Annotated in this window: 42 protein-coding genes and 1 pseudogene (2 of these 43 cut by a window edge); 18 read left to right on the top strand and 25 right to left on the bottom strand. The window is 42.6% G+C overall.

The window, feature by feature from the left end; all coding sequences use genetic code 11:
• From mgtE to KIT51_11470, 9 genes are all read right to left on the bottom strand, one after another.
• A protein-coding gene (mgtE, locus tag KIT51_11510) for a magnesium transporter (GenBank protein UYN85510.1) crosses the window boundary here: on the bottom strand, window positions 1-415 show its 5' portion. 965 nt of this gene lie to the left of the window's left edge; only the first 415 of its 1,380 coding nucleotides appear in the window; it begins with the start codon at window positions 413-415; the stop codon falls past the left edge of the window.
• Window positions 416-419: 4 nt separating this feature from the next.
• The gene (locus KIT51_11505; protein ID UYN85509.1) at window positions 420-1,148 is read right to left on the bottom strand and encodes an MgtC/SapB family protein; all 729 of its coding nucleotides are present in this window, start codon (window positions 1,146-1,148) and stop codon (window positions 420-422) included.
• 206 nt (window positions 1,149-1,354) lie between these two features.
• A complete protein-coding gene (locus KIT51_11500) occupies window positions 1,355-2,722 on the bottom strand; it encodes a HAMP domain-containing histidine kinase (protein UYN85508.1) in 1,368 nt (455 codons plus the stop codon).
• Window positions 2,722-3,402, bottom strand: a complete 681-nt coding sequence (locus tag KIT51_11495; protein UYN85507.1) for a response regulator transcription factor — start codon at window positions 3,400-3,402, stop codon at window positions 2,722-2,724. Before KIT51_11495 ends, KIT51_11500 begins: the two co-directional genes overlap by 1 nt.
• Before the next feature lie 428 nt (window positions 3,403-3,830).
• Window positions 3,831-4,529 carry a hypothetical protein gene (locus KIT51_11490; protein UYN85506.1) on the bottom strand — a complete coding sequence of 233 codons (699 nt, stop codon included), beginning with the start codon at window positions 4,527-4,529 and terminating at the stop codon, window positions 3,831-3,833.
• Between the two features lie 126 nt (window positions 4,530-4,655).
• The gene (locus KIT51_11485; protein UYN85505.1) at window positions 4,656-5,657 is read right to left on the bottom strand and encodes a DNA-processing protein DprA; all 1,002 of its coding nucleotides are present in this window, start codon (window positions 5,655-5,657) and stop codon (window positions 4,656-4,658) included.
• Window positions 5,658-5,686: 29 nt separating this feature from the next.
• Window positions 5,687-6,355, bottom strand: coding sequence for a hypothetical protein (locus KIT51_11480; protein UYN85504.1), 669 nt, complete (start codon window positions 6,353-6,355; stop codon window positions 5,687-5,689).
• A gap of 3 nt (window positions 6,356-6,358) precedes the next feature.
• Window positions 6,359-6,940 (bottom strand): HAD hydrolase-like protein, encoded by a 582-nt coding sequence (locus KIT51_11475; GenBank protein UYN85503.1) that lies wholly within the window; start codon window positions 6,938-6,940, stop codon window positions 6,359-6,361.
• A 146-nt stretch (window positions 6,941-7,086) separates the two neighbouring features.
• The gene (locus KIT51_11470; GenBank protein UYN85502.1) at window positions 7,087-8,229 is read right to left on the bottom strand and encodes a site-specific integrase; all 1,143 of its coding nucleotides are present in this window, start codon (window positions 8,227-8,229) and stop codon (window positions 7,087-7,089) included.
• Between the two features lie 166 nt (window positions 8,230-8,395).
• On the opposite strand from KIT51_11470, the gene KIT51_11465 reads away from it, so the two are divergent.
• Complete coding sequence (locus KIT51_11465) at window positions 8,396-9,832, top strand: Gfo/Idh/MocA family oxidoreductase (protein UYN85501.1); 1,437 nt, start codon at window positions 8,396-8,398, stop codon at window positions 9,830-9,832.
• On the opposite strand, the gene KIT51_11460 is transcribed toward KIT51_11465, so the two are convergent.
• Window positions 9,829-11,100 carry a hypothetical protein gene (locus KIT51_11460; protein ID UYN85500.1) on the bottom strand — a complete coding sequence of 424 codons (1,272 nt, stop codon included), beginning with the start codon at window positions 11,098-11,100 and terminating at the stop codon, window positions 9,829-9,831. The two genes, KIT51_11465 and KIT51_11460, sit on opposite strands and share 4 nt — an antisense overlap.
• A gap of 158 nt (window positions 11,101-11,258) precedes the next feature.
• Here KIT51_11460 and KIT51_11455 point away from each other — a divergent pair, with 158 nt between their 5' ends.
• Together KIT51_11455 and KIT51_11450 are read left to right on the top strand one after the other, a co-directional pair.
• Window positions 11,259-12,059, top strand: a complete 801-nt coding sequence (locus KIT51_11455; protein UYN85499.1) for an SDR family oxidoreductase — start codon at window positions 11,259-11,261, stop codon at window positions 12,057-12,059.
• A 4-nt stretch (window positions 12,060-12,063) separates the two neighbouring features.
• A complete protein-coding gene (locus KIT51_11450) occupies window positions 12,064-12,705 on the top strand; it encodes a CoA pyrophosphatase (protein ID UYN85498.1) in 642 nt (213 codons plus the stop codon).
• An 18-nt stretch (window positions 12,706-12,723) separates the two neighbouring features.
• Here the strand turns inward: KIT51_11450 and KIT51_11445 are convergent, their stop codons facing one another.
• Entirely contained in the window at window positions 12,724-13,263 is a 540-nt protein-coding gene (locus KIT51_11445; GenBank protein UYN85497.1) for a ferritin, read from the bottom strand.
• 359 nt (window positions 13,264-13,622) lie between these two features.
• Window positions 13,623-15,878 (bottom strand): annotated as a pseudogene (locus tag KIT51_11440) (aconitate hydratase).
• A gap of 118 nt (window positions 15,879-15,996) precedes the next feature.
• Between KIT51_11440 and crtI the strand changes: the two are divergent.
• Entirely contained in the window at window positions 15,997-17,466 is a 1,470-nt protein-coding gene (gene crtI, locus KIT51_11435; protein ID UYN88570.1) for a phytoene desaturase, read from the top strand.
• A gap of 17 nt (window positions 17,467-17,483) precedes the next feature.
• A complete protein-coding gene (locus KIT51_11430) occupies window positions 17,484-18,170 on the top strand; it encodes a carotenoid biosynthesis protein (protein UYN85496.1) in 687 nt (228 codons plus the stop codon).
• On the opposite strand, the gene folE is transcribed toward KIT51_11430, so the two are convergent.
• Entirely contained in the window at window positions 18,157-18,849 is a 693-nt protein-coding gene (gene folE / locus KIT51_11425) for a GTP cyclohydrolase I FolE (protein ID UYN85495.1), read from the bottom strand. The genes KIT51_11430 and folE overlap by 14 nt on opposite strands.
• The gene (locus tag KIT51_11420) at window positions 18,809-19,219 is read right to left on the bottom strand and encodes a 6-carboxytetrahydropterin synthase (protein UYN85494.1); all 411 of its coding nucleotides are present in this window, start codon (window positions 19,217-19,219) and stop codon (window positions 18,809-18,811) included. Before KIT51_11420 ends, folE begins: the two co-directional genes overlap by 41 nt.
• Before the next feature lie 144 nt (window positions 19,220-19,363).
• Here KIT51_11420 and KIT51_11415 point away from each other — a divergent pair, with 144 nt between their 5' ends.
• Together KIT51_11415 and KIT51_11410 are read left to right on the top strand one after the other, a co-directional pair.
• Window positions 19,364-20,020 (top strand): phosphoadenylyl-sulfate reductase, encoded by a 657-nt coding sequence (locus KIT51_11415; protein UYN85493.1) that lies wholly within the window; start codon window positions 19,364-19,366, stop codon window positions 20,018-20,020.
• A 207-nt stretch (window positions 20,021-20,227) separates the two neighbouring features.
• Complete coding sequence (locus KIT51_11410) at window positions 20,228-21,148, top strand: NAD-dependent epimerase/dehydratase (GenBank protein ID UYN85492.1); 921 nt, start codon at window positions 20,228-20,230, stop codon at window positions 21,146-21,148.
• Here KIT51_11410 and KIT51_11405 read toward each other — a convergent pair whose 3' ends face one another.
• Window positions 21,149-22,060 (bottom strand): type IX secretion system membrane protein PorP/SprF, encoded by a 912-nt coding sequence (locus KIT51_11405; GenBank protein UYN85491.1) that lies wholly within the window; start codon window positions 22,058-22,060, stop codon window positions 21,149-21,151.
• 113 nt (window positions 22,061-22,173) lie between these two features.
• Between KIT51_11405 and KIT51_11400 the strand changes: the two genes are divergently transcribed.
• Window positions 22,174-23,754, top strand: a complete 1,581-nt coding sequence (locus KIT51_11400) for a Na+/H+ antiporter (GenBank protein ID UYN85490.1) — start codon at window positions 22,174-22,176, stop codon at window positions 23,752-23,754.
• 26 nt (window positions 23,755-23,780) lie between these two features.
• Here KIT51_11400 and KIT51_11395 read toward each other — a convergent pair whose 3' ends face one another.
• The 8 genes from KIT51_11395 to KIT51_11360 all read right to left on the bottom strand — a co-directional run bounded on the left by KIT51_11395 (window position 23,781) and on the right by KIT51_11360 (window position 33,888).
• Window positions 23,781-25,121 (bottom strand): right-handed parallel beta-helix repeat-containing protein, encoded by a 1,341-nt coding sequence (locus KIT51_11395; protein UYN85489.1) that lies wholly within the window; start codon window positions 25,119-25,121, stop codon window positions 23,781-23,783.
• 6 nt (window positions 25,122-25,127) lie between these two features.
• Window positions 25,128-26,294, bottom strand: coding sequence for a mannonate dehydratase (uxuA, locus tag KIT51_11390; GenBank protein UYN85488.1), 1,167 nt, complete (start codon window positions 26,292-26,294; stop codon window positions 25,128-25,130).
• An 88-nt stretch (window positions 26,295-26,382) separates the two neighbouring features.
• On the bottom strand, window positions 26,383-27,951 hold the full coding sequence (locus KIT51_11385; protein UYN85487.1) for a hypothetical protein: 1,569 nt from the start codon (window positions 27,949-27,951) through the stop codon (window positions 26,383-26,385).
• A 47-nt stretch (window positions 27,952-27,998) separates the two neighbouring features.
• Entirely contained in the window at window positions 27,999-28,439 is a 441-nt protein-coding gene (locus tag KIT51_11380; protein UYN85486.1) for a hypothetical protein, read from the bottom strand.
• Window positions 28,436-30,151 (bottom strand): T9SS type A sorting domain-containing protein, encoded by a 1,716-nt coding sequence (locus KIT51_11375; protein ID UYN85485.1) that lies wholly within the window; start codon window positions 30,149-30,151, stop codon window positions 28,436-28,438. Before KIT51_11375 ends, KIT51_11380 begins: the two co-directional genes overlap by 4 nt.
• 5 nt (window positions 30,152-30,156) lie before the next feature.
• Window positions 30,157-33,039 (bottom strand): TonB-dependent receptor, encoded by a 2,883-nt coding sequence (locus tag KIT51_11370; protein ID UYN85484.1) that lies wholly within the window; start codon window positions 33,037-33,039, stop codon window positions 30,157-30,159.
• Between the two features lie 4 nt (window positions 33,040-33,043).
• Window positions 33,044-33,268: a hypothetical protein gene (locus tag KIT51_11365; protein UYN85483.1), complete on the bottom strand. Its 225-nt coding sequence runs from the start codon at window positions 33,266-33,268 to the stop codon at window positions 33,044-33,046.
• Window positions 33,269-33,315: 47 nt separating this feature from the next.
• Entirely contained in the window at window positions 33,316-33,888 is a 573-nt protein-coding gene (locus KIT51_11360) for an RNA polymerase sigma-70 factor (GenBank protein UYN85482.1), read from the bottom strand.
• Between the two features lie 156 nt (window positions 33,889-34,044).
• Between KIT51_11360 and KIT51_11355 the strand changes: the two genes are divergently transcribed.
• On the top strand, window positions 34,045-35,067 hold the full coding sequence (locus tag KIT51_11355; GenBank protein ID UYN85481.1) for a LacI family DNA-binding transcriptional regulator: 1,023 nt from the start codon (window positions 34,045-34,047) through the stop codon (window positions 35,065-35,067).
• On the opposite strand, the gene KIT51_11350 is transcribed toward KIT51_11355, so the two are convergent.
• The gene (locus tag KIT51_11350) at window positions 35,064-36,515 is read right to left on the bottom strand and encodes a tagaturonate reductase (GenBank protein ID UYN85480.1); all 1,452 of its coding nucleotides are present in this window, start codon (window positions 36,513-36,515) and stop codon (window positions 35,064-35,066) included. The two genes, KIT51_11355 and KIT51_11350, sit on opposite strands and share 4 nt — an antisense overlap.
• Before the next feature lie 130 nt (window positions 36,516-36,645).
• On the opposite strand from KIT51_11350, the gene KIT51_11345 reads away from it, so the two are divergent.
• From KIT51_11345 to KIT51_11310, 8 genes are all read left to right on the top strand, one after another.
• Entirely contained in the window at window positions 36,646-37,824 is a 1,179-nt protein-coding gene (locus KIT51_11345) for a mandelate racemase/muconate lactonizing enzyme family protein (GenBank protein UYN85479.1), read from the top strand.
• A 1-nt stretch (window position 37,825) separates the two neighbouring features.
• The gene (locus KIT51_11340) at window positions 37,826-39,028 is read left to right on the top strand and encodes a mandelate racemase/muconate lactonizing enzyme family protein (protein UYN85478.1); all 1,203 of its coding nucleotides are present in this window, start codon (window positions 37,826-37,828) and stop codon (window positions 39,026-39,028) included.
• A gap of 65 nt (window positions 39,029-39,093) precedes the next feature.
• Complete coding sequence (locus KIT51_11335; GenBank protein UYN85477.1) at window positions 39,094-41,736, top strand: glycoside hydrolase family 2 protein; 2,643 nt, start codon at window positions 39,094-39,096, stop codon at window positions 41,734-41,736.
• Between the two features lie 286 nt (window positions 41,737-42,022).
• Window positions 42,023-44,869 (top strand): TonB-dependent receptor, encoded by a 2,847-nt coding sequence (locus tag KIT51_11330; GenBank protein UYN85476.1) that lies wholly within the window; start codon window positions 42,023-42,025, stop codon window positions 44,867-44,869.
• Window position 44,870: 1 nt separating this feature from the next.
• A complete protein-coding gene (locus KIT51_11325) occupies window positions 44,871-46,496 on the top strand; it encodes a hypothetical protein (protein ID UYN85475.1) in 1,626 nt (541 codons plus the stop codon).
• 40 nt (window positions 46,497-46,536) lie between these two features.
• Window positions 46,537-48,114, top strand: a complete 1,578-nt coding sequence (locus KIT51_11320; protein ID UYN85474.1) for a hypothetical protein — start codon at window positions 46,537-46,539, stop codon at window positions 48,112-48,114.
• Window positions 48,115-48,185: 71 nt separating this feature from the next.
• Window positions 48,186-49,433, top strand: a complete 1,248-nt coding sequence (locus tag KIT51_11315) for a metallophosphoesterase family protein (GenBank protein UYN85473.1) — start codon at window positions 48,186-48,188, stop codon at window positions 49,431-49,433.
• Window positions 49,434-49,436: 3 nt separating this feature from the next.
• Complete coding sequence (locus tag KIT51_11310) at window positions 49,437-51,488, top strand: alpha-galactosidase (GenBank protein UYN85472.1); 2,052 nt, start codon at window positions 49,437-49,439, stop codon at window positions 51,486-51,488.
• Here the strand turns inward: KIT51_11310 and KIT51_11305 are convergent, their stop codons facing one another.
• Window positions 51,489-54,116: a DUF4982 domain-containing protein gene (locus KIT51_11305; GenBank protein ID UYN85471.1), complete on the bottom strand. Its 2,628-nt coding sequence runs from the start codon at window positions 54,114-54,116 to the stop codon at window positions 51,489-51,491.
• A 196-nt stretch (window positions 54,117-54,312) separates the two neighbouring features.
• Here KIT51_11305 and KIT51_11300 point away from each other — a divergent pair, with 196 nt between their 5' ends.
• Window positions 54,313-57,671, top strand: partial view of a response regulator gene (locus tag KIT51_11300; protein ID UYN85470.1) — the 5' portion only. The gene runs 724 nt beyond the window's last position; 3,359 of the gene's 4,083 nt are visible here — the first part of the coding sequence; it begins with the start codon at window positions 54,313-54,315; the stop codon falls past the right edge of the window.

Here is a 57,671-nt window from a genome sequence, read left to right as displayed (position 1 = left end):
CAGTGCTCATTATACCACCTGCTGTTTCAGGCGGATAAGAACTCAATTCAATTACATCTTCACGAATCTTTTTTGAAAGAAAGGGAAGCAATGCTGCCTGCTCTTTTTGTGTCAGATGTTGGAAAAAATCTGCCCGATTGTCTGAAGGCAAATTCTCAAAAATCTGGGCAAAGCGTTTTTGGGAAACCGACTGAAACAAGTTTAGCTGTTTCACCATCGGGAACTCCGAAAATATTCTCCCCTGTTTCTCTAAAGAAAAGCGGTCAAGAATGGTAAAAAGATACGTTTCATCAATGGCTTGCAATACTTCGCCAACTTCTACTACAGGCATTTTTTTCATCACAGGAACCATCTCAATAATTTGGTCAATGTGCTGAAATTCTTTGGCGAGTTTATTTAGTTCTTGAATAGTCATTGTTTTAGTCGTTTTGCTGTCCTTGTATTTCCCAACTCACTTGTGTTACACCATATTCGAGTGTGAGAAGTGATGCCAGTTTTTCCATTTCGTTGTCGTGTTTGCCATTGGCTAAAATTTCCGCTTCTATATAAGTATATGCAGGATTGCCATTATCGCTGCTTTTGAGTGAGCGTAGTTGCAGGTGTTTGTCTTTGTTAATTGAATTTAAAATCAAGACACGCAAATGATTTTCAACTTGTTCTTTACAGCGAATTTTGAAGGAGTAGTAGATAGAACTGGCTTCTTCTTTCTGAAAAGAAAATCTGTTCAGCTTTATCCCCAAAGGGCGAAGAAGTAAATGGGTAAGCATTACAGCAAATGCGACTATGGTAGCCTCTGCAAACAATCCTACACCTGATAAAGCACCTACCGCGGCTGAACACCAAATAGTTGCAGCAGTATTCAGTCCCTGAATGCTCAACCCATCCTTCATTATCACCCCTGCACCCAGAAAGCCGATACCTGTAACAATCTGCCCAATAATTCGGGTGGCATCTCCTCTGTAAACACCATCGGCATCAACAGTAGAAGTAAGAGCAAATGAAATAAGGGTAAAGGCTGCCGAACCCAACGAAACCAGTGTGTTGGTGCGAAGCCCGGCACTTTTTTGTCGCCATTGTCTTTCAAGACCAATGGCAACTCCTAAAATGAGTGCTAACGAAAGGCGTGTTGTGAAGTCTAATAATGTCATTTTGCTCTCTGTTTGTGCAATTCGTAATTATGTTGCACAGTTTGAAAGCACTGTGCAGGTTAATTTTTGAATTTGCGGATTATACAACTAGGAACTGCATCCATTTTATCTGATTTTTTAATTTCAACACTGCAAAACTAAAACAGCCTCCGTTTGGAAGCTGTTAGAGACCTTTTAGAAAAAAATTAGAATTTTATTAGAGTGAGTTAAACGGTCTGTAACTCAACTGTGAATGTTGTTCCCTGGTGTTGCTTGGATTGAACGGAAATATTTCCTTTATGTAGATGAATTATCTTTTGTGTCAGAGAAAGCCCAATTCCATTTCCTTCTGCAAATGGTTTATTTTTGCCACGATAAAAGGGTGTGAAGATGTGTTGCAAATCTTCTTCTGAAATGCCAATCCCTTTGTCGTTAAATCGAAGTTGGATTTTTTCTTTTCCAAAGGCAATGGAAACATTACTCTGTTTATCCTTTGAAAATTTACAACCGTTTTCAAACAAATTGGTAAAAGCCACTTTCAAAAGATATTCATTTCCCTTTACTGTTATTTGGATGTCGTTTTCAAGTTCCTGTTCAAACACAATGTCAATTTTGTAATCAGAATTTACTTGTTGAACCTGTTGCCTTGCATCTAACAGAATTTCATCAATACGGATTGGCTTAAATGAAATTTCGGCAGGGTCGTAACTTGCTTTTGCGAAATCCAACAAACTGTTTGAAAGGCGTACTAATTTTTTTGCATCGTTCAAAGCGTTATTGATAGCGGTTTTATATTCTTCTGCGTTTTTTTCTTTGTTGGCAGAAAGTTCCAATTCGGTAATAATGGCTGCAAGTGGTGTCCGTAGTTCGTGCGAAATATTGGAAACAAAATTTTTCTGTGCATCAAAAGAATTTTCCAATCGGTTCAGCATTTCGTTAAATGTATTTGCCAACTGCGAAAGTTCGTCTTTGTTACCGTTGCTTGGCAAACGCAAATCAAGATTTGTAGCGGAAATGTTTGTTGCTTTCTCTGTCATTTCCTTTACAGGGTCAAATGCTTTTTTAGAAAAAAATCGTCCTGCTATGTAAATAAATAGAATGGAAATGATGAAAACTATAACGATGGTTTTAAGCAAACTATCTAATTTATTATAGCCGTATTGGTCTATGGCGGTGGCAGTAATGATATAATTTTTCCTTTCAAATTCATACCGCAAACCGATAACCTGCCAATCTTCCTGATAAAAATTGATTTCGCCTTTTTGGTTAATATCGTCTATCATTTGCTTGGTTTCCTTCACAAAATCAATATCAACGGCATCGTGATACAACAAGGTAAATGCCGTATCATAAATAGCTACTTCAACTTCATTTAAAATTTTTCGGTTGTTGTGATAAATGTTCTGTAAGGTTTGTTTTTCAACGCTTGCGTTTAAAAACAAGTTGGCTTTTGTGATAGCTTCTTTTTTCAGAAGCGTATAAAATTCCTTTTCCCGATTTTCTTTTGCGGTATAATAAATAACGGCTGCAAACGCCAATAAAATAGTGGCGGTAATAAGTGTAAACAATATGGTTAAACGTGTCCTGATTTGCATTATTCCGCTTTCAAAATAAATCCCATTCCCGATTTGGTATGAATAAGTTTTTTGTCAAAATCCTTGTCAATTTTTTTACGCAAATAGTTGATGTAAACGTCAATAAAGTTAGTGCCTGTATCAAAATGCGTGTCCCAAACTTTTTCCGCAATTTCTACTCTTGACAAAACCCTTTCAGGGTTTTGCATCAGGTATTGTAAAAGGTTAAATTCCTTTGGTGTAAGGTTTATTTCAATTCCACTTCTCTTTACAATTTTTGTATGCAAATTCATTTCAAGGTCTGCATACTTTAAAAGATTGCCTGTGTTATTGGTTGTTTTGTTATTCCGTTTCAGCAAAGCACGAATACGAACTAACAACTCCCGCATTTCAAAAGGTTTTACAAGATAGTCGTCAGCACCTGCGTCAAAACCTTCTACTTTATCGTCAGTTGTGCCCAATGCGGTAAGCATAATAATTGGCGTATCGGGTTTGGATTGTTTTATTTCTTTGCACAAATCCAGTCCGTCCATTTTTGGCAAAATAATATCGGTAATAATCAGGTTGTAGTCATTTTGCAAAGCCAGTTTCTTCCCCGAAAGTCCGTCATACGCCAAAGTCGTAACAAAACCCTGCTCTTGCAGTCCTCTTTGTATCAATTCGGCAATTCTTGTATCGTCTTCTATAATTAAAATATGCATTATTGCAAAGTTACATTTTCAATTTTAACGGTCATTATGTGCGTTGGCAAAATTGACTCTTTGGGTTTTGCGAAGCGTTGGGCTTGTGTATCGGGCAAAACCAAATGTGCCAATGCGGGCAGGCATAAAAACTTCAATTTTTTTGTGCGGTGGGAAAAATTTTTAAAACCATTTGGGTCGGCTTGAGTGTCGGCAAAGTCAGGTCGGTTTGTGTCAATGAACAGCGAAATTGTCGGTCGAGTTAAGGTCGTTTTTTGGTGGACGTGTCGTTTTCTACGCTTGCTGGTAACGTTTTGGCGCTTGGCGCAGTGGCGGATTTCGGAGCACAAAACTGTCAAAACACCACAAAAGTGGATGCGAGGTAGAATGTTCAATTAACCACTTCACCCGCCATTGCGCCAAACGCCTGTTATAGGGCGTAGTTCTTGTCACCATATACCAATCCAGTTTTCTAATTTTCTTTTAAACTCGTCAACTGCAAGCCAAGTGTTTACTTTTTGTTCATCTCTCTTGTCGTATGCTGTCAAATACTGAATGTGAATTTTTTCTCCCTGTTTTAGTTCGGGAATTTTTGTCACAAATCCGTTCTGTTTCATTTCTGTTATTGACTGATAGAAATCCACTTTGTTTTTAAGTCTTGGCGGAAACCAGTCGTCATTTTCTGCTCTTGAATTTAAAATTTCTCCGTCTTCTGTCCCAATGTGCAATGTCCACTCGTTACTGTCGGCTTGTATTGCGTCCAAGTGCTCTCCTGTCGCTGTGTCAAAAGTTATTTCGCCATTGATTTTGTCAAGCAAGCAATAGGTTTCTAGTTTCTCGTCAATGTCAGCCGTTTTTTCAATCCTAAAAATCCAGCCGAAACTGTCAGTCAAGGTCTCCCCATTATAAAGTGGAACTCTTATTTTAAATGAAACGATTTCAATGTTGTGTGCGTCCGTTTTAAAAATTTCCGAACTGCCGTTTTCGTATTTCTTTGTCTCAATAACATTGTCTTGTCGGTTACAGATAAGTCCGCAACGAACAACTCCCAAAGGTGTCTTAAATTCTCGTTTTATGTCAGTCGTCTGTGTCGTCATACTATGCCCTATAACGTTTTGCGGCTTGGCGTAGTGGCGGAATTTTAGCACAAAAGTTCAATCGAAGAACTGCACTTGACCTACCACAAAACTGTCATACGAAGCACTGCACCCGCCATTACGCCAAACCGCTGTTACCGGCTGGTGTTCTTCTGTCTAGTTTTGTGTTGTTGTCACTTAATCGAATAGATTTTTTTGAACAGAAATCGTTGTTTTGACTGTCGGTTTCTTATTCATTATTTTTTCAACTGTCTCAATGTAGTTTTCCTTGGTTAGTATTGATATGTCTTTCTGTTCTTTGATAAGGTCTCTATTCAAGTCAAACATCGGATTGCTTTCGTCTAAATTTTGGTCATACATTACTGCACGGGGTATATTATAGTCTTTAGCAAAACCCATTGCTAAACGTGCTCCGCTGTCAAGTTTTTGTCCAAACATCTTCCATCTCTCAGCTGAATTTTGAGCGTAACTAGCTGCTAAAACTATTGTGTCGCAGAACAAAGCTTGTAATCGGTCTCGTTCCTTATAACGGCTACTTAATTCCATTTGACTTTTAAAGTCATTCCCATATTCAGTTACAAGAAGTCCGCCTTCTTCAACTATTTGAAATGCCAATCCTTTGTTTCTTGCAGGCAAAATGTTGTTAAGTGGACTTGGTAGTATTGCAACTGTTTTACCATTAGAATCCAAAGCCTGTTGGTGAGAAATACTGTCGCAACCAAATGCTAAACCACTTACTATTGTCGCTCCATTTCTAACAAACTGAGCAACAATTTTTCTCTCTCTTTCTTCAATATCGCCTTCTGGGTTAAGTAGTCCTATGACGGAAATATTTTTGTTCTCTATGCTTAACAAATCAATATCTCCTTTATAGAATAAAAATATAGGCTTTTCGCTTTCCTTAACAATTCCTCTGTGCTGTGGGAAATTTTTGTCGCCTAATGCTACAAAACCGTCACAACAATTTTCAAATTTTGCAACAAGCTTATTTTCAAAATCTCTTTTTATTCTTTCAAATTCTTCGACATCTGTTTGTTCTCCTTTAATTGTCTTGTTGAGTAGTGTCACGATAGTATCTACACTTTCGTTGCCCTTCAAATTTTTGACAATCCAAGCATTACCAATTCCTTTGTAGGATTTAGTAGTAAGAATGTTTAATGAGTTCTCGGTATATTTCATTTTATTTTCGTTTCAAAGTTATTATTCTTTTAAAAAGGTAAATCATCATCATCGTCATTAATCACTTGAGGACGAACAACTTGTTTGATTCCACCTTTGTATGTCTTTGCAACTGCGTAAAATATTACACTTTTTGCACCATTATCTAATAAGGCTTGGATTGCGTCCTCGTCAATATTTACACCTTTGGTATAAATATCATCAATCAGTAGAATGTCTTTGCCTCGAACGTCACCTGAAATTTTACACGTAGCTTTTGTAATTCCTACGTAAGGCATATCTCCATCTCCACCATATCCACTTCTATTCATATGGGTTGTCCTTGTATTTATATTACGTATCATATAGCTTGTCCCATTTGTAAATCCACTTAGTTTGTCAACAACACTTGAAATAACTCTTTTGAATAGTTTCTGATTGTCAGAGTAGTGACCTTCAGCCTTTGCCCGTGGTATTACACAAACAGTCAGGTTAGTATTATGAAGACTTTTTATTTTGGGCAAATCTTCTTGAAGAACCTTTATCAGTTCGTTAACTGCATTTTGTAGGGTTGAAACACTTGTGTCTCCGAATTGATTTTTTAAATGATTTATAAAATCAGGATTCCCTTCTGTGCCGTATGTTGTGTAGTCATATCGGTAATAAGCTTGGGTGTTCCTATTTAAAAACTCGTTTTGAGTTATGATAAATTTTTCCATACGTTATGCTATTACAGGGTTTATGATTTTGATACCTGCACTTTTTGCGTCTGCAATCTCTATTTCTTCATTTTCAAAAGCTATAACTATATTGGGCGGAACGCCCAATATAGAAAGTGCCTTTTCAAATTTGTTTACTTTCTTGTTGTTTTCGTCAAATGTTCTATAGAAAACATTTGTAAACTTATCTATAAGTCGAAAATGATTTAGGGTTTTTAATGCTCTGTCCTTGCGACAATTTGTAACTAAATATGTCTGGTTAGATTTCGAATATCTTAAAAGCAATTCTACATTTTCATCAATAAGTGTAGTTACATTTAGAAATTCATCGTATAAACTCTCTTTTACTTGAATCACTTTTTCAAGTTCATTGTCTGTCAAGTGAGGAAAGTTAGCTTTAAGCACACTTCTATTAAATCTGATTTCAGGATTGTAAACTAGTTTCGTGTCTGTCTGCAATACAGAATCAACAGCTTTTTTGTAAGCTGAAAAATTTGCAAAATCGGTGTCAACTAAAGTGCCGTCCATATCGAAAAAGAGTATTTTGTCAGTCGTGATTATAATTCCTTCTTGGTTTTCTATCATTTTAATTGTCTCCGTTATTTTGTTTGTGGCTGTCACCTACACTTGCCGGTAACTCTCTTATACCCGCTATAAACCTTCGCTTATACAGCCACTATGGGTTCGCTATGCGAAGGTGGATAACGGGTATTTTTAAAAATAGGGAAGCCTTATAAGGTATCAAAGGGTGAATTAATTTTTTGAATGCTTTTTGTGCTTACATGGGTGTAGAGCTCAGTAGTTTTGCTGCTTTTATGCCCTAAAATCTCTTGAATGTACCGAAGGTCAGTGCCGGCTTCCAATAGGTGGGTAGCGTAACTGTGGCGCAGCCAATGTAAGGTTACCGGTTTTTTAATGGTTGTTTTGGCTAAAGCTTGCTTCAGCACCAACTGCAAACTTCGGGCATCATAGGGTTTGCCTGCCACCTGGCCTTCAAATAGGTAGGCTTTTGGCCGATAGGCCTTAAAGTATTCACGAAGCAATTCTACCACTTTAGCGCTGAGGGGTGCAATACGGTCTTTGTTACCTTTGGCTCCTTTGATAACGAGAACCAAACGTTTAGAGTCTACGTGCTCAGCCTTTAGCATCAGTAATTCCCCGCTTCGTAGGCCACAGGCATAAATCAAACTCAGCATAGCCCTATGTTTCAGATTTGCCGAAGCCTCCAACAACGCTTTCACTTCTTCTTTGCTCAAAACGTTTGGCAATGATTTGGGTTGTTTGGGCCGGTGAATTAACTGGGGGTCAAGGTTTCGGTTTTCTACTACCCGAAAGAAGAGTTTTAAGGCATTTACAACCTGGTTTTGATAGGCGTAAGAAAGCCGGTTTTTAAGAATGTATTCATTGTTAAAATAAATGATATCGTCAGTTGTGATGTGCTCGGTTATCTTGTTCGTATAAAATCGTAAGAACGTTCTCAGGGCATCAGTATAAGTTTTAGTAGTATTGTTGCTATACCGTTTCGACCGAAGGTATTGCGTGAATTTATCTACTTGGGCGCTGTGTACTTCAATAAGAGGTTCATGTTGTACAACTTTTTTTTCTTTAGGCGCAGGTGCAAGCCATCCCTCAGTGGCAGGTTTGACTTTATTTATAACAGAAGAAAAATCAACATGCCCATAAGGCCGCAAAGTTTTTAGTGCCGCCCTGAAATTTTCAGGCCTGTTTTTAATGTACCAGCAACGCATGGTCTGGCTCCATTTCATGCCGTCCAGTTTCTTCAAGGCACCCTCAATCTGTGGGTCTCGTTCAAACCGGATGCATAGCACCGGTAGGTTGCGGTGTATCGTTTTTTCTATGGTTATGCGCTTCATCAGGCTTTCGGGTTACTAAAGTTAGTGCCTAAACCTGAATATCGGGAAATACCGGGTACTCCATAAAACCTAACGCATGGCATGTTGCAGTACACCATCAAACCTTCCTTTTTTCTTTTCGCGGAAAACTGTACTTTGAAACCTATTCAACTAACTGAAAATTTCCATGACACCCCGTAACAGCCGAAGAAGTTTTATTAAGCAAGTTGGGTTGGCAGCCGCAGCCTTCACCATAGTACCCCGCCATGTGCTTGGCGGAAAAGGATTTTTAGCGCCTAGTGATACACTGTCTGTTGCCGGAATTGGCGTTGGTGGCATGGGCAATGGCGATGTAAACGGAATTGCCGCTACCAAAAAGGCTGTCATATCTTTTCTGTGCGATGTAGACGACCGCAGGGCAGCGAATGCCATTAAGAATTTCCCCAAGGCAAAATATTATAAAGACTTTAGGGTAATGCTCGATAAGGAGCATAAAAGCATTGATGCTGTTTCCGTTTCAACACCCGACCATAACCATGCTGTACAGGCCATGGCCGCCATGCAATTGGGCAAACACGTGTATGTGCAAAAACCTTTAACGCATGATATTTATGAGGCGCGCATGCTAACCGAAGCAGCAAAAAAATATAAAGTCGTAACCCAAATGGGCAACCAGGGTGCATCGGGCGATGGCGTACGCCAATTGGTAGAATGGTACCAGGCCGGCCTGATTGGCGATGTGCACACAGTATATTGTTGGACCAACAGGCCCGTGTGGCCACAAGGCATACCGTGGCCAACCCAAAAAGCCGAAGTGCCCAAAGAACTTGATTGGGATTTATGGCTGGGTACGGCTCCTTATAAAGATTATATCGACAAACTAGTGCCGTTTAACTGGCGCGGCTGGTGGGATTATGGAACAGGAGCCCTGGGCGATATGGCGTGCCACATTGTTGAACCTCCATTCCGGGTGTTGGAACTGGGTTATCCGTTGGATGTACAGGCCAGTGTAGGCAGTGTGTATGTTGATGAATTCAAGCGGGGCTATTTCCCCGAAAGTTGCCCGCCATCGTCACACATTGTTATGACTTTTCCTGAGCGGGGCAACAAGCCAAAAGTAAAAGTGCATTGGATGGATGGCGGCATTCAGCCCGAACGGCCTGAAGAACTTGGCCCCAACGAACAATTTGGTGACGGTGGCAACGGTGCTTTGTTTATCGGCACAAAAGGCAAGATGATGTGCGGAACCTATGGCATAATGCCAAAACTTTTGCCCACTTCGCGTACGCAGGAAGTAAAAGTTCCGCAAACACTAAAACGGGTTCCCAATGGCGACCGTGGCCATTATGCCAACTGGGTAGAAGGATGTTTGGCCGGATACGGAAAAACAGAACTAAGCTCTCCATTTGAAATAGCCGGTCCGCTTACGGAAATGGTGCTGATGGGCAACCTCGCCATCCGCAGTCATGATATTCGTTTCCCCCGAAAGGATAATCCAAACCAATTCGATTACCCCGGTAGGGATATCAAATTGTTGTGGGATGGTGTGAACATGAAAATCACCAACTTTGATGAGGCCAACCAGTTTGTGAAACGCGAGTATCGAAAGGGCTGGAGCCTTTAGCGAACAGTCGGTTGAATTGGATAGCCTTGTGGATGAGGGTATATAGCAATCCCGCTTCCGTAATTCAGTTCACTGCTCGTTATAATAACATCCGGACTCTTTTTTCCGGACGTGGTTAATTGTTGAGGTGAGATTTTCCCAAACTTGCCTGTTGAAAGCACCGTCCATAATGCCCCGTCTTCGTCAAACGCAAGTTGATGGAGCAAAACACTTACGTTAAGGGTAAACTGAATTTCTGGGGTTATTTTACCAGATTGCTGAAGTTGTGAGGCTGGTATCTGTGCGATAACGTTAGGCCCGAAGTAGCCAACCCATAAGTTCCCTTGTAGGTCAAAGGCCATGCCCTTTGGGGCGCTTAAAGTATTTATAACAGGGGGTTTGGACATACAGGTAACGCTAAGAAGATCATTTAAGGCAGTGCTGGGGGTACCAAGCAGGTTAGTGGGTATTTTAACAACATCATTTTTGCCATAGTTAGCCGCCCACAAATTTCCGGCTGCATCAAAAGCGAGCCCTTGTGTTCCTTTAAAAGATGTGCCTGAAAGGGTGATATCAACCTTATTGGATCCGCTTTGATTTAAACCGGTTTTTTGAATGCGCATCACCTTGCTGGCCGTCTTGCCATCGGCAAACCAAAGATTTCCGGCAGGGTCGAACGCCAGGCAGGAAGCTTCGTGCATTAATGTTATGCTGGCTGTTACATTAGTGTCACCTAACTTGTGCCACGGATACATTTTAATGGTGCCAGCATCGGCCGTCCATAAGTTACCGTCTGCATCAAAAGCCAGCGATTTAATGGAAGTAGCCTTACCGGTTAGTTTAGTAACGGGTTCGCTTTGAGCGGAAGAAGTACCGAGTTGTTGATCGGAAAATGCAACAATGTGCAGGCTTTTGCCGGCCGGTGCATTTTGGTTGCCCAACCAAAGTTTGTCGCTTCCAGGCATTAATTTATACCCGATGTTTACATTTTGTGTATCCCGCTTTACGGTTACTGTAATAGGTGTAGGCCGAAAAGCTTTGCTGATGGATGGCTCGCGTTGAATGGTTATTTCACCGGAGAAACTGTACTGTCCATCGGCCAGGTTAACAAGTTTTTCCGAACCGCTTAACCTGCGGCTGTAACCATTGGGACCGGTTACAAGGATTTCACTTTGTTTACCGCCCGGATTTGTTGAGAGGGTTAAATTCAGAACCCCTACAGGTTGCTGGGCTGATGAGGGTGAATGCGTAAGTCCGGTCAGTATCCCGATTGCTATCAGCGTTCTCATACGATCATATTTTTAGTGGAAGTCATCTCAAAAATATTACCGTTCTTGCAAAGCCCAAAAGACAGTACTTGTTTAGAAGTTTCTATTTTTGAAATGAGTGTAACTAAATTTAAGCATGTTAGTTTGGTTTGACAAACTTATTGTGTAAAGCAAATAGTATGATTTCAATAAAGAATAAAGTGGTGTGGATAACAGGTGCTTCCTCCGGAATAGGAGAAGCGCTGGCTTATAAATTTGCCAAAGCAGGTGCACGCTTGATTATTTCTGCCCGCAGGGCTGATGAGCTTGAACGCGTTAAACGTAATTGCAGTCTTGCAGAAGATCGGATCTTAGTGATGCCTTTGGATGTTTCCGATTATCAATCGATTGGGATGAAATCGGGTGAAGTCATAAATAAATTTGGCGCAGTCGATATACTTGTCAATAATGCCGGGGTCAGTCACTGGACAAAGGTTAAAGATTTGTCGCTTGATGTAATCCATAAAATTTTCAACGTAAACTTTTTTGGAGGTATAGCACTCACCAAAGCCGTGCTTCCGCTGATGCTAGCGAACAAACGTGGGCATATTGTTGTCATCTCCAGTGTGCTGGGCAAAATGGTTGTGCAAAAGCAGGCAGCCTACAATGCCAGCAAGCATGCCTTACATGGTTTTTATGATACGCTCCGGTTGGAAGTAGCACCGGATGGCGTGGGGGTGTTATTGGTTTGCCCTGGGTTTGTTCGTACCAACGTTGCCAAAAACTCATTAAATAAAGATGGCATGGCCATTAACCAGGATAACGAAAAAATAGCAAAAGGCCTTGATCCGGACTTTGTAGCCGATAAAATTTTAAAGGCAATAGAAAAAAATAAAGATGAAATCATTATTGCCGGTGCCCCGGAAAAGTCGGCTATAGTACTTAAACGCCTCGCGCCATCGTTATTTGCCGGCCTGATGCGCAAGCGTAAATTGCTTTAATACCATGATGGATTTACTGACACTGGTTGGGAAGTTGCAGGAGCGGCTGAAAGCAGAATTGCCCGGAGCAAAAGCCCATGAGTTGCTTCGCGCCACTCCGGTTGGTTCAGTATTGCCAACGTTTCAACATCAATTACCCCCAAAACCCGGTAGTGTTTTGATACTGCTTTATCCGGAAACAAATGAACTCTTCTTTCCCTTAATAAAGCGACCCGATTACCCGGGCGCACACAGCGGGCAGGTAAGTTTGCCGGGAGGCAAAGCGGAACCGGGCGAAACGCAAGTTGAAACTGCTTTACGTGAAGCTCAGGAAGAAATAGGGATTAACCCAGCCATGGTTAAGGTGCTTGGTAAACTCAGCGATTTTTTTGTTATCCCCAGTAACTTTATGGTTACACCGGTGGTGGGCGTTGCTGAAGGAAAGCCAACCTTAGTTGCTGATGCACACGAAGTGGTAAAAATTTTAAACGCGCGCATTTATGATATACTGGCTGAGGATGCAGTGAAAACCCGTGAGATACTTGCAGCCGGCCGCTATAAAATGATGGCTCCGCACTTTGAAGTCGAGGGCGAGATTGTATGGGGCGCCACGGCTATGATGTTGAATGAATTGCGATGGCTGCTACGGGAACTTACCACCGGATAAGCGTTACCGAAAAATACCTCAGCCTACTTTGGTGGCAAAAGCTTCCAGCTTGCCTATTTCCTGATCGATCATCCACAACCCAACACCCTCTTCACCAATAAGGTCAAACAACTCAACAGCCCTGCGGGCAATGGTTTCTTCTTCGCGTTGCTCCATTACGTACCATTGCAAAAAGTTAAAGGTGGCGAAGTCTTTGGATTGAAAACAATGATCCACAATGCTGTTGATGGAGCGTGTTACATCAAGCTCATGGTTTAACACGGTTTCAAATACTTCACGCAGCGACTTAAAGGTGTGCTTAATGCCGGTTATTTCCGGTTGAAGGGCGTGGCCGCCAGCCGTATTCAAATAATGGATGAGTTTGAGCATGTGCATCCGTTCTTCTTCTGAATGCTTATATAAAAACTGCGCTGATGTTTCGTAGCCTTTTGTTTCGCACCACGAAGCCATGGACAGGTAAGCGGCTGACGATTTTCCTTCCATTACGATCTGCTTGTTCAACAGCTCTTCGGTTTCTTTACTGAGGGAGCGGGAGGGGGTAACAATTTGCTGCTTCATGGTTTGCCGGTAAATTTAAAACGATGGTGGAGTTGAAATTAGTTAACCAACAGGCAGGTATTTAGCCTGCCTGTTGGTAAAAAGGGTTATCTCCGTTTTTTAGCAGCCGTCTTTTTCGACTTGCCTTTCTTAACCGGTTTTTTTGTTGTCTTCTTCTTTGCAACAACTTTACGTACCGGTTTTCGGGCGGTCTTCTTAGCAACTGTTTTTTTAACGGTCTTCTTTTTTGCAGCGGCTTTCTTTACGGTTTTTTTGGCGGCATTCTTTTTCGCTGCTGGTTTAGCTTTTGGAGCAGCAGATTTTTTCCTGGCGCTGGCTTTTGCAACTGCTCTAGCCGGGCTTTTCTTTACACCGCTAATCTGTTTCGCCATTAAGTTCAACGCTGAACCTGCCTTAAACCACTCTATTTGCCCGGCATTGTAGGTATGGTTAACTTTAATGGAGTCAGCCGAGCCGTCTTTGTGTTTCAGCACCAGGGTAAGTTGCCTGTCCGGGGCAAACGAAGTAAGGTCAACAATATCAATGGTGTCGTCCTCCAGTATTTTGTCGTAGTCGGCTTCGTTGGCAAAGGTTAGGGCCAGCATGCCTTGCTTCTTTAAATTGGTTTCGTGTATACGGGCAAATGATTTTACCAGTATCGCACGAATGCCTAAGTGGCGCGGCTGCATAGCGGCATGTTCACGTGATGATCCTTCGCCATAGTTATGGTCGCCTACAACAATGGTTGGTATACCGGCTGCTTTGTAAGCACGCTGGGTTGCCGGTACAGGCCCATATTCACCGGTTAGTTGGTTTTTAACACTGTCGGTTTTTTCGTTGAAGTAATTAACCGCCCCGGTAAGGGTGTTGTTGGCAATGTTGTCCAGGTGGCCACGAAAACGTAACCACGGGCCAGCCATGGAAATATGGTCGGTCGTGCATTTTCCTTTTGCCTTAATCAGTAATCTCATTCCGGTCAGGTTCTTGCCATCCCAGGCTTTGAACGGACTTAAGGCCTGTAAGCGATTTGATTTGGGATCTATCTTTACCTGTACTTTGCTGCCATCTTTAGCAGGTTCAATGTAGCCCGCATCTTCTACGTCAAAACCTTGAGGCGGAAATTCCACACCCTTTGGTTCGTCAAGCCTCACGGGTTGTCCGTCTTCATTTGTTAGCGTATCGGTAAGCGGGTTAAAGGTAAGGTCACCGGCAATGGCAAACGCTGTAGTAATTTCAGGCGATGCAACAAAAGCATGTGTGTTGGGGTTTCCATCGTTTCGTTTAGCAAAATTTCTATTGAACGAAGTGATGATAGAGTTTTTCCGGTTCGGATCGTTGGTGTGGCGCGCCCACTGCCCGATGCACGGGCCGCACGCATTGGCCAATACAACCCCGCCCATCTTTTCAAACACACCCAGGTAGCCATCGCGCTCAACCGTGTAGCGTACTTGTTCTGAACCGGGCGTAATTGTAAACTCAGCTTTGGTTTTTAGCTTCTTGTCCACCGCTTGTTTGGCAAGGGATGCTGACCGGGTAATATCTTCGTAGGATGAGTTGGTGCATGAGCCAATCAACCCCACTTCCAGTTCCTGTGGCCAGCCGTTCTTACGCACTTCATTTGCGAATTGTGAAATAGGGATGGCCCTGTCGGGTGTGAATGGTCCATTAACGTGTGGTTCAAGGGTTGATAAGTCGATTTCAATTACCTGGTCGAAGTACTTTTCAGGGTTGGCATATACTTCAGGGTCACCGGTAAGGTGTTCCTTAACTTTATCGGCAAGATCGGCCACTTCTTTGCGGCCTGTTCCGCGAAGGTATTCGGCCATTTTTGCATCGTAACCAAACGTTGATGTTGTGGCACCAATTTCGGCCCCCATATTACAGATGGTTCCTTTGCCTGTACACGATAAGGTTAACGCTCCCGGCCCGAAGTATTCAACAATGGCACCCGTGCCACCCTTCACCGTGAGGATACCGGCTACTTTCAAAATCACATCTTTGGCGGATGTCCATCCGCTGAGTTTGCCGGTAAGCTTTACACCAATAAGTTTTGGCCATTTCAATTCCCAGGGCATTCCGGCCATAACATCTACGGCATCGGCACCGCCCACACCAATGGCTACCATTCCTAAACCACCGGCATTTACCGTGTGTGAGTCTGTCCCGATCATCATGCCGCCCGGGAAGGCATAATTTTCCAGCACTACCTGGTGTATTATACCAGCCCCCGGTTTCCAGAAACCGATACCATATTTATTGGACACTGATTCCAGGAAGTTGAATACTTCTCCACTGGCCGTAAGTGATTCTTTCAAATCTTGTGAGGCACCGTTTTTCGCCAGGATCAGGTGATCGCAATGCACCGTTGAGGGTACGCGTACCTTGGGTATACCGGCAGACATAAACTGGAGCAGGGCCATTTGTGCGGTGGCATCCTGCATGGCCACACGATCGGGTGAAAAATTTACGTATGATTTCCCCCGCCCGAAAACCTGTAGGGGTTGGTCTTCATGCAGGTGGGAGTAGAGTATTTTTTCGGATAAGGTAAGGGGTTTTCCAACCACCTGACGTGCCTTGGCAATACGCCCGGGCAAGGCCTTGTAGGCCGCTTTAATCATGTCTAAATCAAAAACCATAAGTGTTTATTTTAGGAATGCTAAACTACAAATTATTTGGTTTTTCGCACGGTTTTGCCTCTGCAACGATGTATTTGGCGTGAATAACTTTTTTAGGGCAAGGCTGTTGAAGAAGGCGATGAAAGCAATCGTTATCGGGGCGGGTGTAGGCGGATTGGCTACTGCCAACCGCCTTCGCGCACAAGGGTTTGAGATTACCGTATTTGAAGCCAATACTTACCCGGGCGGAAAATTGACAGCCTTTACCAAAGACGGATACCGCTTTGATGCGGGGCCATCCCTGTTTACCATGCCTCATTTTCTGGATGAAGTTTTCAGGGATTGTGGCCGCCATGCAAGGGATTACTACCACTACCAAAGGCTTTCGGTAACCTGTAATTATTTCTATGAAGATGGAACGAAGTTAATCGCCTATGCAGATCGGGAAAAGTTTGCGGATGAGGTTTCACATCAGTTTCATGTTCCGGCAAGCAGCCTTAAAAATTACCTTGAGCGTTCAAGCCGCTTATATGAATCGGCCGGGAGGATTTTTACTGAAAAGCCATTGCGCGACTGGCGCACCTGGTTATCGAAACCTGTTGCCAAAGCCTTGGTGCGAATACCTGAAATGGGGTTAGCCACGACCCTAAACCGGTTTAACGAAAAGCACCTTCGGCACCCAAAGCTTGTTCAACTCTTCAATCGTTATGCAACGTATAATGGGTCAGATCCTTACCAGGCTCCCGGAATCCTGAGCTCCATACCTCACCTTGAATTTAATGTGGGCACATTTTTACCGGAAGGAGGGATGCACTGCATTACCCAGGCATTGGTAACGTTGGCAAACGATCAAGGTGTTTCGATTTTTTATGACTCTCCTGTGGATGAGATTGTAGTAAAAGACGGAAAAGCAGCGGGTGTGCTAGCGAACGGTACGCTGCACCTGGCGGATGTAATCGTAAGCAACATGGATGTTTATTTTACGTGGCGCAAGCTGCTGAAAAACTTACCTGCACCCGAACGCACCTTAAAACAGGAGCGGTCAAGTTCGGCATTGATCTTTTATTGGGGGATAACGAAAACATTTCAGCAGCTTGACTTACATAATATCTTCTTTGCAGAAGATTATCGGAAGGAATTCGAAACCTTGTTCGGTAAAAAACAAATTGCGGATGACCCAACCGTTTACGTCAACATTACCTCCAAATACGTTCCGGCAGATGCCCCCACAGGATGTGAAAACTGGTTTGTTATGGTTAATGTGCCGGCCATTGAAGGGCAGGATTGGGACGCACTTATTGAGAAGACGAGGAGGAATATTTTAGCCAAGCTTAGCCGTATGCTTAATACCGATGTGGAATCTTTGATTGAAAGCGAATCGGTACTTGATCCGCGCGCTATTGAAATGCGAACCCAGTCTTATAAAGGAGCTTTGTACGGCTCTAGTTCAAACAGCCGGTATGCTGCCTTTTTGCGCCAGGCCAACCGAAGCTCAAGTATACCCAACTTATACTTTTGTGGTGGTAGTGTTCACCCGGGCGGGGGCATCCCGCTTTGTTTACAGTCTGCAAAAATCACGGCTAATCTGGTAAGAAAACACTTTCATTGAAAAGTTGTTTTTAAACCATGATTGCAAGATTGTATAAAAGCCTGCAGGTCACAATTTGTCCATTTTCCCTTCCACTGGTTGTGGTTATGCATGTTGTGGGCATTGTCGGGCTGTTGTCACCCTATCAGGAGCTTTTCAGGTTACTGACACCGTTGAACCTTGTTGCCAGTGCTTTTCTTTTATGGATCAATCATGCCGATAGGTCTGCATCTTTTCTACTGTTCGCCTTCATTGTTTTTGTACTTGGTTTTGCTGTTGAGGTGGTGGGCGTTCAATATGGTTTTATTTTCGGGCAGTATACCTACGGATCTACCCTGGGGCCAAAGGTTTTTGGCGTTCCGGTAATTATCGGTTTAAACTGGCTATTGGTTATTTACTGTATCGGGGTACTAACTGAATCTTTGACGCTGCCTGTTTTACCTAAGATTTTATTGGGTGCATTTTTGGCGGTGTTGATGGACACGTTAATTGAACCGGTTGCCATCCGCTTTGATTTTTGGGGATGGCAAAATGGCGTAGTACCGCTTCAAAATTATATTGGCTGGTTTATTGTCTCTGCCGCCATGCTGGCATTCTTCCATGCCTTTAAAATTAAGGCTGAAAATAAATTAGCATTACCCTATTATTTTGTCCAGCTTTTCTTCTTCCTCATCTTAGCCTCCGCTAAAAGTGTTACCGCTTTTTTTGGGCTTATTTTGTATTGATGTAGTTTAGGAACTCGCGCTTGATGTTTTCATCGTTAAACTTTCCTGAAAAGTGTGCGGTGCCGGTTTTACTGTTTGTATCGCCTACACCGCGTGAGGCCACACATAAATGGGTTGCATCCAGCACAACGGCAACGTCATCGGTATGCAATGCGCGTTGAAGCTCTTTTGCAATTTGTACCGTTAGCCTTTCCTGTACCTGTGGGCGTTTGGCAAAATATTGAACGATGCGGTTTATTTTGGATAAGCCGATAACTTTTCCACTTGAGAAATAGGCAACATGGGCTTTCCCAAAAATGGGTACAAAGTGATGCTCGCAGTGCGAATAAAAGGTAATGTCTTTTTCCACCAGCATTTGGTCGTATTTGTACTTGTTCTCGAACAAGCGTGCGTGCGGCCGGTTTTTAGGATTTAACCCGCTAAAAACCTCTTTTACGTACATTTTGGCTACGCGCTTAGGTGTTCCGCTAAGACTATCATCGTTCAGGTCCAATCCCAAAATGGTCATGATCTCACGGAAGTGCTTTTCAATTTTTTCTACTTTCTCGTCATCGCTGAGCTCAAAAGCATCGGGGCGCAGGGGGGTATTGTACGATGAGGCAACATGGTCATCGCCAGCATCATCAATGTCAGCGGGGTTAATCGGCCGGATATTCAACATAATTTCTTTCGGTCTCATAAAGTGTAACTTTTAATTCTAGCGATGCCCCGATTTTTTCCCGAAGGATATTCCAGATGACAACGGCAATGTTTTCGGCTGTGGGATTTAAGTTTTTGAAGTATTCGGTATCTAAGTTAAGGTTTTTATGGTCAAATTTTTGGGTTACATGCTCCCGGATGAGGTCGCTCAAAACCTTCATATCAAATACATAACCGGTTTCAGGGTCGGGTTCACCGGTAAGGGTTACAATGATTTCATAGTTGTGGCCATGGTAATTGGGGTTACTGCATTTTCCGAAAACCTGGGCATTTTTTTCTGCCGACCAAGCTGGGTTAAACAACCGATGCGCGGCATTAAAGTGTTCTTTACGCGATACCCTTACTTTCATGTGTTTAATAAACAGTAATTGTTATAAAAGGTTCTTTAAATACTGTTAAAATTAAATATTGCTGTGTTGTGTCAAACAATCGGTTGAACCTTTTAGCCGCTGCCGATTTGAATTTTTGTGCTTAGTTTTTCTTTTCTTTGATCCATGAACCCCCAAGCTATACACGACAAAATAACGGCCTATGCTCGTGACGGTAAACGTCTCTTTACCAGTTCCTCATTTCAATCGCACAGCCTGGTGTTGTTGCATATTTTAAGCCGTATTGATAAGTCCATACCCGTGTATTTCATAAACACCGGTTATCATTTTCCGGAGACGATAAAATTCAGGGACTATATAACCGAGCTATTTGGTTTGAATACGGTTGATCTTATGTCGGAAGTACCCAAGTACATGCAACGTGATGGAGAAGGGAAACTTTTGTTTGCTTCTGATCCCGACCATTGCTGTTACCTGAATAAGACTCAACCTATGGATGGCATACTGCGTACGCATGATGTATGGATAAACGGTGTACGGGCAGACCAGAGTGCGGTACGTGCCACCATGAAGGTAGAGCAGCCGGCACCCTACGGTACGTTGCGATTTCACCCCATGCTTGATTGGTCGGCAAAAATGATTTGGGAGTATCAAAAGGACCATAACTTGCCGAAACATCCTTTGGAAGTGAAGGGTTATGTAAGTATCGGTTGTGAGCCCTGCACCCGAAGGCTAGACCCGGCCATGCAGGAACGGGAGGCGCGTTGGTATGGATTAAAGAAAGTGGAGTGCGGCTTGCACACGGAGTTGGTTTCGAAATAGGATTTGTTGTTAGAAGCTATCTCAAAAATAAAATTATTGAAACCACAGAGTACACAAAGGTCTACACAAAGGGCACTAAGCGCTACAATTCAGCGGCTTCTTCTTTGTGAACTTTGTGCTTTCTTCGTGCCCTTAGTGGTTAAACTTATTTTTGAGATGGCCTCTAGTTACTGGTTATTAGTCATCAGGTTAAGCGATAGTTAGTTTATGAATATTTTGGTAACAGGCGGGTCAGGTTACATCGGTACAGAGTTAATCAGGAGGTTAGCCGCTGACAAAGCCGTGGAAAGGATTGTTGTTTATGATAACCTTAGCCGGCAGAATTATAATTTATTTTTAGGTGATCGGTTTTCTGGCCATACCAAAGTTGTTTTCGTAAAAGGAGAGTTACTGGATTCTCGTAACCTTAAAAAGTCCCTTGACGGTATTGATGTTGTTTATCACCTAGCGGCCCGTGTAACTACACCCTTTGCCCATTCCGATGCGCACCTGTACGAACAAATCAATCATTGGGGTACAGCCGAATTGGTTTATGCTGTTGAGGCCAGTGCGGTAAAAAGATTTATCTATACCAGTAGTGTGGGGGTTTACGGTTCATCCGAACATGCACTGGATGAATCCATTGCGCCCAACCCTAAAACATTCTATGCCATATCAAAACTTCGTGGCGAAGAACATGTTGCCCGACTAAACGATAAGATGGATACCTATATTTTTAGGTGTGGTAATGTTTATGGTTATAGCCCCAGCATGCGTTTTGATGCGGTAATCAACAAGTTTGTTTTTGAAGCGAATTTTGAAAAGCGCATAACCATTCATGGCAATGGTGAACAAACCCGCACGTTTATTCATATCGATTTGGTTTCGCAAGCCCTGGCCAATGTGCTTGCGGTTAAATTAAAGAGCGGTACTTATAACCTGGTTGACCGTACTTTATCGGTAATGGATATTGTAGATGAGTTAAAGCAACTTATTCCCGACCTTGAGTTTATCCTGATCAACCAGCACATGAAACTTAACCAGCTCATGATCAAATCGAATACTGAAATAAACAAACAGCTTGGCATAAACAATGACCGGCCTATCAAAGACGAACTAAAGGAGTTTTTAAGCAGGCTTAGCTTTTGATCAGAAGTCGCTAATGCGAGTTACATCATGGAAGTTGAAAACGCCTAAGTTTAACCCCAGGGTAATTTCATGCGATGTAAAGCGTGTGCCTACCGATTTGTTGGTTGGCATTTCAAATACATACCCAAACCGGAATTCGTTGAATTTGATCTGTGCCAAAAATCCGTAGGTATTGAAATTACGGGTAAGTGCCCCAATGGCATAACGTTCATCAATGTTGAATTGAAAGTTTACATCGGTAGAGAGCGGTGAACCACTTACTGCGCGTACCAAAACGGCTGGTTTTAGTTTTACCCGGTCGGATAAAAGAAACAGGTAGGAGGCAAATCCATAATAGTGTTGGGTATACAATGCAGCAGTCACATCTTCAAAACTTTCGCTGGCTTTCAGGATGCGGGGAACCGAAACACCAATAAATAAATTGTCTGTCCGAAAGATTGCCCCTGCACCAAAAGAAGGTTTGATCACATTTTGATTGGTGTTGAACAGCGGATCAGAAGGGTCGGCAATATTAAGTTCACTGTTGTCACTCCTGAAATTCATAATGCCTGCCTGTAAGCCGAAGGAGATGTACCGGTAATCGTCAAATCGAACTTTATAGGCATAGGTGCCTTGGATAAAGGTATTGGTATTCTCACCCACCTTATCTTGTGAGATGATAAGGCCAACGCCCATGCGGTTATCAAAAAGGCTGGTATGGCCTGTGGCCGAAAGGGTAGTAGGACTTCCGTCAAATCCCGCCCACTGTTTGCGATACCCTACCATCAGGTTCATGTAATTGTTCATGCCTGTGTAGGCTGGGTTAATCAAAAAGGGGTTGTTCAGGTATTGGGAGTATAGCGGATCAACCTGGGCATGAAGCACTCCGCTTATTAACGACAAGAATAAGGCGAGGGTAAAAACTATTCTCATGTACGTTGTGGATTAGGGTCTTTTGAATTTACTTACACTAAATATAGTGTCTTAGCCGCTAATGCTAAAGTTTATTTTTTTAAAGCCCCTTAAACGCCAGTTTCTTTCATTTTATGCACATTGTTGAGATCGTTATTTTGCTGCTGGCCGTTGTAACAGCCTTGGCCGAGGTAACGGACAAGATCAGGATTCCATACCCGATATTGTTGGTGCTTGCCGGTTTGGGGATTGGTTTAATCCCCGGTTTGCCCAGGCTTGATCTTGATCCGGATATCATCTTTCTCCTATTTCTCCCACCCATGCTTTATGCCGATGCATGGTACACCTCATGGCCTGATTTTAAAGCAGCCAGGCGGCCCATAGGTTTACTGGCTGTTGGCTGCGTTATTTTTACCACCTGTGCCATTGCATGGGTAGCCCATACGTTTATTCCCGGTGTGGGCTGGCCCGAAGCCTTTGTGTTGGGCGCGATCATTTCGCCAACCGATACCCTTGCCGCTACGGCTGCAACGCAAGGACTTAACGTGCCAAAGCGTGTGGTAACCATCATTCAGGGTGAGAGCCTCGTGAATGATTCAACCGGTTTAATTGCATACCGTTTTGCGGTGGCAGCAGTTGTTACCGGTGCTTTCAGTTTGGGTGATGCTACCCTGCAGTTTTTTGTAGTAGCAGGCGGAGGGATACTGATTGGGTTGGCCATTGGGTATGTGTTTAAATGGATTCACCAGATAACACCTGATAATGCAACCACCGATACAACCCTGACTTTCATTACGCCTTTTGTTTGTTACCTGGTTGCCGATCATTTGGGCTTATCGGCTGTGTTGGCCGTAGTAGCATGCGGTTTATTATTAAGCAGAAAGGCGAATGAATTTCTTTCGCAGAAGGCAAGAGTTCAAGCCATTGCTACGTGGGATACGGTAGTGTTTATCATGAACGGTATCATCTTTATCCTCATCGGGCTTCAACTTCCATATGTATTGGATGCAATACAGAAATTCTCACTGAGTGACCTTATTCTTTACGGATTGATGATCAGTGGTGCGGTGATATTAGTTCGGATTATTTGGGTTTATCCTGGTGCCTACATACCCCGTTGGTTGAGTAAAGAAATTCGTGAACGGGAAACCTCCACCAACGTGAAAACTGTTACCATAGTAGCGTGGTCGGGCATTCGCGGAGTAGTTTCGCTGGCAGCAGCCATGGCTTTGCCGTTGACGGTCGCCAATGATTCACCATTTCCAAATCGTGATTTGATTATTTTCCTCACCTTCAGTGTGATTTTTGCAACGCTTGTGTTGCAAGGCCTAAGCCTGAGACCACTTATTAAATGGCTTGGCTTAAAACCGGATAACCAGGTTGCGAAAGACGAGGAAGAAGCGCGGCTTCGTATTGCCTCGGGATTGATTGAACACATTGAAGAGAATTATTCCCTCATTGGTGATGACCTGCTTCCGATCATTAAGAGCAAATATGAGATACGAATACAGCGGATAAGGAAAGATCAATCCAAACAGAAACTTGATGACGAAACCGTGCAGGCGTTTTTGCGCATACAACGGGAACTTGTTGAGGCGGAACGAAAGATGGTGTATTTGCTGAGAAAGGAAGGTAAAATCAGTGAAGAGGTTTTACGTAAAATAGACTATGAGTTGGATTTGGAAGAGACCCGTCTGATCCTTGACAATCACTAAGTGGTTAATTAGGTGCAACACCTTACCTAGTCCTGCTTGGTAATCTTTACCTCTTCCAAATCAAAATTTTTCCGACTACTGGAGGGGTCGGGTAATAATTTAATACTGTTCATAGTAAGGTTATCAATATAGCCAAAGGTTACATGAGCCGATACAGAAGAGCGATCAATGCTCTCCGGAAGTTTCGGGAAGTTCTTATTTCCACGAGGTTTAGAAGCCTTAGTAAAATCGACTTCCTGGTCAATAATAAATTGAATATTGGTAAGAGCTAGGTCGCGAATAGGCTGCTCTGGTCTTCCGTTAATCAGTATTTTACCTCCTGACCTGATCAACAGGTTGGTGAAGGTTGTATTCCTGATTAAACCGTATTCATCGTCAGGTCTTTTTTTATCCACATCAATAAAGATGGGGTATTCATGCTTGTGTCGAGACCCTTTATTTATAATGAGGTTTGAAAAATTATTCATTTCAAACACACCGCCCTCCAGCATAAACAGACTTACTCCGTAGCGGCTTTTATTAATAGTAATATTATTAAACGAGCAGAATCGGGTAATACCAGCTGATCCGGTTCCAAATTTTATAGCCGCATCATCACTTTCCAAAATGCAATTGGTGACCACAATATTTTCAACAATACCACCGGTGTCTGTTTTGAGGCATATAGCATCATCGCCTGTTGAAATAAAGCTATTGGTGATGAATGCATTTTGGGAATCAACCAAATCGATTCCATCGGTATTTGGGCTACGGGCATCATTGATAATTTTAATGCCATCAATAGTAATTTGACTTGATTTTTGAAACCGGATAACGTGACTTGGCGAATTTTGAAAAGTTATATCACGAATGGTAATGTTCTCCGCATCGCGGAATGAAATCCATGGTACAGGTCTTTCCAGAGGTGCGTATTCGCTATCCCAAAAGTGTTTGCCATTACCTTCAATAGTGCCTTTGCCGGTGAATGAAATGTTGGAAACTCCAGTTCCATCAAGCAGTACGCGAAGTGTTTCGCGCTGTGGCTGTTGGGCAATGAGCATAATATTATGGTCACCCTCAGGAGCATTATAATGTTCAATACGAGCACTGCCAATCAGCATGCAACCAGCCTGAAACTGGTATTCAATGTTACTTTTTAAAATTAATGTGCCGGTTATAAACTTGCCTTTTGGGAATAGGACTACTCCGCCACCAGCGTTGCTGCAGGCATCAATGGCTTTCTGAATAGAGGATGTATTAAGTGTGACACTGTCTCCTGCCGCTCCAAAATCTGTTATGTTGTAGATGTGATTTTGATTTTTTTGAGTACATGCATAAACACATGCCACAACTGTTATAAAAATAACATGGTTAATTTTGATTCTCATATTTTCTTAATTCAACATGCTCCTGATACCTAATTCCAAACCACGTAACTCCGCCAATCCCCTTAATCGCCCAATGGCAGAGTAACCGGGATTTGTTTTTTTATGAAGATCATCCAATATCTGGTGGCCATGATCAGGACGAAAGGCAATAGGTTTGCTCCGCTTTTCATTTTCTATAATAATTGCTTTCATCACACTGGGCATATCAACATCGCCTTCCAGGTGGTTGGCTTCAAAAAAGTTTCCGAGTTCATCACGTTGTGTGCTGCGCAGGTGAACAAAGTTAATTCGTTTGGCAAGGCGTGAGGCCATGAGTCCTAAATCATTGTCCGGTCGAACACCAAGTGAGCCTGTGCAAAAGCAGATACCGTTTGCCGGAGAATCGTACACGTCAAGCAACAAGTTCAAGTCTGCTTCGGTGCTCACCACGCGAGGTAAGCCCAAAATCGGATAGGGGGGGTCATCCGGATGAATAGCCAATTGAACACCCGCTTGATCAGCTTCAGGGGCTACAGTAGAAATGAATTCGTAAAGCGATGCTCGCAACCGCTTTTCATGAATGTTCTCATAAGCTTCCAACGCGAGTTCAAATTTAGCAAGAGTATAGCCTTCTTCAGCTCCCGGTAAACCGGCAAGAATAGTTTTCTGAAGTGTGTGCAGTTCTTCTTTTGTGGCAGTAGCGAAATATGTTTTAGCCCGGTTATAAATTTCAGGATGGTAATCCTGATTTGCATTTTTACGTTTTAGTATAAATAAGTCAAAGGCCGCGAAATGAACTTTATCAAATCGCAGTGCTTTAGAACCGTCTGAAGTGATATATGAAAGGTCCGTGCGGGTCCAATCGAGTACAGGCATAAAATTATAGCAGACTGTTTTAATGCCACAGTCGCTGAGGTTGTAAATGGTTTGGATATAGTTGGCGATAAATTTTTTATACCCCTGCTTCTGTTGCTTAATGTGTTCATGCACCGGTACACTCTCAACAACACTCCAAACCAATCCATATTTTTCAATTTCTCGTTTTCTGGCTAGAATTTCTTCCACAGTCCATACCTCTCCATTAGAGATATGATGAAGTGCAGTAACTATGCCGGTAGCGCCTGCTTGTTTGATATCTATCAAACTCACTGGATCATTTGGCCCGAACCATCGCCAGGTTTGCTCTAGATTCATAGAGTAATTGTGTTGTGAAGAAAAAAGGGAAGTCCCACGTAAGTGTGGGACTTTCTACCTAGCCTAACTTACTTATGAGGCTGTTTTATTAAGGTCTGATATTTCCATTAGGATTTTTCGCCCAACCTCCGGCTGTCCAATCGGTAGCACCAATAGCTCCAACATATGCTGCAGATACAAAAGGAGCTCCTAATGAACTCGGGTTATTTGTACTGGTTATGGTTGCGGAAGGTACATAACTATCTACCGTTATACCGGCAGAAACAGCAGGTGTTGCATCTTGGGTCAGCGTATTTCCAAAGCCAGCATTAGTAGCAAATACCTGGGCATTGGCATTTCCGCGTAACATTTCATCACCAAGTTGGAATATGTGGTTGAACGCAAACATCGGAGTAGCTGTAAATACTGGGTTTCCGTCACCATCAACAGCAGTGGCAGCAGATGGGTCAATACGGACCCCGTCATCCGGAAAGAAAGCAATTAATGAATTGAATATTCGGGCTGATCCGGAAGAGACATCGGACCAAACACGGATACCGTCCATTGTTGATCCTTCAACTACTCTTCCGGGACCTAATATTGTAATATTCGCTAAATTAACATTTGTTGATTGACGAATATCGATGGCAGATCCTTCTCCGGTTTCGGCTGCCTGTAGGTTAACCAGGTTTCTTGGATGTACAATTAAAAATTGCCCGGTTCCCTGAGATGCAGCATCCCTGAAGTGGAAGCCACGGCCTTCGCAATTCGTAGCGATAATGTTTTTAATATGGATGGTTGTTCCACTACGATAGAGTATTCCTTCGTATGCAGAGCGAAAAACCTGAACAAATTCAAAAACAAATGCAGTCACACCGTTTAAACGCACTGCAGCTTCTTGTCCCGCGCTTGTTCCGGAAGGGCCACCTATTCCGGCAAATTCTATTCTGGCGTAACGTAATGAGCCTTGGTCTGTTCCTGCTGATCCATTTACCCGTAAACCTTCCCAATCACCTGGGGCTGCATTGTTGGTTAGGATCTTTTCACTAGTGAAGACAATAGGTTCTGCAACGCTTCCATTAGCAACAATTTTGCCTGATGTCTCTATCAAAAGCCTGGCAAGTGTTTCACCTGCTGGTAAACCGGTTGTTTTTGCATAAATAACTGTACCCGGATTAATGGTAAGAATACCTCCATTTGCGATAGATATTCTTCTATCTAAATAATAGGTATTTTGCTTTTCTAATGTAACAGCTGTTGAAATAACACCATCGGTTGCAAGTGATGATAAATTTATGGTTGAACCAATAACGGTGACCGTAAAGGTACTGGACGCAATTCTGTCTTTGTTATCGGTTAATGCAAATTCTAGTGGTAATGGTCCAAATGCGGCTGTACTCGCGACTGTGTATTGGTAGTCAAGGGTTTGTGTAGTTGAACCAACTGTAACACCTGCTACCGGGGTTCCATTAACGGTCAGCGATTTTATACCCGCCTGGGCGGTGAGTGAGAGGCCAATGGTGACACTTGCATTTCGTTCTACGTTAGCAGCATTTCCACCAGAAAAATTTAATACGGGTGGCAAAGTTTCCGGCTCTTCGTCATCCCCACAAGAAATTACCACAACGGTAAGCATTGTGATCAAGCATAAACTCAGTATTACTTTTAGCTTATTCATAGGTGTAAGTGTTTTAGTTAGTATGACGTTATTTAAGTTCTTCTCCCTTACTCAGGCGAGTATTTTGGTAATAAAAAAAGACTGTAGTCTCCGTTTATATTGGTATTCCGTCCACCAATCGGACCGGTGACAATAATTAAATTCAGCTGTAAACTTTGACCTTGGGGGTTGAGGCTTATAGTGGCCTCCACACCTGATATGTTTAGTTGAGTAAAGTTCTGATTGCTGAACGACCACGTGCCGCTGCTTTCAAAAATATCTCCACCATTAATGGCTGTCCATGTTCCGTTATCAATAAACGTAAGCTCTGTGTTCGTGTAACCAAAATCAGTAATGTCCTGGCCATCCAGGATAACTGAGCCGGTACCCCAGGTCTTGCATAGTAAAATAGTTGCCTTTTCTTTAGCAGTTAATTGATCCGTCTCATCGCTGCAAGAAGTTAATTGAGCAACAGATAATATTACTAATATTAATTCTTTGATTTTCATTGTTTGATCATTTTTTGAGTTGCCATGATCCGACCATCTTTCACATACTGAATAATATTAATCCCAGTTGGTAGTTGGTCTGTCTCTAACAGATGAATACCCATCGAAATACTTTTAACAATCAGCACTTGCCCATTTACCCCTCGGATGATTACCTGATCTGCTTTTCCTTCTGTATTTGGAATGTAGATGAAATCGCGAACCGGGTTGGGGAAAAACCGATAGATTGATTCAATTGGATTTTCAACGTTCGTAATGATAAAACTACTTTTGAAACTCTGCATGGAGGTTTGCAATGCCTGATAGGATGAGGCTGTTATAGCTCGGTTTGCCGCAGGATTTTCCGCGACTGTTCGTGCTGCTGCAATAGCACTTTGTAGGTTAGTCAGGGCAATTGGATTACTTTCAATAACTGCGTTGTTTTCATATTCTGAAATCAGTGCCTCTGCTTCCTTAATTAGCGCAACCAAGTTCCATGTAATTTCATAATTCAGAAACCAACGTAAATCTCCCAACGGCTCACCGGTATTGGAGCCCGTGTAAGAGGCACTTGTGTTGCTGTATGCAAAATTGTGGTATGCAAGTGCATTTAACCCCCAAGGATTAGTATTAATGGCGTTACTCCAATCCCAATCCGACACCGATGATCCAGAGCCAAGTTCAGATTCCAGAATGATTTGCACTGGTGGCACAGGACCATTTTCAAAACTCAGTTCTTCTTCCAGTAACCCCGTGGCATTAGTCAGGTAAATTTGGTTAGCAGGCGAAACAAAGGGAGGTTTTACTTTTGGGGTTGTTTGTTGAGTGCTTATATAATCCCATGTATCGGTTATTTCTTTTTCGTAATAAATATTGTTGTAATCAAAATTAATAACTGGGCTGCTCCCAAAGGCACTGAATTCCAATGCCACTATTTCTGAAGTTGGACTGTTACCGATGTAACGTGGATTGACAATAAGATTATTGTTCATGTAAAACTCTCGTACTGGACCAACTTGTGCAAAACGTTGACCCCCATTTACATAAGTGTTTTGATTTAGGCGTACATAGTTTATTTCTGCACCTCCATCACGTATAACTCTGGATGTTACATTATACCAGGTATTGTTTTCCACAACAATAGAATCAACTTGATTGCCCCGGTCATCAATTACACGCCCATTGTCCGGATTGCTGGGCCTGCCCATACGACTGACGGTACAATTGCGCATGTAGATTTTACTACCTCCAGAATTTAATCGGATGAATGTTTGTCCGGAACCATCAAAAAGACAATCGTTAAATTCAAGTCTTACGTTAGGAGCGTCAACGGAAACAATCCGGGCTAAATAGGTGTTGAATTCATTTATGTTAGTCAAATAAATTGATTTCATCGACAGGTTGTTAAACACCTTTATGCTTTCATCAACTTGAGCGGCACCGGTTAAAAAGCCCATTAGCATATATGGCCTTGGGCCATCTCCCTCTTCTGCTTCCAGATAAAGGTTGAAACCGCTGGCCAAGATGGTGCCACTTAATACATAAACACCCCCTCTTTTCAGGACATAAATCGTGTTAGGATCTCTGCGTTGTCCATTGGCTGTAGTATCATTCCGGATTGCTTCATTTAAAGTTCCATATCCTTCCGGTACGCGTACCTTTCGCTGTTGGCCACACACTTCAGCCGACAAGGTTATCAAGATGATTATGATTATTAAAAATTTTAACCTCATATCGTTTACAATCTAAACTGAAGTCCTAAATCTGCGGTAAATCCATAATATACTTCGCTGGTGGGCCGGGATGTATCGCCTAAAAAAGACAACTCTGCGGCATTAGTGAAATTGTTCCAGTTAAAAAACAATCGTAGTTTTTTAGAGACTTTTTGACGTAATGCCAAATCGAATCGCGTGTTGCTTCCTGTATAAGAATCCAATGCGGGCACCGGCCCTATTTCGCTGGATGTATCGCCTTGGTAAACCATGGAAACACGGCCACTAAATCCTCCTACCTCATAACCTATGGAAATATTACTAATGAAATTTGCTTGGCGGGGTGCCCGACCTGGCCGGAACTCATCCAATAATACAAAGGGTGTAAATGGAGGTTCCGATGAACGTTGTGGTGATGGTATAAAAGGATAAAACGTTTTGGAATCAAGAATTGTCGCGTTAGCCGATAGAATTATCCCGTTAAATGGTTTTGGAAGAAACCGAAGATTAGCCTGTAAATCGAATTCCATTCCCATGATGGTTGTCGGTTGACTGGAGTTATCCGGAGCGGAGATCTCATACCCCACGTAAGGATCATCGGGAGGGAGAATCCGGGTATAGACACGTTCATAGTCAATGTTGCGCAGTTGCTTATAAAACCCACTCAGGGATATCAAGCCATACTTATTGTAAAAGGAAAGGGTCAGGTCGTAATTCCATGAAGTGGTATGTAAAAGATTTGGGTCTGCCTGCCGGATAGTTTGTTCATTATCATTAATTCTGCGGTAGGGGATGAGGTTAGTGAAATCTGGGCGGGATAATGTTCGTGTTGCAGCAGCGCGGATATCTGACCATGAGTTTACTTTGTAGCGTAAGTTAATCATTGGAAGAAATTCAGTGTATGTTCGGCCACCCAGACTATCAATAGTCAACTGTTCGAAAGCTCCACCATCATCATAATCAATTCCAGCGATCATATAATTTCCCCTGTAAGTCGTTTTTGTTTGCTCAACTCTAACCCCGGCAAGAATCAAAAGCTTGGGAGAAAAGTTATGTTCGGCCATTATATAGCCGGAGTAAATCGTTTCGGTAGATGTATAGTCATCAATATCTGCGAGGAAATCTTTTGACAAGTAGTTTAGGCTGGCCATGTTTCTGATCAGGCCACTGGTTAAACTTCTGTTTAACCCTGGTCCATTAATTTCCCCCGCTCCGGGCCCCATGTAATACTGGCCGTCTAAGAAGTCATCGGCTGAAAATCCACTTAAAAAATTGGAAATAGCAATACCACCATTACTCGGAACCCGCTGGTACAGGTTAGGGAAGTCGTTTATGAAAAACGCAAGCTCCTGTGACAGAGGCGAAAAGTAATTGCCAACGTTGCTGTTTCTTTCTCTGGTGCGTTGGTTATCGCGTGCTTTTAGTCCTGTTTTAAAGAAGCCCGAGCCGAATGAAGAGGTGTACGGAATTTTTAAATCAACCTGGGCTGTAATAATTTGATCATCCGTTTCATCTGAATCTAAAAATACCTGATTAAGAAAGGTCTCACCTAAATTATTTCGGGCAAGTTTAGGAATGGAATCCAGCGGTTGGCCCGTGAGGTCGATACCAGTGGAGTTGAATGCTGAAGTTTCTCGGTATCGTGATGTGTAACTGTTAGGATTATCCTGAACACTTTTTGAATAAGAGCCTGACCACGTTAGCTCCATTTTTTCGCCCAGTTTATGATTACCCGAAAGTGATGTTGTAAATAACCCCACACCAATGGTGCGGTCGCGGATTTCATACTCCTGACGCTGTTCTCCCCAACGGTAACGCCTTCTTCTGCGTACCTCATCGCGATCTGTGTAGCTGTAGACATTATCCAGAATAATCGAGTGACGAGGATTTAATGAATAATCTGCCGTTAGGCTTGCACCATAACGTATTCGGGTTTCAACAATATCTGCAAGATCCACCTCACTTGGACTGATTAGTGACTGGCCAAAGACATCTTCACCTAAAAAAAGGTACGAGCCGCGTAGCTGGTCAGAACTTCTGTTAACTTGCTGAAGGTTTCCGGTTGCGTAGAGCCCTAATTTGTTTTTTGCAAAACGCCTTCCGTAGCTTAAATCCATTTTGTATTGCCCAAACTCTTTCATTATTCCGTTGTAGCCGGTTTGTGCATTGATCGTTAACTCTGGGTCTTCTGTTGCTTTTCGAAATAAGAAATTTACGGTGCCGCCAATAGCATCACCATCTTGATCCGGGCGGGCAGATTTGTAAACTTCAATACCCGAAAGCATAGAAGGGGAGATCATACTCAGGTCAACAGACCTGTCATTGGCATCTGTGGAGGGAATGCGTTGACCGTTAATCGTTACATTATTGAATCGTGGGGCCAATCCACGAACAACAACTTTCTGACCTTCACCGGCATCACGTTGAATATATATTCCAGAAATTCGTCCTACGGTTTCGGCAGCATTTTGATCGGGCAACTCACGTATTTTGTCCTTTGAAACAACATTCACAATAGTGCTGGAATTAATTTGTTGATTGATAGCTCCTGCCTGACCCAAGGCTTGGGCGGTAACAACAATTTCATCCATTACCTGGGCATCTAACTCTAGTGAAATGTTTACTGAAATGATTTCACCGACCATAATGGTAGCCTCAATTTGCTGGGACTTATAACCCATAAATCGTATTTCAAAGACTTTTTTTCCCGGAGCAATACCCAGTAATTTGAAATTACCATTTACGTCTGCAATGTCGCCAATCGTTGTGCCTGAAAGGCTGATAGTTGCGCCAATCAGTGGTTCACGAGAACTTTTATCGGTTATTTTTCCTGATAATCCTCCTGTGGTTTGGGCTGCTATCTCAAACAGGAGCACACTAAATAAGCTGGTAAGTAGAGGTATTCTCATGCAGTCAGGATGCTGAATTTTTTAACTTGGAAATGGTTTTTTTATAGAGATTCTCGTGAAACGTTTCGGGTAAATAATTCACCATGATCTTTCCATAAACGATTTCCAGATCACCTTGCAATGCAGGTTTTTTTTTAAACAGTTGCTTAACTATTGTTAGCTCTTCTTCAGTACAAGAGTCGAATAGCCATTTAGCTAGCACGTTCCATTCCGCAGCAGTAATGCTCATATTTCAAGAGACGTTAATGGAAGTCGACTTCCCCTACATTGGCATAACTATAAAAGCTGAGTGCGGAGGTGTTTTAGGGCACGGCCCATATGGGTTTCAACTGTTTTGATGCTGATGCTTAGTTGCTCGGCAATTTCACGGTACTTAAGTCCCTTTTCACGATTGAGTAGAAAGATGGTACGGCATTGTGGCGGTAAACTATTGATGGCGGATTCGACTCTTTCAGTCAAAACCCGGGTTTCCATTAAATCCTCCTGAGACTCTTCTGGGCTTGCAATACCATGGGCATGCTCCAGGTCAGTTGATTTTTCACGCTTAAGTTTTCGTAGGTAGTCAAAGGCGCGGTTTCGAATACTCGTGAACAGGTATGCTTTTATTGAGGTATGAACCTGTATGGTTTTCCGGTTTTTCCAAATGGCGCAGAAAACATCACTAACAATTTCTTCGGCTAACTCAACGGAGCCTATCAGAGGCAAACATGCTGCCATTAGGGGCTTGTACAGTAGTCTGAAAAATTGGGCAAAGGCAAGTTGGTCATCCGAAAGAGCTATGCGCTCAAAAAGGAGCTCAATTTGGTTAGTCTCCGGAGCTAAAGTTTTTACTTGTTTTAGGCTGTTCATACAATCGTTTGCACCAAACTTTCTGCTATGTAAATGAATTTTTAAAAAATATTCTAACAAAAAATTGACTATTTAAAAAATATTTATATGGGAACGTTCCCGGGAACGTTCCCATATTTTTGACTATCTTGCTTCCGTACTTATGGTTTTGATTCTGTGAGCAAAATACCCATCACTATAAAAGATATAGCCCGCCAGTTAGGTATTTCAAAATCTACTGTTAGTCGTGCCCTTACCAGTAATGGCGACATAAATCCGGAGACGAAGCGTAAAGTTTTAGAACTCGCTGCAAAACTTGGTTATCAACCCAATGTGGTTGCGGTTAATTTGAAGCAACAGCGAACGCATACATTGGGAGTGCTTATCCCTGAAACGGTGAATCGGTTTTTTGCTAAAGCAGTAGGCGGCATACAGCAGGTTGCCATGCAAGCAGGGTATAATGTAATTATATGTCAGTCTGACGAATCGTTTGTAGCCGAAAAAAAGAACGTTCAAACCCTGCTGGCGAGTCGTGTTGACGGACTTCTTGTTTCCGTTTCGGGTGAGACGGATCACTATGAGCACTTTGATTCTGTAATCGAAATGGGGATACCCATTGTCTTTTTTGATCGTATTGTTGAATCTGTGCAGGCATCAAAAGTGGTTAGCAACAATTATGAGATTTCTAAAGAGGCAACCCATCACCTGATCCGGCAAGGCTGCAAACGAATTGCTATCATGGCTGGTCCACAGCATTTATACAATAGCCGCAACCGGTTAAAGGGTTACATGGATGCGCTTAAGGAAGCAGGTTTGGTTTTTGACCCGAAGTACGTAGTGCACACTGATTTCAGACTGAAAAGATTAGACGAAATAGCGCGCTATTTAATGTCTTTGAAGGAAAAGCCAGATGCCTTGTTTGCCATTAATGATCTGGCAGCATTGGAAATGATGCATGTGTTTAAAAATCTGGGTTACCGCATACCAGAAGATATAGCTGTGATGGGCTTCAACAATGAAGTGATTTGCAAGTATGTTGACCCACCATTAACGAGTATTGACCATCCGGCAGATGAATTGGGTAAGGCAGCGGCCCGTATTGTAATTCATCAGTTGGCTACCGGAGATATGTCTTTAGTGGAGCAATGCGTGAATAGTCAATTGATTGTAAGGGCATCAACACATCGAATGAAAAACTAATATTCTGCCTGCAATTCTTTTAAAGCTGCGACAATGCCATATTGATCGATCCGGTAAAGATATTTGGCCACCTGTTCAGTCAAGCCATGAACCGCATTCAAATCTTGGCCCCAAAGTTTTTTTTCTTGTAATAGTTTGCTTACTAACAGGCGAATACCATTCTCCGTGTAGTTCGTATCAGCCCAACTATCCTGTAAAAATTTTATGGTTTGGGGATCATCTTTCAATGGTATTTGCTTACCTGCCTTAAGACCGCGATAAATAAACAGTAACGCTGCTATCGCGAAAGCAAGCCCACTTGGTGCATGCTGATTTATTTTTTCATAGTGTTTAATGGATGGCAATAACCTTACCCTGAATTTGGAAAAGCTGTAAAGGGTAATATCAATCAGCTTATGTTTAATCGAGGGATTTAAAAAGCGTTCTATGACTTCTTTGCTGTAGTGCCTGTTAAATTCCTGATCGCCTGGTATAAATGGAAGTATTTCCTCATCTAATATTTTTTTTAGGAACACACTGATAATCTCATGCTCCATGGCCTGTTGTACAGTTTCCAGACCGGCCAAATAACCAACCGGTGCCATTACGGAATGCATACCATTTAAGATGCGTACTTTGCGAACACGGTAGGGCTCCAGATCCTCCGTGTAAATAACATTCAATCCGGCTCTATCCAGCGGGAATTTTTGACGAACCCATGGTGATGCTTCAATTGCCCATAGATGATAGGGTTCACACATTACCAGCGCATTGTCCTCATGGCCGATTTCTTCCCAGTATTTTTGTGGATTTTCAGGAAGTCCGGGTACAATTCGATCAACCAGCGTATGGGAGAAGTAAAGCCGGGTGGTTATGTATTCTTCAAATTCTGCTGGTAAGTTCCAGTGTGCTGCATATTTTAAAATACATTGTTTTAATATACTGCCATTTTTCTCAATCAATTCGCACGGTATTATTCCAAGCTCCTTTGTTGGGAATAATTCGAAGCGTCTGAGGAGTAGTTGAGTTAATTTGCCCGGAAAGGTTTTAGCAACCTCCAGATGCGAGGTATCCGCAGAATTAAAAGTTATCCCAGTTTCAGTAGTATTGGAAAGTATGATTTCAAGATCTGGGTTTTCAGCTTCGGCCAGTAAGGCGGTTAAGTCCTGGCCATTAACCAGTCGCTGAACAACATCTATTTTATCTGCCTGAGAGATGATTTTTCCTCCTTCGAGCCCTCGGGTTAGCACGGTATACATTCCGTCTTGTTTGAGAAGGTTATCATGACTTGACATGGATTGAACCATGGCTACGCCCAAATCCAGGTTAAGGTGGTCGTTAGCCTTCTGGATCATCCAATCGGCAAAAGCCCGGAGGAAATTTCCGGTACCAAATTGAAGCACCCGAACTGTGTATATCTTCTTTCCAAGACTGGTAATGGCCGGAAGTTGACTGGTTATATTCATCATCTATTTAGACTTAAAATCCCCTTTTCACCCTTACACCTATATATTTCCTTATCGTAAAATAAAATTGAATGTATCCTGCTGTACAGGAAAGCCAGGCGGATTTCGTCATTATTTTATACTATTTTCATAAATGAACAGACGCCAGTTTATTGAACTTTCCGCACTAACCGGAGCAGTCCTATTAAGTAATCCTAAGCATGTTTTTTCCAAAGGAAATGATGCTGTTTACATCCGCTCCATCGATTTGCTGAAATGGAAAGACAATCACTTTGTAGTGGTTACCTCCACCGATGGTGTAAAAGGCATAACCCTCACCAATACCCGCATCGATTATTTGTATGGCATTTTTAATGGCCTCGTTAAGCCCTTCTTTATGGGCAAAGATGCCCGCCAGTTGCCTCAATTAATTGATGGGGTTTACAAAGACGAGCGAAATTACAAATTCAGCGGAATGCCATTTTGGAATTGTGTTGGGCATATTGAAGTAGCCATTTGGGATTTATTAGCCAAAACTGATAACAAACCCGTTTACCAACTCCTGGGAAAACAACTACGCTCGGAAGTGCCGATGTACCTCTCCAGCCTTACCCGCGATAACCCGGCAGAAGAAGAAGTAGAGAAAATAAAAGAGAGGTTAGTGATCAGCGGTTGCCAGGCGGTTAAGATAAAAGTAGGCGGCCGAATGGGCACTGATACCAAGGCCGACAAGCGCAGTTATAAAATCGTTGAACTTTTGCGCAAGCATTCGGATACGGTCACCATCTATGCCGATGCCAACAGCTCTTTCGATGTGGATCAAGGCATTGCCATGGGTAAATTTTTGGAAGATCATCAAGTGGATATTTTTGAAGAGCCGTGCCCGTGGGAAGATTTTCAAAGCAATAAGAAAGTGGCAGATACGCTTAAGAAAATAAAAGTAGCCGGAGGCGAGCAAGACACGAGTTATTATCGTTTTGATTGGTACTGCAAAAACAATGGATTAGATGTGCTGCAACCCGATGTGTATTACAACGGTGGTATTTTGCGTAGCTTGGCTGTGGCTAAGTTAGCAGCGAAATACAAAAAGGGGTTTGCGCCTCATTCACCAAAGGCTGATCCGCTCGAGGCTCCGTTCTTGCATCTGGCTGCGGTGGCGCCTGCGCTACATGGCTTTCAGGAATTTCCGCTGAGTGGTATAGGCAAAAAGCAACCCGAGTGGTATGCCCCACACTTTGAAATTGATAGGGGAGTGTTGTCAATATCTTCAACGCCTGGGTTAGGTATTGACTATGATTCTAACATATTTAAACAAGCCACAAATATTAACTAAAATGATTTCACGCAAGAAATTTTTGCAAAACCTTAGCGTTAGTTCATTGGCATTGGTTGCACCTACTTCGTTTGCTCAACAAAGTACCAGCTCAACTTCAAAGTCGGCAGTGAAGATAACCGATGTGAAAGCCTATGCTGCCGACAGTGCTACCTATGTTAAAATTGAAACCGATGCGGGAGTGAGTGGCTGGGGCGAAGGGGATCATTTCAGTACGCCCATTGTAGCCAAAATTATCACTGACATTCTAAAACCAAAGGTCATTGGGCAAGATCCATTTGATAGCGAGTATTTATGGACGCAGATGTTTTTTGAAGGTTTTGAGGGCGGCAACTCAGGCTTCGTGCCGGGTGCTGTAGCTGGTGTGGATAATGCCTTATGGGATTTGAAAGGCCGGTTGCTTAAGATGCCTGTTTCGAAATTACTAGGCGGAAGCAAACTTGAAAAAGTAGCTGTCTACGGAAGTTATGGCCGAAAGAAAAAAGGCGGCTTAAAATCGGTGGAAGAAATGGTGAATGAAGGTGTTGCCTTTGTGGAGCAGGGATATAAAACCATTAAAGCTCGGATGCAACTGTATGATCGGGGAAGAAACCCAGCTGATAATTTTACCTACGAGTGCATTAAAGCTATCCGTAAAGCCGTGGGCGATGACATCACTATTTTTGTTGATTTCAATAATGGTTATACAGCAGGCAAGGCCATTGAACTGGGATTGAAACTGTACGAACAATTTAATATCCAAGTGGTAGAGGAACCCGTAAGCAGTATGGATTATCCCGGACTCAGACAAGTAGTAGAGGCCTTACCGTGCGATGTAAATGCCGGGGAGCATGAATACAACAAATGGCAATTCCGTGATTTGATTACCATAGGTAATCCCGATTGCCTAAACCTGGATACTATCAAATGCTCAGGTATCACCGAGTGCCGTAAAATTGCGGCTATGGGTCATGCATTTGAAAAGGAAGTGATGGTGCATAATACGAGGCCCACGCTGGCCACAGCCGCCAGTTTAAATTTGCTTGGTGCTATTCCTAACGCAGCCAAAGTGCAGGAGTTCAGTGGTATGCGGCCCGAGCTAAATCTTTCTCAATTTTTTCACAACTCGCTTAAGTTTGAGAATGGATTTTTGTTCATCCCCATGGAGCCGGGGCTTGGTCTTGAAGTGAATGAAAAAACGATGGAGAAATTCAGGGTAAAATAGTTAATAACTAAGAGCAAATATTTAATTCGTTAGGGGTAGTAAACCATTATGCCGTCTTTATTAATATGAAAAATCTAAGTATTGCTTTTTGTTTAGCAGTCACAACTTCTGTTTTTGGACAGCAATTAAAACCGGGTGGCCTGCAAGGTGACAAGCACATCATTCTTACACCATCATCGGATGAAAATAAAAAGCTGGAAGGCAAGTCGGTTTATAAAATTGATTATGTTGGCTTTAAAGAAACAGACCGAAGTTTTCAGTTTACACCAACACTGCCTGAAAACTGGAACTGGATCGCTATTTTTAATGCTCCACTTAAAGGAAAAAAAGTAAATACTTTTTTTTATGACAGCTGGGTTGCTACCGACCAGCCCAAAACCATGAGCAGTGGTCGCAGGCGCAACTTCGATCAGGATATCACTAAACACATTAGTTCAAACGCTTATCACATCGGCTTTCAACGTAAACAGGCTGTTGAAAATGAAATTTTTTTGTTGGTTGTGAGTCCGGTAAAGCAAAAGGTTATGCTTGAATTTGATGAGAAGACGCTGGGGGTTAAGCGTACCCTTACCTACGATATGGAAGCGCAGGAAGCGAAGTTTGTCCATATTGTTATCCCACCTCAAGAATACACCGTTGTTACCTGGAAGCCTGAACACACCTCGCGTGAAGTTCGCAACATCAGTTCAGATTGGCGCTTTCATAAAGGTGATGTTTCCAATGCCCATGCTCCTGAATTTAACGACAGTAATTGGGAAGACATTAACCTGCCACATACCTGGAATACCAACGATCTATTTGATTACCGAAATTATAAGGATGTTATTGATGTAACTGAAATGATCTATCGCGGAATTGGTTGGTATCGGAAGACGTTTACTGTTGATAACTCGTGGAAGGATAAGCATATAAAAATTGATTTTCTGGGCGCTAACCAGGTTGCTGAGGTATGGCTCAATGGTAATTATGTAGGCAAGCACGTTGGTGGATATACTGGTTTTCATTTTGGTGATGTATTCGTGAAGCATATTAGGTTTGACAAACCAAATGTTGTGGCTGTTAAAGTGGATAACCGGTTTAATTACGATATACCTCCACATACGGCTGACTACAATATGGTAGGGGGTATCTATCGAGATGTGCTGCTGGTAGCACACGATCAGGTATTTGTAAAAGAAGCAAAAATATTTACCCCTGAGGTTTCGCCAACTTCAGCTACGGTTCAGGCCAACATTACCGTGCGCAATATGGGTACTGTTGATCGAAAGGCAACACTTGTAATCAACATTATCTCTCCCTATAATGAAATTATTGCAAGTGATATTCGGTCGATAACACTTAAGGCTGGAGATAAGCCGATTATACAACAAATGTTTACAGTCTCTAATCCCCTGCTATGGTCTCCTGAATACCCTCATCTATATCGAGTATCCGCCACACTTTACGAGCCATCCGATTGGCAACGGAACGGAAAAGCCATTGATCAACAGTTTTACCCACTTGGCTTTCGCTCCCTAAACTTTGATTCAAGAAATGGATTGAGCCTTAATGACAAACACATCAAATTAAAAGGTGTTAACCTGCACCAGGATTTTATGCACAAAAGCTGGGCGGTAGATAGCGCACAAAAACGCGAAGACATGCTTCACATTAAAAGAATGGGAGCGAATTATGTGAGACTTTCGCATTATCCTCATCACCCATACGTGATGCACTTGTGCGATAGTCTTGGTTTAATGATTTGGTCTGAAATCCCAGTAGTCAATACTATTGGTCGTGAAAAGTATATTGAGAATGCCGTAAAGATGATGGAAGAACTGATTCTTCGCGATATAAATCATCCAAGTATCATTATGTGGGGCGTAGGAAACGAATACTACCGCAACTTCTTTACGAAGGAAGATGCGGAATATGCCTTGAAAGTGACCCAGGCTGTTGCCAAAAAAGCAAAGGAAATGGACCCCTATCGTCCAACAGTGCAGGCGCAAAATGATTTAATTGATGAACGCATTCTGCCACTCACCGATATTCAGGGACGTAACCGCTATTTCGGGTGGTACGAAAAAACGTACAATGATTTTGATCATGAAATGAAAGAAGAGCACAAAAAGCACCCGGACTGGAAGTTGCTGGTAAGCGAATACGGTGCTGAGGGAAAATATGGCTACCATGTAAACAATCCGGCTTTGTTTGATCACAGCGAAACGTACCAGGTAGCGCTCCATAGAGCCTACTGGAACTCCATGCGTGATAATGACTTTATTCTTGGCGGTACTATTTGGAACATGTTCGACTTTGCCAGCTTTGCCAAAGTTGGTAGTATACCTCATATCAATCAAAAAGGCATGATGACTTACGACCGAAAGCCTAAATCAGTTTACTACTATTATCAAAGCCAATGGACGAACGAACCCATGGTTTATATTTATTCCCACACCTGGACGCACCGCAGCGGAGAGGCGGGCAAAAGGGTAGAAGTATTTAGCAATTGCGATGAAGTTGAACTGTTTGTAAATGGGAAATCGCAAGGAAAACGCAAACAAACCGATGGACTTTTATGGACTGTTAATTTAGCCGATGGTTTACATGATTTGCGCGCGGTGGGAACCAAGCAAGGTGAGACTGTAAAGACAGATCAGCAGATTTACTACCAGCAAAAGGAATTTCAACAACAACAGGCAAGAGTGAAGCCTACGGGTGATGGCTGAAAACTCATGCAAATCCAAGGCGGTTTAAGTTTGAAATCAGGCTGAAAAACCGACAGAAGTGAATAAAAAACACATTTCGTAACATAATTACCCAACACTTGTAACCATTTTTCTGCAATCGATTACCGTTTGCATAGCAGCTTTGTTCCTGAGAATGGATAACTAATGAGAAAAAGGTTACCAAAATCAAGAAAGCTAAATTGGTATCGGGCAAGAGAGGTTCTTTTTGGACTTCTCTTCCTGTTACTGCTTCTCTTATTGATTGAACTACTTTGACTTGCGAATAATGGACTCAACAAACTTTAAACTGAGGTTATTGCTTGCACTTGTTATATGCAGTTCATACATAGGTTACAGTCAAAGTTCTGCCGGTTTTATCGTAACCGGCCGCATCATTGATGAACAAAGTAAGGAACCATTACCCGGTGCTACAGTAATTGTTCAGGGCACTAATCTTGGCAGTTCTTCTGATCTTAACGGATATTTTTCCATATCTAATGTGAAGCCCGGAAAAAATGTACTACAAGTAAGTTTTATAGGCTACACCACTAAGGACGTTTCTGTAGAAGTTTCTGGAAATACAAATGTTCCCAATATTGTACTTCAGCCTTCTTTAACCAGCCTGACGGAAATAGTGGTTGTTGGGTTTATCGATGGACAACAAAAGGCCCTCAATCAACAACGCAGTGCTGATAATATTAAAAATGTTGTTAGTTCAGATGTTATCGGTCGATTTCCAGATTTGAACGTAGCGGAAGCTTTGCAGCGCGTACCGGGAGTAAACATAACACGCTCGCGCGGAGAAGGATCTACAGTATCATTGCGTGGAACGCCTGCACATTTTACAACAGTCAATATCAATGGTGAGCAGATTCCTTCTACTCAAGATAATGGTGCCCGCAATGAATCGCTTGATTTAATTCCTGCCGATCAATTGGCTAGCATGGAAATTACCAAGGCCATTACACCTGATATGGATGGCGATGCCATTGGAGGTTCGGTTAATTTATTGACTCCGGTAGCCAAAAATAAAGATCTTAGCGTCAGGGCTGAGGCAGGGTTGGGTTACAATGCAATGTCGCAGGGCTATAATGGAATTGGCAGGCTAAAGGTTGGACAGCGGTTTCTGGCAAACCAAAAAATGCCTGATGGCAGGTTGGGAGTAATAATAGGTGCCAGCTATTTTGGTAACGACAATGAAGAGGATAGTTATCAGGCTGTATGGTCTGGAACGGCCAGCACACCAATTATAAACCTGGGCATTGACACGGTTGTTATTGAGAATTACAACTATGCAGATTTAATCAACCAGCGGCAACGTTATGGCGCCACGGCCACAATCGATTATAAATTCAGTTCTACATCTTCTATTATTTTTAATGCCATTTACAGTCGCAGGCAAGATTTTGATCAGCGTAATCGTATTTTCGGAATCCTAAACGAATCAGCGGGTATCCAATGGCAAACTTTGGATTCATTGACTGGTGCTGAGTTGAGACGCGATATTCTTGTGCGGGATTACTACAGTGAAAACCTGTCGCTAAATTTATCAGGTAATCATTCCATCAATAAGCTCATTGTAGACTGGGCCGTATTCTATTCACCATCGAAACGCGTTGAAGAAAACTACGGTGGCAGGTTTGTACGGGGTTCCTCTAATCGCATTAACCTTCGGGTAACTAATCCGAATGGTATTTTCAGTGATTTTCTTCGATTTGAATCAACTTCACCGGGGCTAAATTACTATGATCCATTTATTATCAATGAGATTGATCGATATGAAACCAACTCCATTCTCTTAAAATCAGATAATGGTGTCGCAAAAATTAATCTACAGTACTCCTATAAGGTGGGTGAAGCAGAAGGTTTACTGAAGGGAGGATTCAAATATCGCAAGCAATCCAACCAACGCGAGCAGGATGCTAGCCTTTATAATTTCTCAGATCCAAACGAAGTGTTGATTGAAGAGGCAGCATTCGCTTCTGTGGTTGGTAATTTCGAAGATCAGGATTTTATGAACAATCAGGTTCGGTTTGGACCCAGCATTGACCGAAATAAATTTTCAGCGTTCTACAGCCAGTACAACCGATTATTTGTATTAGACCCAATTGCTTCGCCAAGAAATTCTTTATTCGGCACCTATAAGGCCGATGAAACGATTACAGCCGCATACCTGATGACGCGTTTGCGCTGGAACAAATTAATGGTTTTGGCGGGCTTACGTTATGAAGATAACCTTGTTGAATATGATGCATTTAAGGTTAACAACGTCACAGGAACTGGTACACCTTTTAGCGATGGAACTCAATATGGATTTGTTCTACCGAATATTCACTTGCGTTATTCATTTGATAAGTTTAGTAACCTGCGTTTTGCCTTTACACAAAGTTATGCCCGTGCAAACTTCAATGATCTTATTCCTTTTTTGCGCATTGATGAGGCCGGCTCTAACCTGGTGGCCGGCAATGCAGAGCTCAAACCGGCATTTTCAACCAATTTTGATTTGCTCTATGAAAAATACTTGCCTTCGGTTGGTATATTATCGGGTGGCATTTTTTATAAAAGCATTGATGATTTTCAATTTCAGCGTAATCTACCATTTCTTCAACCCGGAGATCCTTTCTATGAAGAATTTCCCGGATACTCTTTTCGCCAGCCGCAAAATGGTGAGAATGCAATTGTTTACGGTCTAGAGGTTAATGTGCAGGCACCACTTGATTTTCTGCCGGGAATATTAGGAGGATTTGGTGTTTACTTCAACTACACCTTCACGGAGTCTGATGCATTTACCGCAGATCGTTCCAACATAAAACTTCCAGGTCAGGCCAGGCATACCTGGAATGGTGCGCTCTCGTTTGAGCATAAGAAATTTACCATACGGGGAATGGTTAATTACAATGGCGAATTTCTTACTGCTGTTGCTGGCGAAGCCAATAACGACATTGTACAAGTGGATCGAATGCAGGTTGATATTACTTCAGCATATGCGTTTTCAAAACGATTCAGAGTGTTTGCTGAATTTATGAATATTATCAATGCACCGAGCATCCGTTATCAAGGAAGCCGTGAACGCCTTGCGCAGTATGCCTATTTTGGTTGGTGGAATAGATTTGGTTTAACCTATAGTTTCTAAGATGAAGATGAAGTATAGAACATTTCGGTTGATTGACGTTCCGCTGTTAAGTGTTTGCGCGCTTCTTATTATTTGTTGCCAGGATGATAATATTTTCATTCGTGAAGCACCTTCCATTTTGCCACGAGCAGTACCAGAAACATTTATACAGGAACAAAATCTGGAGGTTACCTTTAACCTTGAGTTACGCGCGATAAGTGGTCTTTCCGATCTGGTGGTAAAGAAGGACGGAGAAGTTTATGATACACGAACATTCAATGATGATCTGCTTTTTATCTATAGCTTTAGTTATGTGGTGGAGGGTGATTTAGTAGATGGAACTATCTTGCGATTTACCTTCGAGTTAACGGATAAGGCAGGAAAGGAAGCAGTTCCATTTAGTGTAAATGTTAAGGTAGGCCCGCCATTCGAAATAACAGATGATATTGTGTTTGACACTCCGGTTAAACGAGTGAAAGGCCGGATTAATAGGGATGTAACCTTTACAGCGGATAATATTTATTGGCTAGACAGCATTGTTTCTGTTGAAGGTAACCGCACACTTACCATCGAGGCTGGTTCTACCGTGTTAATGCGCACTTTTTCCAATACCATAGATTCACGATTGGCTATTACGCAGGGGAGTAAAATTATTGCCAATGGAACGAAAGATCTGCCGATTGTATTTACCAGCGATAGAATTTTAAATGGAACAGCAAATACTGCCGATTGGGGAGGGATTTATCTATATGGCCGGGCACCCACCAACCAGGCAAGTACTGTTTTTGAAGATGGCTTCCGTTATGGCGGGTCACAATTGAATGATAACTCAGGCTCTTTGCAGTTCGTTAGAATTGAATATGGCGGTAAGAACGGTGTAGATGGCATCACCATTCTTGGTGTCGGTGATGCAACAATACTGGATTATATTCAAATCTATCGTTGCTTTGATCAGGCATTCCGACTCAAGGGTGGAAGGGTAAACGTCAAACATATTGTATGTACTGGGCATGCCGGTTACGGCTTGTGGGCAGAGCATGGCTGGATAGGTAAAGGTCAGTTTTTGATTTTTGAAACGGACGTTCCGGCTACCATTTTCCCAGTTAATTTTCAAAATCAGGCTCGTTCGCTTGAATTGCGCAATGATGCCAGCAATTTTAACCTGCAACCAGCTACCTATGTGCGTCTTGCTAACATTACCATGATTGGTAATGGAAACGCCATTGAAAATGGTACGCGAAGAGGGCTGCGCGTAAGGCGCGGTGCCATGGGGCTGATTCATAATGTAATCTGTACCAATTTTCCCGATGATGGTGTGCGTGTAGAAGATGTTACCCTGGCTAATTTGACGAACGGCACAATGGTTTTGGGCAATACCCGCTCTTTTTTCAATCGTGAAGATTACGATGAGCAAGCAGAAGATTTCTTCTTGGTTCGGCCTGAATTCAATGTAACTATTGATCCTGTGCCTGGAATAACATTAGGGAATTTTGTAGGATCCGTACCCACTTCATTTGATCCTCGATTTGCAACGGGTTTTGACAGTTGGTTTGAGTCAGCTCCTTTTATAGGAGCCGTCCGTGATGCGGCTAATGATTGGACAGCGGATGGTGTTTGGTGCAAAAATTTAGATGGAACAATTCGGTAATCAGTTAATCATAAACAATTCATTTTTAACCCTAACTTTTATGAATAAAACAATTTCAAAAATTTTCTTTACCATGTTGGGCATGGTTTGCCTGACAGTGGTTTTAACCATTCAATCGTGTTCAGATGATCCGGACCCTGTTTTCGGTCAACCTGCCATCAGTATTCAAGGAGATCCACTTGTGCTTTTAAAACCCGGTGCAACAATAAGTGTAACACTAAATCTTGACGCAGAAGGTGGAAACGGAAAACTTGTGGTAAATCGAAATGGTGCATTTCTTGAGGAAGTTGTATTGGTATCCACGGCAACAACATTTACCTATAATACACAAACGGTTCCAGCTACATTGCTCGAAGGTGATGAGATAGCCTATCAATTTGTTTTAGTAAATACACAACAGCTTGAATCTGCTCCAGTTTCTTTTACTGTTAGCGTTGCAAGTTATGATCAGGTAACTGTGGGCACTACACCATTGTATAAGATTGAAGCACCATCTGATAATATTATTCCGGAAGGGCAAACCGTAAAGTTGTCCAGGAACAGAGAATATTTTCTTGATGCTTCTATTCAATTCGCCACAGGCTCTACATTTACGGTAGAAGAGGGTGTAAAATTATATATCAATACAGCTGGAACTGATAAGCGATCGATTAATGTACTGGGCCAGGTTAATATTCAGGGCACAGCTACCAATCCGGTAGTATTTACCAGTGATAAAGTACTGCAGGCTGGAGCAACACCTGCTGCGGGTGACTGGATTCAGTTTCGTATTCAGGGCACTGGGCCGGGTTCAAATAGTGGCACCGTTCGTTATCTAAGAATTGAGTACAGTGGCAGCGATAGAGGGTTCAGACTTGTAAATGTGGGCAGTGGTACTTCCATTTCTTATGTACAGGTATACAAGTCCACCACCGAAGGTTTTATGCCAACCAATGGTGATGTAAACTTATCCTATGTGATATGCACGGATTGTAATGGAGGCGCCTTTCGTTTTGGAGATAATTATACTGGTAATGTGCAGTTCGCCATTGCAGTCAGTACTACGCGCACCACAACTGATGCCGATGAGTTGACCATTCGCGAAACAGCCACTCCCAAAATTGCCAATGTTACTTTAGTTGGTCCGGGTGCGGACTATGGCGTTAACGTTCATGGCATTCGCTTCCGTTCTACATCGCAAGGAAAAGTCTATAATTCTATCGTAACTGCGTATCCTCGAAGAGGTGTTCGTTTGAACGAAAATGTTGTTACGACTGATATCAATGGCCCTACAGTGTTTGCTCACTCTTATTCCTTTGATGTAGCAACCGAACCTTACCGCGATGATCGTGCAGGAGGTACGAATCCTTTCAGGGGGAGTATAGTTGATGATGTGTTTGTAAATCCTTATTTCAATAATGTTACAGGATTGGACGGCACAACGCCTATTCTAACAACGATTGCAGGAATTGGTAAAAACGACTTTATACCGAATGCTGAAACAACAAGTGTCTTCAATCCGTCAACGTTAGGTTCATTTTTTGTGTCAGCTCCATTTGTAGGCGCGATAAAGGATAACAATACCGCTAGCGACTGGACACGTGGCTGGGTGAAAAATATAGATGGCACTATCCGATAGTATTTATTAATTTCTTTTCATGATAATTGCCCGGGCTTGGACCTGGGCAATTTCATAAATTACCCTTTTTGATGATGAAGCAATTTTCCCTGGTTGGGGTATTCGTTTTTGTTGTTTTTGCAGCAACTACACACCTGTTTGGACAACGGAAGCCGGAGCGGATAATTCTTACCTGGCAAGGCGATCCGGCTACGACTGCCACCGTTACCTGGCGTGCGGCAACACACCTCCCTGCCAAAGCAGAAATTACACAGGCCACGGCACACCCTGATTTTGATCAGGTTAAGCATAAGATAGATGCGACATCCGATTTAGTATTTATCGGTGAGGATACACTTAGGTATCATAGTGTAAACTTTACAGGGTTAACACCTGCCACATTGTATGCTTACCGTGTGGGTGATGGAAAAACGTGGAGCGAATGGATCCAGTTTAAAACGGCACCACCTGTCTTCGAACCGTTTTCATTTATTTACCTTGGCGATGCTCAGAATAAAATTTTTTCCAATTGGTCGCGGGTCATTCGTGCGGCTTATGCCGATGATCCCAAAGCAGCGTTTATAATACATGCCGGTGATCTCATTAATCATGCCGATGATGACGAGCAATGGGGAGAGTGGTTTGCTGCCGGTAATTTTATACATGCCAGCATTCCTGTGGTGGCCACCGTGGGTAATCATGAGTATATCAAAAACGAACAGGGTGAGAAGGTGTCGCTGTCAAAATTCTGGCAACCCCAATTTAACTATCCGGCAAATAACCCGGAAAGGTTGGAAGACCAAACCTACTATGTGGATTATCCGGGCATGCGAATCATTAGTCTCAATTCAAATAAAGAACTGGAGGCACAGGCTGTTTGGCTAGCGAAAGTTCTAAAAGAAAATCAGCAACCGTGGACAGTGATCACATTTCACCACCCTATTTATTCGGCTGCCGAAGGCAGAGAAAACGATGGCATTGTAAAATTCTGGAAACCGTTATTTGATCAGTATAAAGTAGACTTGGTCTTGCAAGGGCACGATCATACATATGCCCGTGGCACTGACACGAATAGCCCGAAAGTTTCTAAAGATGCCTCCGGTACAGTGTATGTTGTCTCGGTGGCCGGGTCAAAAATGTATGAGCTGGCTAAAAATTCCATGTGGATGAAACGCTCGGTTGAAAACAAGCAACTCTATCAACTATTATCAGTCACGAAGAATAAAATTTCTTTTGTGTCCAAAGGAGTTAATGGTGAAATAGTAGATGGTTTTGAAATCGTGAAGCGAAAAGGCAAGGCTAATAAAGTGGTGGACACGTTTATCCCTTCAAAGAAGTAATAAATGAAAGACAAATTACTAACGATGGTATTTCTCATGATGTCGTTGTTGCTGATGGCTCAGCAAAGCACCTTTAAGGATTGCTACGTTACACTCGAGCAGGGGACGTTAGAAATTGGAAACAGTAAAATTAAGCAGACCTTTCGGTGGAATGGCGGCAACATAATTTTAGAGAAGCTCACTAATCTATCCAATGAATTTGTTGAGGTGTTTATCGATGCGGTTCCTGATTTTTTTCTTAAAGATATTCCACCGCCCGACTCAGCTAACTGGCGGGCAGAAGTTGTCAAGCGTTTTTCACATACTACTGAATATTTGCGCATTACCATTACACAGCATCTTCACGCGCTGGTAATTCAACGAATTTTTGAAGTTCACCCGGAGGTACCTGCCATTGCCACCTATTATCGAGTGAAAGGCAGCAGTTCAGCCCACTGGATGATTCCACCTTTGCAGCATCAGGACATGATTGAGGACAATACGTTTACTACATCCATGGAGCAATCCCCACGCCTCGGTTCTGTGTCTCTTAAAGGAAAGCATTATAAGTCGCGGGTAATTGCTTTTCAAGATGCTACCGATCATCATAATAATTTGGTAAGAGAGCAGGAAATTACTCCCTATCGCAAACCCATAGTGTTACCGGGAAATATTGTGTTGGTAGATGATGTGGAGAGTAAACGATCTTTCTTTATCCTGAAGGAATCACCGCTTGGTTTTGCTCAGCAAGCCTACCCGGGTTTTGATTTTGTTATCGGACAAGACCGTATTAACATCACCGGTTTAGGAATGGACTCAAACGATCTTCAGGCCGATTGGACAACCACCTATGGGTTTGTAATTGGTGTGGCTGACGCTGATCAGGTTTCTGTTTTATCTTCTCTTCGCAGCTATCAAAAGACAAAAGGAAGCCCGCAGGACGAAATGATTCTGATGAACACTTGGGGGGACCGTGGGCGCGATAGTCGTATGAGTGAATCTTTTGTACTGGCGGAACTGGAAAAGGCAAAGCGTCTTGGCATTACACATGTACAGTTAGATGATGGCTGGCAGGCAGGGCTTTCTCGTAACTCTGCGAATAAGCAAGGTTTGATGTGGGACGATTGGACAATTGAAAGCTGGCAACCACATCCAGAACGTTTTCCCAGGGGTCTGGCACCTGTGATGACGAAAGCCAACGAATTGAAAATTGAAATAGGTTTGTGGTTCAATCCATCTAAGGTCAACAGCTATGCTCAGTGGCAGCGTGATGCCGATATACTTATTGACTTGCACCGGCAATGGGGAATTTATGTTTTTAAGATCGATGGAATTGAATTAACTGATAAAAGGGCAGAAGAAAATCTACGAAAACTGTTTGAAAGGGTTAAACACAATACGGAAGGCCGCGTGATTTTTAATTTCGATGTTACGGCTGGTAAACGTTTGGGCTACCATTACTTTACTGAGTTCGGAAATATTTTTTTAGAGAATCGTTATACTGACTGGGGTAACTACTATCCGCACTGGACCTTGCGTAACCTTTGGCAGTTATCCCGTTATGTACCGCCAGAAAAACTTCAAGTGGAGTTTTTAAATAAGTGGCGTAACCTATCGAAGTACCCCGTTAATGATCTATTAGCTCCGGCCAACTATACCTTTGATTATTTGGTAGCGATAACCTTGATGGCTCAGCCCCTGGCCTGGCTGGAGGCAACCAATTTACCGAAAGAGGCCTTTGATGTTTCGGATTTGTTAAAGCGTTTTGAGGAACATCGGTTCAAAATTCATAGTGGTATAATTTTACCTATCGGTGAGGAACCTGATGGCTCACAGTGGACAGGCTTTCAATCGATGGGTAGGAATGAAGGTTACTTCCTTGTTTTCAGAGAGTTCAATGAAGTATCTGCTAAGGCTATGAAGACACATCTACCACCTAACAAGAAAGTTAGACTTGAACATGTGGCCGGAAATGGAAAAAATTTTTCAGGCAAAACAACTACCAGCGGATCACTTACTTTTTCGTTGCCCAAACCCCGAACTTTTGCACTGTATCGCTATATAGTACAGCCTTGATCATCGACCCAGGTAGGTCAGCTTGATTCCGCTTATTATTGTTTCTCCTTTTTGGGATTGGAATGTAACCGACAAGCCATTTTCATCCAGTACCTGTATGATGAATTTTTCACGCAACGGATAATTATAGCCTTGGTGCTTCAGTAAATCTAAAGAGGGCAGCACCAGTCGGTTGTTGATGAGCACATCAAAAACACGGAGGTCACCCGGGTGATCGGGCGATTCGGCACCGTCAACAAATCTTCGTGATACCGGGTAAGGATCGGTAAATAATAGTTCCACCTCATAACGTCCAGGACTGACATCAAATCGATAGCCTCTACTTCCCACACGCATGGTTTGGTAGAGCGGATCATCATCAATAGTCAGTATATCTTCTTTCGATCCAATTTTATTAGCTACGTACAAAGGTTTGCCCTCTAAATATCCCCAGCTACCTTTGCTATATGATTTATCTTTTACCCAGATTTGCCCTGAAATTTCTTCCGTATAGTCACAATTACTTCCGGCATTGACTGCCAGCACTGTAAAGCCTTCTTTCAGGTTCCAAGGTAGCGGCTGGAAGGAGATCGTTACAAAATCCATAGCATGGTTTTCACCACGGACTTCAATAGTGTTTTGGCCTGGCAGCAATGTCACATCAAAGGTTACCTGATAGTCCTCTGCTTTCTTTTTGCCCAGCGATTGCCCATTAAGGAGCAATTCCACTTCGGCAAGATTAGTGTAGACCTGAATCGGGTATTGCCCTGCAGTTTCATTTGCAGCCGGGGGATAATCCGTGCGATGTGTCCACCCGCGCTCAGCAATTTTTAATATTGGATCTTTTCGCAATGCGGCCTGATATAAATAATAGGCATCCTTGGGTGTTCGATCGTACGTGGCTAATCCCTTATTATTTAAATGCGGGGTGGCATCAATCCTTCGTTCAGAACTAAAATCAATCAGGTTCCAAACGGCTGCACCAGCAATAAAAGGTCGTTCCAGTATTTGTTTTAAAAAGCTTTCATGAAAGCGCTTTTGAAATTCAGCTGAGAAGTCAAATTTTTCAGACTGTAACGAATGCAACCGGTTATCTGCACCGGCTCCATATTCACTGATGATATGGGGGCGGTTGGGATATTTGGCATGCTGCCGATCCATAAATTTTCCAAAGTCTTCAAGCTCATCATAATACCAACCGTGATATAAATTCCATCCGGCTACTTGGGGAATACTATCAATTCCTGATTCTTCGTACAATGGATAGTTGTGCATGGCCATCGCTGTGTAGCGGGTAGGGTCTTCTTCACGTGCAATTTTTTCAAGTGTTTTAGCGAGTCTTACCGTCTCTTTTGTATGTGCTTCAACTTTTTCCTGCGGCAGGAAACGATGTGCCCAATAGATTTCATTCATGTATCCCCATAAAATTACGGAGGGGTGGTTGTAGTGCTGACGAATCATTTCAAGCAACATCACTTCTGAATTCTTATGATGACATTCATCCAATGTGATTTCATTAACCAGGGGTGTTTCTTCCCATACAAGAATACCAAGTTCATCGGCCGCTCGAAGCACTGCAGGATCTTGCGGGTAATGGGCGAGTCGAATGAAGTTAGCACCCATATCTTTCAAGAGTTGAAGATCAGCGCGATGACGCTCATCACTTAGGGCATTTCCTGCACCATACATATCCTGATGCCGGTTGGCGCCAATCAATTTCAAAGGCTTTCCGTTAAGAAAAAATCCATTAACAGGATCGAATGAGAAGGAACGAAAACCTAAAGGTTGTGTAAGTTCATCCCGCACTTTTCCGTCATCTACCAACTGAACGGTCAAGTAGTACAAGTTTGGCTTTTGGGGTGACCATGGCTCAATAGATGTTAACAAGGGTGATTTTATGCTAAAAGAATTCTTACCTGCTTTCGCGTTAAGTTTTTGTTCAAACCTTGAAATTTCTCTTCCTTCCTTGGTTGTTATTGTGGAACGGATGCGCAGATTCTTAGATTTTTCGGGAGCATACATAAAGGTACCCTTTACCTGAACAAGACCTGTATTTTCGGTGACAACAGGTGTGGTAATAAAGATGCCGGATGAACCGAAATCATCCATGGCAAAATGTGTGTGATCGGTTTCTACCAGGAATACATCGCGATAAATACCTCCAAAAAAAGTAAAATCCGCTGAGAGCGGTGGTATGAGCGAGTTATGACTGTTATCAACCTTTACCTCTATGAGATTGTATGAGTTGCGTTTAATAACAGATGTGATTTCGAAAGTAAATGCAGAATATCCACCCACATGCTCACCTACCTTTTGGCCGTTGACGTATACCGTTGTCTTCTGGTTGGCTCCTTCAAAATGAAGAAAGTACTTTTTTGAGTTGTCTCCGGAAATGAATACGGATTTCCGGTACCATCCTGGGCCCCGGTAGTATCCACGCTCTCCATCGGCCGTTACATCTTTGTCGTTCCAGGAGTGGGGAAGGTTGATTACTTTCCAGGCATCCGTCAGGGGATCTGTTGAATGTGCATTTGCCACTTCTCCCCGGTGAAATTCCCAGGAGGAATTGATTGACGAAACAAACCTGCCGTTCTGCGAAGATACGGCAAAAGTAAAAAGCGTAAAAATTAAAATACAAATTGCACGCATGGTGTCAAGTGTTTAAAGCTTGACGGGACACTCCCGTAAGGAGAGGAAAACCTTGCGTTAACAAAATCAGTGAAAGCTGATCAAATATAGTAGATTATTAAATTATGAAGAAGCTATTAATATAAAATTGCGGTTTCTACAGGGCAACTCACCTATATTTCGTCTTTTCAATAAGGTGTGTTTAGTTTTATCTCATATGAGTACGAAGGTCTTCTACTTGTTTAATTGGCTATTAATTCCACTGTGCCTTGTGGCTCAGGAGAACGTGTTGCAAAAAGCGAGAATAAAGCTGGATCACCTTTCGGTAGAACAAGGTCTTTCACAGAGCAGTGTACTGAGTTTGCTGCAAGACACCAAAGGTTTCATGTGGTTAGGTACACGCGATGGTCTAAACCTTTATGATGCCTATCAATTTACAGTTTTTCGTAACAACCGGAATGATTCTACTTCTATTGGCGGGAATTACATTAATAGTCTGGCGGAGGATGCTGAAGGAAATATATGGATAGCGACTGATCAGGGCCTGAGTTGCTACCATAGGGCGCAGGGTTTCTTTTCTTCATTTATAGTGCCCGTTCCAGCAACCCTCGAAGGAGAAGTGCGAAAAGTAGTAGTAGATAAAAAAAATGAGGTTTGGCTGGGTACTCCCCACGGGTTAATGAAGTTTGATCGGCAGAGTCAATCCATTATCCGGCTGGAGAAATTTCAAACTTCGTTTGCAGGTCATTCCATTACATCACTTTTCTCTGATTCAAAAAATAACTTATGGGTAGGCACGGCTCGCCACGGTTTATTCGTGTTGGCACCTAACCGGACAGACTTCCGGCAACCTACGCTTGTGTCTTCTCCTGAAATAAGCGGCTCCAATCGAATTGAAGCGATGGCTGAGGATCTTTCGGGTAACATATGGATCGGCACATATGGTAAAGGATTATTTTTTTTATCAGGTAACATATCAAAGCATTACCACAGCCAAAGCAAAGAACTGCCTTTAGTGAATAATAATATTCGTGCCTTGCAGTGCGATTCAAACGGCAATATTTGGGTAGGAACCTTTGATGGCTTATCTGTTGTGTTAAAAAATCAGGAAGCTATCCGTACCATGCGTACCGAAGAAGGAGTACCTGATGGCTTACGACATAATTCCATACGTTCCTTGCATGTCGATCGTAAAGGAAGCGTGTGGATTGGTACTTACTTCGGGGGTGTTCATATTTTTGATCGTGATAATCAAAGGTTTGAACATTTCTTCCATATACCCACGAATAGTAATTCGCTGAGTTATGATGTAGTGGGTGCGTTTACGGAAGACCACGAGGGTAGGGTGTGGATTGGTACGGAGCGCGGTGGTATTTCCATCCGTAATCTTTCGACTGATGAACATATTCACTTGCAACATGATCCGGACAAGGCAAACACCCTCAGCGGTAATACTGTTAAAGCGTTGACAGTTGATGATCATGGCCAGGTTTGGGCCGGTATATTTCGGGGGGGATTAAATAAAATAAATCCCCGCAACTGTAATGTTACCCGTTATCCGGCTAATCAGGAAGAATTTAAAAATCTTTCGCGCTCTATTGTGAATTGCATTGTGCCTGGTGGAAATATTCTATGGTTGGGGACAGATGATTTGGGGGGACTTCAGAAGTTTGACCTAAAGAAAAATGAATTTTCTTCCTTTGGTTACCGGGAAGAATTAATGGCAGTCATTGGTTCGTCTCCTGTAAAAGATATTTGGATAGATGAGCAAAACAACCTTTGGCTCGCTACCCGTGGTAGTGGCGTTATTGTTTTTAATGAGGCACATGGAATTGTTAAACACTTTACCAGGCTAACGCATGGATTGCCTACGAACGAATTTACTTCCATAATGGGTGTGCAAAATACTATTATAGCAGGATCGCTGGGAGAAGGTGTGCTGATGTACGACCGTGAACAATTGAAATTCACACAGCTCACGGTAGCTGAGGGATTATTGAATAACCTGGTGTTGGGCACATTAGCAGATGATCAAGAGCAGCTATGGTTTTCCGCAATCAACGGTTTATCGCATTATAATTCAGTAACAGGACAATTTACCAATTACTCCAATGTTTCGGGGTTGCCCTTGCTTGAAATGAACGAGGGGGCATTCTATCGGATGCACTCAGGCAAATTTTTAATAGGTGGCAGCAACGGCTATATTTTGTTTGATCCGTCCCGTATTCAACGCAATGAGTTTGTGCCTCCGGTGGTCTTTACGGATATTCTGTTATATAATAAGTCTGTTCGTCCCAACGATGGAAGCGGAATATTACAAAGTGAGGTGGTGGTGGAGCCTACATTAAGACTCGATTGGCATCACACGGTTTTTACGGTGGAGTTTGCCGCACTGAATTTCCTGCGCTCCTCTAAAAATCAATATCAATATTTTTTGGAGGGTTTTGATACTGAGTGGCGTGAGGCTGGTAACCGAAGGAGCATAACATACACTAACCTACGCGATGGTTCTTACACATTATTTGTAAAAGGTTCGAATAACGATGGGGTTTGGAATGAGCAACCCGTAAAGTTACGTATCCACGTACTGCCACCACCATGGAAGACCTGGTGGGCATACACAGGTTATGCGATTATCATTGTAGGAGGTTTTTTGTTGATCCGCTATAATGCCATCAAAAGTGCTCATCTCAAACACGAATTGAAGTGGGAACAAAAAGACAAAGAACGTATGCAGGAGCTGCACGGTCTGAAGTTGCAGTACTTTACGGATGTATCCCATGAGTTCCGTACACCACTTACACTCATTGTAAATCCACTGGATGAACTACTGCAGTCAGAAGAGGGTAGTCCGTGGATTAAGAAACAGCTTAGGACGATGTATTACAATTGTCGCAGGATGCTGTTGCTGATTGATCAGGTATTGGAAATGCACCAGGTGGAAGCAGGACATGCAGCGTTGGAAACCAAACCGGTTTCTATTATTACTATTGTGAGTCATGTAGTCGGTTCATTTCAGGGACTGGCTGACCACCGCAATATTAGTTTGGTGTTTAAGCCGATCAAGGATAGGTACTTATATCCGGTAGATGTTGATAAGCTGGAGAAAATCTTATTCAACTTGCTTTCTAACGCATTCAAATTTACAGATGACGGAGGGCTTATTCAGATTCATGTGCGCATGCGTGAGACCTCCGATAAGACCTGGTATGTTATTCGGGTGTCGGATACCGGACGCGGTATACCTGCCGATGATTTAGAAAAAATCTTTGAACGCTTTTATAAAGATGGAAAAAATAGGGGATCAGGAATCGGCTTATCCTTGGCCAAGTCATTGGTGGATTTAATGGAGGGACAGATTCAAGTAAGCAGTACTCTGGGTGAAGGAACGACTTTTACGATTCGACTTCCCTTTACCCGACTGAGTGAACCGGCTGAGGTTACAATTGAGAACACCAGTACTCGACCACTGCCGGTAGCTTATCAAGTCTACTTATCGGAACAACGCCAGGAGAATACAGCTGCCGAACTTGATAAGGTACGGATACTGGTGGTAGAAGATAATAAAGAGCTGAG

Source organism: Cyclobacteriaceae bacterium (assembly GCA_025808415.1).
Classification (GTDB): Bacteria; Bacteroidota; Bacteroidia; order Cytophagales; family Cyclobacteriaceae; genus UBA2336.
Note: the sequence above shows the minus strand (reverse complement) of the source record. Positions and strands in the feature narration are given on the sequence as shown.

Excerpts from the sequence above, each read along its gene's own strand:
- KIT51_11505 (UYN85509.1), bottom strand. The coding sequence starts at position 1,148 with ATGACATTATTAGACTTCACAACACGCCTTTCGTTAGCACTCATTTTA.
- KIT51_11500 (UYN85508.1), bottom strand. The coding sequence starts at position 2,722 with ATGCAAATCAGGACACGTTTAACCATATTGTTTACACTTATTACCGCC.
- KIT51_11495 (UYN85507.1), bottom strand. The coding sequence starts at position 3,402 with ATGCATATTTTAATTATAGAAGACGATACAAGAATTGCCGAATTGATA.
- KIT51_11485 (UYN85505.1), bottom strand. The coding sequence starts at position 5,657 with ATGAAATATACCGAGAACTCATTAAACATTCTTACTACTAAATCCTAC.
- KIT51_11480 (UYN85504.1), bottom strand. The coding sequence starts at position 6,355 with ATGGAAAAATTTATCATAACTCAAAACGAGTTTTTAAATAGGAACACC.
- KIT51_11475 (UYN85503.1), bottom strand. The coding sequence starts at position 6,940 with ATGATAGAAAACCAAGAAGGAATTATAATCACGACTGACAAAATACTC.
- KIT51_11470 (UYN85502.1), bottom strand. The coding sequence starts at position 8,229 with ATGAAGCGCATAACCATAGAAAAAACGATACACCGCAACCTACCGGTG.
- KIT51_11465 (UYN85501.1), top strand. The coding sequence starts at position 8,396 with ATGACACCCCGTAACAGCCGAAGAAGTTTTATTAAGCAAGTTGGGTTG.
- KIT51_11460 (UYN85500.1), bottom strand. The coding sequence starts at position 11,100 with ATGAGAACGCTGATAGCAATCGGGATACTGACCGGACTTACGCATTCA.
- KIT51_11455 (UYN85499.1), top strand. The coding sequence starts at position 11,259 with ATGATTTCAATAAAGAATAAAGTGGTGTGGATAACAGGTGCTTCCTCC.
- KIT51_11450 (UYN85498.1), top strand. The coding sequence starts at position 12,064 with ATGATGGATTTACTGACACTGGTTGGGAAGTTGCAGGAGCGGCTGAAA.
- KIT51_11445 (UYN85497.1), bottom strand. The coding sequence starts at position 13,263 with ATGAAGCAGCAAATTGTTACCCCCTCCCGCTCCCTCAGTAAAGAAACC.
- crtI (UYN88570.1), top strand. The coding sequence starts at position 15,997 with ATGAAAGCAATCGTTATCGGGGCGGGTGTAGGCGGATTGGCTACTGCC.
- KIT51_11430 (UYN85496.1), top strand. The coding sequence starts at position 17,484 with ATGATTGCAAGATTGTATAAAAGCCTGCAGGTCACAATTTGTCCATTT.
- folE (UYN85495.1), bottom strand. The coding sequence starts at position 18,849 with ATGAGACCGAAAGAAATTATGTTGAATATCCGGCCGATTAACCCCGCT.
- KIT51_11420 (UYN85494.1), bottom strand. The coding sequence starts at position 19,219 with ATGAAAGTAAGGGTATCGCGTAAAGAACACTTTAATGCCGCGCATCGG.
- KIT51_11415 (UYN85493.1), top strand. The coding sequence starts at position 19,364 with ATGAACCCCCAAGCTATACACGACAAAATAACGGCCTATGCTCGTGAC.
- KIT51_11410 (UYN85492.1), top strand. The coding sequence starts at position 20,228 with ATGAATATTTTGGTAACAGGCGGGTCAGGTTACATCGGTACAGAGTTA.
- KIT51_11405 (UYN85491.1), bottom strand. The coding sequence starts at position 22,060 with ATGAGAATAGTTTTTACCCTCGCCTTATTCTTGTCGTTAATAAGCGGA.
- KIT51_11400 (UYN85490.1), top strand. The coding sequence starts at position 22,174 with ATGCACATTGTTGAGATCGTTATTTTGCTGCTGGCCGTTGTAACAGCC.
- KIT51_11395 (UYN85489.1), bottom strand. The coding sequence starts at position 25,121 with ATGAGAATCAAAATTAACCATGTTATTTTTATAACAGTTGTGGCATGT.
- uxuA (UYN85488.1), bottom strand. The coding sequence starts at position 26,294 with ATGAATCTAGAGCAAACCTGGCGATGGTTCGGGCCAAATGATCCAGTG.
- KIT51_11385 (UYN85487.1), bottom strand. The coding sequence starts at position 27,951 with ATGAATAAGCTAAAAGTAATACTGAGTTTATGCTTGATCACAATGCTT.
- KIT51_11380 (UYN85486.1), bottom strand. The coding sequence starts at position 28,439 with ATGAAAATCAAAGAATTAATATTAGTAATATTATCTGTTGCTCAATTA.
- KIT51_11375 (UYN85485.1), bottom strand. The coding sequence starts at position 30,151 with ATGAGGTTAAAATTTTTAATAATCATAATCATCTTGATAACCTTGTCG.
- KIT51_11370 (UYN85484.1), bottom strand. The coding sequence starts at position 33,039 with ATGAGAATACCTCTACTTACCAGCTTATTTAGTGTGCTCCTGTTTGAG.
- KIT51_11365 (UYN85483.1), bottom strand. The coding sequence starts at position 33,268 with ATGAGCATTACTGCTGCGGAATGGAACGTGCTAGCTAAATGGCTATTC.
- KIT51_11360 (UYN85482.1), bottom strand. The coding sequence starts at position 33,888 with ATGAACAGCCTAAAACAAGTAAAAACTTTAGCTCCGGAGACTAACCAA.
- KIT51_11350 (UYN85480.1), bottom strand. The coding sequence starts at position 36,515 with ATGATGAATATAACCAGTCAACTTCCGGCCATTACCAGTCTTGGAAAG.
- KIT51_11345 (UYN85479.1), top strand. The coding sequence starts at position 36,646 with ATGAACAGACGCCAGTTTATTGAACTTTCCGCACTAACCGGAGCAGTC.
- KIT51_11340 (UYN85478.1), top strand. The coding sequence starts at position 37,826 with ATGATTTCACGCAAGAAATTTTTGCAAAACCTTAGCGTTAGTTCATTG.
- KIT51_11335 (UYN85477.1), top strand. The coding sequence starts at position 39,094 with ATGAAAAATCTAAGTATTGCTTTTTGTTTAGCAGTCACAACTTCTGTT.
- KIT51_11330 (UYN85476.1), top strand. The coding sequence starts at position 42,023 with ATGGACTCAACAAACTTTAAACTGAGGTTATTGCTTGCACTTGTTATA.
- KIT51_11325 (UYN85475.1), top strand. The coding sequence starts at position 44,871 with ATGAAGATGAAGTATAGAACATTTCGGTTGATTGACGTTCCGCTGTTA.
- KIT51_11320 (UYN85474.1), top strand. The coding sequence starts at position 46,537 with ATGAATAAAACAATTTCAAAAATTTTCTTTACCATGTTGGGCATGGTT.
- KIT51_11315 (UYN85473.1), top strand. The coding sequence starts at position 48,186 with ATGATGAAGCAATTTTCCCTGGTTGGGGTATTCGTTTTTGTTGTTTTT.
- KIT51_11310 (UYN85472.1), top strand. The coding sequence starts at position 49,437 with ATGAAAGACAAATTACTAACGATGGTATTTCTCATGATGTCGTTGTTG.
- KIT51_11305 (UYN85471.1), bottom strand. The coding sequence starts at position 54,116 with ATGCGTGCAATTTGTATTTTAATTTTTACGCTTTTTACTTTTGCCGTA.